The sequence below is a fragment of the Desemzia sp. C1 genome (genome assembly GCF_020882875.1).
Classification (GTDB): domain Bacteria; phylum Bacillota; class Bacilli; order Lactobacillales; family Carnobacteriaceae; genus Desemzia; species Desemzia incerta.
Genome location: NZ_JAJIZP010000003.1, coordinates 1762170 through 1819840, shown reverse-complemented (window position 1 = coordinate 1819840; position 57671 = coordinate 1762170). Strand labels below are relative to the sequence as shown.

The following is a 57671-nucleotide window of genomic DNA, read 5'->3' as shown; positions in this document are numbered from 1 at the left end:
AAATCCTTGCAGGATGGAAGAAATATCAAATCCTTCAAGTAAGTCTTTTACAAAACCAATTTGTAAAGCTATTACTCCTAAGACTGCATAAATAGCGATTTGAGTGAAACAGATCAACACAATTGCCACTAATTTCCCAAAGAAATGTGTTGTTGAAGAAACACTGGACAAAATAACTTCCATAATCCGAGTACCTTTTTCAGAAGCAATCTCTTCTCCTATGATACTTGAATAAGTCATGATAAACATAAACACCGCAATCCCAACTACATAAGCACCAGCCATTCGAATCGCATCTTCAGCACTTTCAGTAGTCGTGATTCCACCACCTTCAAATTCAATTCTGGTTTCTTCTAATGTTGCGGGAGTTAAAAGACTGGCAATATCTTCTTGTTCCAAGCCTAACTCAGCTGCTTGCTGACCTTGTTGAATCGTCGACAACAAACTGGTCAAATACAAGGTATCCAATTCCTTGCTGTCTGGAGAATAGGTATAATTCCCCGTGTATAGTCCGTTCTCTTCTTCAACCACCAAATAACCATCTAGTTCTTCGGCTTCCATAGCAGACTCTGCTTCGGCAGCTGTAGTGATGTCTGGATTCACTTCAAACTCTTCGGTTTCAGATTGCAAAATAGAGACCACTTGTTGGTTATCCGTTAAGACAGCAATTTCAGGAACGCCGCTTTCTGAATCAGATACAAAATAAATAATAGCCCCGATAACAGCCAAAATAATAATTGGTGCAAAAACCATGGACAGAAATCCTAGTGATTGGACATTTTTTTTGTAGACTTGCCCGACTACGACCCAAAATTTATTCATGCGGTTCACCCGCTTTCTTTTTAAATATTTCTTCTAAAGTAGGCGGTTGTTGACTAAATGTAGGAATGTACCCATTTTGAGTGACCGTATTGAAAATACTCTCTCCATAAGAGGCGTCTTCTAAATCAATCATATACACTCCATCTTTAGACAGTTGAATATTTTTTACCCCAGGCAGCTCGCTCAATTCTTTTTGACTCATAGTTGTTTCTAAAAATAGTTTCGTCCGTCCGAATTGTTCACGAATTTCTTTTACAGTACCTTTTAAAACTGCAGAACCGTCTCGCAACATCAATAAATGATCACAAATTTCTTCCACATTATTCATGTTGTGACTGGAGAAAATCACACACGCACCTCTGTCTTTCAATTCTTTAATCCCTGCTTCTAGTAATCCAGCGTTTACAGGATCCAATCCACTGAATGGCTCATCGAGAATCACTAATTTTGGATCATGTAATAATGTAGCAATCAGCTGAACTTTTTGCTGATTTCCTTTAGACAAAGCTTTGACTTTATCGGTCTTTTTACCTTTGACCTGGAACTTTTCCATCCACATATCGATCAAAGGTTTGACTTCTTTCTTAGTTTTCCCTCGTAAACGAGCAAAGTAAATCAATTGATCTTCTATCGTTACTTTAGGATACAACCCTCTTTCTTCCGGCAAGTAGCCAATGACGTTGTAATCTTCTTTCGTAAGCGGCTTGCCATTCCATAAAACTTCTCCTGAATCAGCTGTTAAAAAATCCAAAATCAAGCGGAATGTCGTGGTTTTCCCAGCACCGTTTTGTCCGATCATCCCTAATATTTCGCCTTGTTTGATGGTAAAACTAACATCATTTACTGCAGTCAAATCACCAAAGCTTTTCTTTAGATTCTTCGCTTCTAACACGTTACCCCTCCTGCACCTTAAATAATATTATGTACCTATTTATAGTAGCATACCTTCAGAAGAAGTCGAAATCATTCCTGTGCAATTCCTGTTTATTTTCTACTTATTTTTTTCACAAAGATTCAGCAAATCATTTTGACCTCCCCCTTAAAGTCGGGTAAACTATAGAAAATTAACTATCACTTTATCACTACTTTGGAGGATGAAAAAAATGAATAATCAAGAGCACTTTATTGATGCGAAACGAGGCTTTTCCAAATTCATGGCCAATGTTTATGCTTGGATGGCAATAGGAGTGTTGTTAAGCGCCAGCGTTGTTTATCTTTTGCTTTACACATATACACCTATTGCAAATGCTTTTTGGAATCTCATTATTTCTACAGACGGGATGGCCATTTATGGATTTATTATTTTAGAACTCGTGCTGGTTTTCAGTTTCCGCTTTAATCCTGAAAAGATGAAGTCGCCAGTCAATTATGCCCTAAAATTTATTACTTATTCTATTGTAAATGGAATCACGATATCTGTAGTCTTACTGGCTTACACAACAGCAAGCATCTTTAATGCATTTATTTCAGCATTTGCTTTGTTTGCCGTTATGAGCTTGATTGGTTTTGTCACTAAAAAAGACTTGTCATCATTAGGCGGGATTTTACTTAGCATGTTACTAGGATTGATCATAGCTTCTCTAGTCAACGTGTTCTTCTTGCAAAGCGGTACAGCAGACTTTGTTTTATCTATTATTACAGTGATCATTTTTGTTGGTTTAACAGCTTATGATACGCAAAAATGTAAAACGATTTACCAACAATTCGGTGGTACGGCAGCTATCAGCAGTATAGCTATCGGTTGTGCTTTAGAACTTTATCTGGACTTTATCAATCTATTCTTAAGTTTATTACGCATATTCGGAAAAAGAAGATAACAAAACAAAAAAACGAACAGGAATTTCCTGTTCGTTTTTTTTGTTATAGAAAGATATCATACGGATCAATCTTTTTATAAGTAATACAAATTCTCGGAAGGATAGATCGGATCACAAGTTACATCAATACCTAGTTTGCGCAATACTTGTTCATCGTCTCTATTCAGCATGACAGTAGAATGAGCTTGTACTCCATTCAATTCAGAAAGCTTGTTATACGCTAATTGCGCAGTAGGATTAGTAACGGCACTGATGGCTAAAGCAATCAGGATTTCATTCACATTTAAGGCCGGAAGTTTACTGTGCAAGTCGTTCTTTTTCATATTTTGGATCGTTTCCAATACCATTGGCGATAATAAATGAATCTCATCGGAAATGTTTGCCAAGGCCTTAATAGAATTCAATACTCCAGCAGAACAAGAATCCATCAACGGAGTAGTTCTTCCAGTAATGATTTGATCATTCCCCAACTCAAAAGCGATCACAGCTTGGATATCTTTTGTCTCAGAAAGGTTTTTTACTTTTTCAGCATAGTCGCGAGCGGGTTGAACGGGTACCCGATCAACTTGACTTAATTCGACTTCTTCCATGATCAGTTTCATGCGGTTCAACACTTCTTCATCTACAAGACCTTTTTTAAAATCAGTTTCAATCGCAAAACTTCTGCGGATGATTTCTTGTTTTGAAGCTTCTTGTACCACTTCATCATCAGTGATTCCAAAACCAACGCGGTTTACACCCATATCAGTTGGGGATTGGAAGACAGATTCTTTTCCCGTAATTTTTTCAATGATTCGTTTGATTACTGGGAAAGTTTCTATATCCCGGTTATAATTCACAGCAATCTCATTGTATTTTTCATAATGGAAATTATCGATCATATTGACGTCTTTTAAATCTACTGTTGCTGCTTCATAAGCAATATTCAATGGATGTTTTATCGGGACATTCCACACTGGGAAAGTTTCAAATTTTGAATACCCAGCCACTTTGCCGTGACGACGCTCATGATACAATTGATTTAAACTGGTTGCCAATTTTCCGCTGCCTGGTCCTGGAGCTGTTACAACTACGATCGGTTTTGTAGTAGGGATAAACTCATTTTTTCCAAAACCGTCTTCACTAACGATCACATCTAAATTAGAAGGATACCCCTCGATTGAACCGTGAGTGTAAACTTTGATATCTCTTTTTTCTAATTTATTAATGAATAATTTAGTAGAAGGCTGTCCATGATAACGAGTGATCACGACACTATTGACTTCCAATTCGTACTCTCTCAATTCATCGATTAGACGAAAGACATCCATATCATAGGTAATTCCATAATCTCCACGAATTTTATTGCGTTCAATATCTCCTGCATAAACGCAAATGATAATCTCAGATTTATCTTTTAATTTTTGCAATAATTTGATTTTGGCATCTTCATCAAATCCTGGTAAAACACGCTTAGCATGTTTGTCCCCAATCAACTTCCCGCCAAACTCTAAGTAAAGCTTATCGTAATTATTCACGCGTTCTAAAATGTATTTTGTTTGTTCTTCGATATATTTTTGCGGATCAAATCCTAGTTTTTTCATCAAAACCCTCCAAGATTTCTACCAAAATTAACCCAGTTCCTGTTAACTTTATCAACGGTTCTGGTTACACTCTTAAAAAAATAAAAATAGAGCCTCATTCATCAGCTCTAACATGTCACTCTTTTATACTATTCGCAAACCATTATTTTAATCGCACATATCTATTATAGATTCTTTTGCTGAGTATTCAATGGTTTTTTAAAAAAGATTCTATAATCTTATTAAATTCGTTTGGATTTTTCACCAGAAAAAAGTGATCTGCTTTTGGTATGATCACTAATTGACTGTTCTTTATTTGTTGAGCGATCCATTGAGTATGGGAAAGTTTGATCACATCATTTTCCCCGGCCATAACTAAAGTAGGAGAAAGAATTTTCGTTAGCTCGAAGCTCGCACTTCTCAATTGGGTAGTCATCAACTCATAAACCGCTCTTTTCCACCAAAACTTTGGATTAAAAATTTCAATTCCTTTTAAGGCTGCGAGTGTCGCTTCTACTTTTAACAACTCTACCTTTTTCATTCCTTCAGGCTCAGTGTTAGCTCCTACAATAACGAGTTTAGATACTTTTTCAGGAAAATATTGGGCAAACAATAATGCCGTATTCCCTCCATCACTAAATCCTATAATGGCTGTTTTTTCGATATGTAAATAATCTAGTACAGTCTCAATATCGTTGACAAATGCTTCAAATATTAATGTATCCTGCTTCTTAATCGATTTTCCATGCCCTCTCGTGTCTAAAGCGATAACCGTATAAAAAGCTTTAAAGTAGTCGATTTGATGTTGGAAAATCGTATAGTCTTCTCCATTTCCATGCAGCAGCAATAGCGGTTCCCCCGTTCCGCCTATTCTACAATGCAGCGATCCACCTTTGATGGGTATATAAACAGATTCCATCTTTCTCCTCCTTCATTTTTCTATAGTATACAAAAAAACTTGAGAGCGGGAAAAAAGGCGTTTAGCCCCGAATCACTGGAGCGAATAAGCACAGGATGGTCGTAGACCATTCGAGCATTATTCGTGAAGTGGATGTCGGGGCTGCCTTTTTGAGCGCGTTTACGAAACCAATATTCGTAAAAAAAGAAGGAGCTGGGAGTCATTTCCCAGCTCCAAGTTGGCTTTTTTTAAAAATTAACGTTTAAAGAAATTTCATTCAATACGATAGAATCTCCATTTTTCTTTTGCACAAAAATTGCGCGTATCGGAGATAATTCATTTAAGTCTTTCAGTGAATAATCATTTCTGCGCAAAACATATTCTAATGGACAATCCAATTCTCCATCAGCATTTTCGATTAAGTCTTCCGGACAAACTGTCAATATCCACTTATCTTCTGTTCCTTCAAAAATCATTTCGTACTTTTCTGCTGTTTTATCCATTAATTGATTGCTCATATTTTTACCTCCTATAATACTATCAAATAAGAAATGTGAATTATGCCCGTCCAACTGCTGTCTTCTTACTCGATTAGGATATATTGAAGCGTTTATTTTTGTACTGAGAAGCCATAAAACAAATTGTGATTGAATTTATTTTATACGAGTATGTACAATTTAGCAGAAAACTGTTCAGTTCTTTTTCATTTTTATGAACCAATTATAGAAAAAAACATATGGAAAGTACATACTTTTTTATATCCGTATTTTTTTTGTCACAAACATATGAACAAATTTTTTCTAACTTTATATGAGAGAACTTTCTTAATTCTTTATCGTGTTCTCTATAAATTCTACCATTCCATCTACAGTAATGGTTTGTTGTTCCTCAACAGATATTGTAGCTGTTCCGTCGCCTTCTTGTGGTCCATAGTTACCAAATTGGGCATGATTTCCACCCTCAATAACTTCTGCTTTTCCTTTTGGCAGAGACTCGAATGCATCAAAGTACGCTTTTGTATTTAATACCTCATCGTTCGTCCCATACATCGAAAGTGTGTCTAAACCAGCATCAGAGAAGTCATCTGCAGGATAGGAAGCTAAGAAGATAACCCCTTCTAACTGCTCAGGATTTTTTTCTGCAAACGAAGCAGCCATCACTCCGCCTAATGAATGTCCAGAAAGATACCAATTATTGATTTCTTCCTGATTACTGATAACTTTTTCTGCTGCATCACTGTCAAAAACTGCCAGATTGAACGGCATTCTCACTAGATATACGGAGATGCCTTTTTCAGCCAGACTTCTCATTAAAAGAGCATAAGCCTCTTCTTCTACTTTACCGCCTTGATAAAAAATCAGTCCAGCCTGATGCTTATTTTCTTTCGGTTCAAAGCGGATATATTCCTCACCTTCAGTGACAATGACATCATGTGTCGATTGTAAAGCTTCGATTGCCGATTGGTGAGGTTCATAAGCATCAGATAGATATCCAATAATGGCTATACCTATGACTAGAATTAACACCCCTAAAATGACCAAAATATTCTTGCGTTTTTTACGTTGCATTTAGTTGCACTCCTTTTCTTTTCAAGCAGATTTTCCATCAGTATAACACTTCTAACAGCAAAAAAATCCATAAAAAAGGAGCTAAGATCAATAGACCTTAGCTCCTTTTTGTTATTTTTTATTTGTGTTTGCTTAATATATCTTCAATTTGTTCTTTGCTGTGGTAGCCGATTAATTTTTCTACTACTTCGCCGTCTTTTTTCACTAACAGTGTAGGGATACTCATAATACCAAATGAAGCTGGTACTTGAGGGTTTGCATCTACGTCCATTTTAACAAATTTTACTTCATCGCCGATTTCTTCATCCAATTCATCCAAAACTGGTGATTGCATACGACATGGTCCGCACCAAGTTGCCCAAAAATCCGTTACTGTTAAGCCGTCTTTTGTTTCTGTTTCAAATGTAGCATCTGTTACTGCTTGTACCATAATGTTATTCCTCCTATAGAATTGCTTACTTTAGCTGCTTAACTTATAATTAGTAAGCCTTTATTGTTTTTATTATAACAAACTCTGTATAAGATTTCTACTCTTTGCGCTTAATTTTTAAATTCGACTATCGTTGCTCCATTACCACCTTGGTTTGCTGGCGCATATCCAAATGATTTAACAGAAGGATGACGCTTCAAGGCTTCAGTTACTCCTTTGCGTAAAGCTCCTGTTCCTTTACCATGCACGATTGTTACTTGAGGGTAATTAGCCAGCAATGCAGCATCCAAATATTGATCCATTCTGGCTAAAGCATTTTCATATCTTTCTCCACGAAGATCCAATTGCGGAGAAACATGGCTTTGACTAGCAGATTTCAATGTGGCCGTTCTGCGTACCGGTTCTTTTTCTGGTGCAGTCAATATCAAGTCGCTCTCATCCAACTTCATTTTCAACATTCCCATTTGAACTACCCATTGTTTATCTCCTGCTTTTTCCACAATGATTCCTTTTTGACCAAAGGATTGAACTTTCACATCATCACCAGGCTTCAAGCTTTGTTTGGCTTTTTCTTTTTTCAAGACTTTGTTTTTTGACAAAGCTTCTTCATGACGCAGATTTGCTAAACGTGTTCTGGCATCTATAAATTCATGCTCTTTTATTGCTCCGTCAATACCACTTTCCAACTGTTTGTTTCTCAAGTCGGCAATCACTTTTTCTGCATCGTCTTGTGCTTGTTCGACTGTTTGATTGGCTTTCTCTTTTGCTTTTTTCATCAAGTCATCTCGTTCTTGCCAGAACTCTTGTACAGCTGTCTTCAAGTCTTTCAATAATTGGTCCGCTTCATTTACATGCTCGCGAATTTCTTGGTATTCCATTTCGGTCATTTTCCGAGTATTCTCTAGATCCGCGATCATCTCATTCAAGTTTTGTGTTTCCCCATCAATCAAATGACGAGCATTTTGGATAATATCTGGACTGAGTCCCAAGCGTTTAGAAATCTCAAAAGCATTACTTCTACCCGGTACCCCGAACAACAAGCGATAAGTTGGACTTAACGTATCTACATCAAACTCCATACTGGCATTGATCGTTTTAGCATGATTATAGCCATAAACTTTTAATTCAGGATAATGTGAGGTTACCATAACTGAGCTGCCAATAGAACCAATTTGATCCAAGATAGCAATCGCCAGAGCTGCTCCTTCTTGAGGATCCGTTCCTGCGCCTAGTTCATCAAATATAATCAAGCTTTTTTCATCCATTTTTCGTAGAATCGAAACGATATTGGTCATGTGAGATGAAAAAGTACTTAAACTTTGTTCAATCGACTGTTCGTCTCCAATATCCGCGAATACTTCGTTAAAAATCCCGATTTGGCTTTCTTCTGCAGCTGGAATCTGCAATCCTGACTGACCCATCAACTGCAATAATCCTAGCGTTTTCAAGATGACCGTTTTCCCACCTGTATTAGGCCCCGTAATCACAACAGCTTGATACTCTCCCCCAATAAAAATGTCATTGGGCACAACTGTTTGTTGATCCAGTAAAGGATGACGAGCACTGTACAACTTCACTTCATTATCGTCATTTATTTCTGGGCGTACAGCTTGAATACTTTTCGCATAAGCAGCTTTAGCTCCAATGAAGTCTAATTGAGCTAACAGCAGCATATTATTGTGGATTTCTTTACTGTATGGAGCGATTTCTTCTGAAAGCTCAGCCAATATACGGTCTTCTTCGTGGCGTTCTTCGATTTGCAGTTGGCGCAACCGGTTATTCAACTCTACTACTGCTTTTGGTTCAATAAATAACGTTTGACCTGTAGAACTCTGATCATGTACGACACCGCCGAAGTGATTGCGATATTCTTGCTTTACGGGTACAACATAGCGGTCATTTCTGATCGTGATCAAAGCATCGCTTAGATACTTGGCACTTTTCCCACGAATAACCGATTCCAGTTTTTCTCGAACCGCATTTTCACCCTTTTTAATCCCCACTCGAATACCTCTTAATGCAGGACTGGCATCGTCTAAAATATGACCATCCTCATTGACCGTTTCACGAATACGTTGGTTCAATTGCGGCGTTGTCACGAATTGATCCGTAATCGTGTATAAGCGGTAAAATTCGATTCCGGTTTCTTTCAATTCTTCAAAAAAGCGGCGTGTTTCTGTAGTGGTCGTTAATATTTTTCCAATCTGTGCGATTTCAGTAGCATTCAACGATGCACCTATGTCCAACCGTTTCAAATGCGGTCTTACGTTTTCCAATTTTGGAATGGGCATCCCTCCGCGCAATCGTTCGATCTGGACTCCATCAGCTGTTTCTTCTTGCCAATGCATCACTTCCTCTTTTGATTGAGAAGGATGTAAGTCTGAAATCATTTCTTTTCCTAAAGTAGAAGAAGCAAATGATGTCAGTTCTTGAATGATTTTTTGAAATTCTAACGTTTTTAATATTTTTTGATTCATATCTTCACCTCGTCTATACTCGGTCCCTATATTAAATATATTCTATTCATCAATACAACAAGAAATCGTTTCTGCTGTGTCAGAAGAAACGATTTCTTTTGTTTATCTAGTTTGATTCTTTAATTGATGGTGCTTACCCACCAGGAATAAATTTGCTCTGACAAGATCGGAGTGTTGGTGACAATCATTTTTGCCAATCCACTGCTGGCAAATTGTTCTTGAACAAAATCTATCGGAAGCATTGTGAGAACAAACAACAACAAGAATACCTCTACATAAGAGATGATTCCGCCAATAACAGCTCCCCCTATAGAATTAGCTTGTTTGACTACGGGCAAAAATTTAACACCGCGTGATAATCCGCCTATAAAACGTGTAGCCAACCAACCCACAAAGATGATCAATAAAAAGGAGATTCCATGGTAGAAAGCTTCATCCAATTGGAAACTCAAAGCCCCGCTGTAAAATACAAATGAATCATCCATAGAAGCCGAAGGATAAGGAACCACTAATTGTAAATACTCACTCACTTCTAAGTAATACCGGCTTGCAAAGTAGTAAGAGACTAAAAAACCAATGGAAAGAATCAATTGCAAAACCAATCCTCTTTTAGCCCCACTATAAATCCCAATCAATAAAAACACAATGATTCCGAACGTCATCCACATATGTTAAGTCCACCTTTTATTCTTCATTCAGGTTTGTATGTTGCATGTTTTTTACTTCTTCTCTCAATTGCTCCAACTCTTTTTCCATTTGCTGCATTTTGATTTGCATTTCAATCTGATCGGATACGGCGTTCACGGCTGCTAAAACCGCTCTTCTTTCCGGATCCAGCCCTTTTGTCAATTTTTCAATTTGTTTTAATTGTTCATCAATCGTTTTTTCAACAACTTGCAGATGTTGCACTGAGCGTGCCCCGATAATGGTATACTCTTTTCCTGCTATCGTTGCTTTATACCGTATTTTATCCTTAGACACTGAACACCCTCCTAGTTAAACACATTTCATTTTATTTTAACATGAATCTGCTGGAATTTGTAGAGTTTTAAAAAAAAACCAGGAAACGAAGCATCAGCTTCTTCCTGGTTCATTTTTCATCTCTCTGTTTTCTGTAGGGATTTCTTTTTCAGGACGAAAATCTTTTTGGTGAGAGTAAATTTGATCGAGCATCATTTTTATTTGGTCCCAACTATGCTCGTTAGCAGAATAATTGATACCTACTACTGGTATGCTGTTGTCCAAACGAAATTTATACTCTGTTACTTCATGATCTGTCACAATGAGTTGAATAGAATCTGGATAATCTTCATTCGCCAACAAAAAGCTTTTTAACTTATAAGGGTAATAAAGTTGCATCAGTTCTTCTAAAAACTTTTCATGGTACAATCCGAATTGTGAGACAATCAGCACATTGATTTTGTTTCGATGCTTCAAAATTTCAGTGGTCAAATTTTCCCACGTTGAGATAAGGATGTATAAAAAATCCATTGGATCATCGAGCACGTTTTCCAGCCATTCTCCTCTATAAAAGTTCTCTAATACATCTACTGCCGTTTCCAGAAAATCGTCGTATAATCCGCCTTGATTATAAACGGTGATTTTGTTTCGTTCAACTAGTGAATAACTTAATCCTTGAAACTCTATTTTATAGAGATAGTGACTGAATAGTCTTTTATGCACCATTTCTTTATTGCCTAAAAAGATTGACATTCGCTCAGTTAAAATCGTCAAAAAAACTTCTATATCATCATACACTTGTAAAAATCTTTGATTTTGCTCTATAGTATCTCTCGTAAAAAAAATATACCTGCTCTCTAAGAAATAACTGATGAATTGGCTATCTTCTTCGTGAATCTTAAAAGGCAGTTTTTCTAATTCTCTGGAGACAAGCTGTTCAGTCTCTTTCGAAACAGGCAATAGTGGAGTGTAATTTGATTCTATATGATTCGCTTTAGAAAGGCGTTCAAAAATAAGTACTAACCATAAAGTCATTTTGTTCATTAAGGTAGCAGACAACGCTAATTTGTTTTCGGTTTTAAAGGCTTTAACTAGTGTGTAAGCTTCTTTGCTGCATCGAGAATGACGTTTCAAACAGGACGTACCATACTCTTCCCAGAACAAGACTCCGTAAAAGAAAATAATTTGTTTTTCTTGTCCTTGAATCCGTATCGGCTTTTGTTGAATCGTTAAACCATATTTTTTAAGCACTGGTTTAACTAATTCAATACACCTTTTTACAGAAGATACACTTGTATAAAGTTCTTCCGCATATTCTTCTAGTGTCTGCAATGAATCGTAAAATAATAAATTAACAAATTGGACATTTAAGCATTCACGCAAAATCTGCTGATAAAAGTTATCCATTTGAAATTCATGTAAAATATTTAAGCGAACCCCTTTTTGTTTGGATGTTTCAAATTTGAAGGTAGATGAAAAATAAAGGCGAAAATAATTCATATCTGATTTCACTGTACTTTCAGAACATTTCAATTGTGCAGCAATCTTTTCTGTCTTCCACCATTGATTTTCCTTCAACATGCATTCGATAAATATTAGTCTTCTTGAACTGCTGGAATCTAATAAATCTCGCATTACCTCACCCCTACTCTCGCTCTTTTCAATGGCAATCTTTTAATCATTTTACCATACTTAATTAATCATTCAATCGAATTTCTTTGAATATAATAACAATTGTTAGAAAAAAGTTTTAAAGCGCTACTTTCTTACATAAAAAAAAGCTAGACAGGCGTCATAGCTTTTTTTGAGTGCGGCATATCGGGGATTGGGCGCTGTTTTATATAGAAAATAAAGCAGGCAAATGTTTTTCTTTTGATTTAGTTGTCTTTTTTGATTGTAGATTCTAATTTACAAGATCATTTCTTCATGTTTTATCAATAAAGAGTCTTTTGATAATGGAAAGGCCCTGACCGGCTCAAAAGTAAAAGAAAAAATTCGATAATTTAGAATGCATAAAATATGTCATATAGGACAACTAAAATAAAAAAGGAGAAGTACGTCCATGTAAACAAACCGTAAAAGGATACGCTCATGACTTAGTGACAAGGCAAGTGATATGAATTAAATTCAGCCTAACAACGTACAATTCATCACTCCTTTTTCATTTCTTATAACAACAATAGCACATTCTCAGCCAACTTTCCTTTCTTTTAGTACATATTGAATAGTATATTTTGGCTGTTATTTTTACAGCAACTAGTTGACATCCTTTAAAATACTGTTTCAAAATTTATTTTTGTGTCATTTAGGAAAAATCACGCATAAGGTTCCAACTCCATTCCAGGATCATTTTGCTTTCTCCATCAGACTGTTATACTATATAAAAGAATCTACTGCATGTGTAACTACTGATAAAAATAATGATGAAACGAGTGATTTAATGTCTAATGAAGTCCTGATGGTTTCAAGTCAGACACTGGACGAAATGAAAGAACAGTATAAAAACTATTTGAAACCAACCAATCCTCCTGGAAGTGTATTCGCTGCTAAGAAAGGCTCTGTCAACATTACAGCTTACAAATCAGGAAAAGTGTTGTTTCAGGGAAATCAATCTCAAGAAGAATTTTCTTTATGGGCTTCTAAAGGTACAACAGCACCTAAAAAAAGTTCAGCAAAAAAAGTGGATACTACATTACCTTCTGGCTTCAGTCAATGGTCTGTTTTGGGAAGTGATGAAGTGGGAACAGGCAGTTATTTTGGTCCTTTAACTGTTGTAGCGGCTTATGTAGATCGGTCTCAATTTGAGCTGTTGAAAGAGTTGGGAGTACGCGACTCTAAGGAAATGACGGATAAAGAAATTTGTCGAGTAGCAAAAGATTTGATCACCTTTTTACCGTACAGTTTATTGAATGTTATGCCAGAAAAATACAATCAGATCCAACCTAAAATGTCACAAGGTAAAATGAAAGCCGTATTGCATAACCAAGCTTTACATCATGTGCTGATGAAAATCAGTCCAACAGTACCTGAAGCAATTTTGATTGATCAATTTGAATTACCGTCTACTTATTATAAACATATCCAAGATCAAGCCATTCAAGTAAAAGACAAGGTTTATTTCCAAACCAAAGGTGAAAGCCATCATCTAGCAGTAGCCGCAGCCTCGATTATCGCACGTTACGCTTTTTTAACCGGCTTAGAAGAATTGACAAAAGAAGCTGGGATGAAAATCCCTTCAGGCGCAGGGTCTGCTGCAGATCTAGTCGCTGCAAAATTATTAAAACGCGGTGGGGTCTCCTTATTAAATAAATATGCTAAATTACATTTTGCAAATACAGATAAAGCTAAAAAAATAGCAGGATACAACTAAAAAAAGGTCAAACAGGAAATTATTCCTGTTTGACCTTTTACGATTCTTTTAACGAATTTCTGCATTCAGTTGAGTGACAATTGCTTCTTTCACTTCTTCAAAAGCTTTTGTGACTTCTTCCTCTTGTAGTGTTGCTTCTGGGTTTAAATAAGCTAAAGTATATGCCATTGATTTTTTGCCAGGAGCAATATGCTCTCCTTGATAAAGGTCGAATAATCTGACATGTTTCAAGTATTTTCCGCCTTTTTCAAGAATAACATCTACGATTTGCTGGTTTGTCACTGTATCGTCTACCAATAAAGCGACATCTCGTGTCATGCCAGGATACTTAGGAATTCCACGATACACCGTAGCTTCTTTTTCTGCTTGGACGATTGCCTCTAAATTCAGTTCAAAAGCGTACGTTTCATTAATGTCCAACTCTTTTGCGGTTACAGGATGAATTTGTCCTATAAATCCAATTTCTTCCCCGTTCAACAAGATAGTTGCTGTACGTCCAGGGTGCATATCTGATCGATTGGTATCTTGTTGGTACTCAACTTCTCCAACCAATCCATAAGTGGTCATTAATTCTCCTAAGATACCTTTTAAAACGTAGAAATCAACTTTTTCGCCTTCACCTTGCCAGTCTTTCTCACCCAGTGAACCAGTGATCACACCCGCCAAATGTTCTTCTTCGATTGGCAAAGTTTGGCTTGGGTCTTTGTAGAACACTCGTCCAGTTTCGTAAAGAGCTGCATGTTGATTATTGTGTGACAAATTGTATTGTACATCATCCAATAAACCGCTGATCAGATTCATTCGCAAAGTACTTCGTTCTTCACTCATCGGCATTTCCAATTGAGTCATGTCACTTACTCTCATCATAAAGCGGCTGGCTTTTTCAGGTGTAGTCAACACATAGCTGATTGCCTGAGCTAAGCCTGCATCTTCTAAGAAACGTCTTGTGTGACGTACCAAACGTTGTTTTGTTGTCAATCCGCCTGGAAGCGATTCTGTTGTAGGAAGCGTCGAAGGCAATCGGTCGTACCCGTAAATACGAGCAACTTCCTCAATTAAATCTGTCTCAATATGAATATCCCAACGTCTAGGAGGTACTACTACTGTTACCTCTTCATTTGAAATGGTCACGCCGAAACCTAATTGATGGAAAATCTTTTCGATTTCTTCTGCAGAAATAGCTGTTCCTAGTGATCGATTTATTTTTCCAAGGGTAGTCTTGACTACACTATCTTTTACTTCTGCTGTATCTACAGAAGCAACGCCGGAAACAACCGTCCCTTCTCCGAGCTCTGCCATCAATGCTGCAGCATGCTCACTAGCTTGTTGCAATGTTGCAAGATTGATCCCTTTTTCAAAACGAGAACTAGACTCACTGCGCAAGTTTAACTCTTTAGCTGTTTTACGAACCGAGATCGGTTCAAATAAAGCCGCTTCTAGAGCAACTGTTACCGTATCATCTGTGATGTGTGAATCCAATCCGCCCATGACTCCTGCTAACGCTACAGGCTTTTGACCGTCAGTGATAACAATATTGTTTGAAGTCAATGTACGCTCTTCTTCATCTAAAGTAACCAATTCTTCATTTTCTTTTGCACGACGAACTAAAATTTCTTTTGAATTTAATTGGTCATAGTCAAACGCATGTAATGGTTGACCGTATTCTAATAAAATATAGTTTGTGATATCTACAATATTATTTAAAGGACGAATGCCTGCATTCATTAATTTCGTTTGCAGCCACATTGGGCTTTCTTTTACTTTGATATCTTTGATTACACGAATCGTATAGATCGGCGCATCTGTGGTATCTTCAACGGATACAGACATGTAGTCTTCAACTTTATCCGTTGAGTCCTCTGTAAGGACCACTTCTTTAAAGCTTGGTTCAAGATCATATACAGCAGCTACTTCATGAGCTACTCCACGCATACTTAAAGCATCCGCTCTATTTGCAGTAACCGATAAATCTAAAATCGCATCATCCATCGCTAAATAAGAGAATACTTCTTCGCCTGGAACTGCATCTTCTGGAAGAACATAGATTCCGTCAGCGTATTTTTTAGGAATCACTTTATCTGAGTACCCTAATTCTTCTAATGAGCAGACCATTCCATTTGATACTTCTCCACGCATTTTGCTTTTTTTGATTTTTTTATTTCCTGTTATACGTGAACCCGGTAAAGCGACAATGATTTTTTGCCCAGCAGCAATATTAGGCGCTCCACAGACGATTTGAGAAGGTTCTTCTTCTCCAATATCTACTTGGCAAATATGCAAATGGTCTGAATCTGGGTGGTCTACTACAGATAAAGCATGACCTACCACGATTTTTTTCAATCCTTCTTGAGGAATCGTGACATCTTCTACTTCAATACCGGTACGGCTTAGTTTTTCTGCCAATTCTTCCGGAGTGATTGAATCTAAGTTTAAATATTCTGATAACCATTTATAGGATACGTTCATATTTCTACTCCTTTACCTTGAATTGATTTAAGAATCGCAAATCATTTTGATAGAAATGGCGAATATCATCAATTCCATATTTTAACATCGCTACTCGCTCTGGTCCTAAACCAAAAGCAAATCCGCTATAGCGTGAAGAGTCGATACCGGACATTTCCAGTACATTTGGATGAACCATTCCGCCACCTAAGATTTCGATCCAGCCAGTGTGTTTACACACGTTACAGCCTTGTCCGCCGCATTTGAAACAGCTCACATCAATCTCAACAGAAGGCTCTGTAAATGGGAAGTAGCTTGGACGCAAGCGGATTTCTCGGTCTGCACCAAACAATTTTTTCGCAAAAACATTCAACGTTCCTTTTAAATCAGCCATGCTCACTTCTTCAGCAATGACAAGTCCTTCAATTTGGTTGAATTGATGAGAATGAGTCGCGTCATCGCTGTCTCTTCGGTAAACTTTACCAGGACTCACCATTTTCAAAGGCCCTTTTGAAAAATCATGCTTATCCATCGTACGAGCTTGTACAGGGGAAGTATGTGTTCTCAGTAAAACTTCGTCTGTAATGTAAAACGTATCTTGCATGTCTCGTGCGGGGTGATCTTTCGGCAAGTTCATGCGTTCGAAATTGTAGTTGTCTTCTTCCACTTCGGGTCCTTCGATGACTTGGTAACCCATCGTCATAAATAAATCTTCAATCTCTTCCATGATTTGTGTCAACACATGGCTTTGACCTTTAGCGACCTTTTTGCCAGGCAATGTAACGTCAATCGTTTCTTCTAGTAATGCTTGGTGTATCGCTTCAGCTTCCAAAGTCTCTTTTTGTTCATCCAATGCAGCTTGGATAGCATCGCGAACCACATTTGCTAAAGCTCCGATTACGGGACGTTCAGCAGGATCAAGATCCTTCATTCCTCTTAATACTTCAGTGATCGAACCTTTTTTCCCAAGGTATGACACACGAACATGGTCTAACGTTTTTAAATCATCAGCTGCTTGAATTTCATTCAACGCTTCTGTTTGCAACGATTCAAGTTTCGTCTTTATTTCCATTTTTCTGCTCCTATCTATTTCTCTTTTTTGAACACACAAAAAGCCCCATCCCTATAAAAGGGACGAGGCTCATATTCGCGGTACCACCCTAGTTTAAGTCTTTAAGACTTACACTCAATTGCATAACGGCGCATACCGGAACTTTTTTCATTACAAGTTTAGTAAATCCCAAAGTCAACTCAGGAAGTGAACTTCATTTGAGTATTCATACAAATGCTTTCAGCCAGGGACATTTGCTCTCTTAAAAAAATTCCTCAAATTACTCTTTTCCTTCATCGTTTCTGATCTATATTCAATTCTTATTTAGTTTAACTGAATTCTGATACTTACGTCAAGCGTATTTAGAGGATTAATTGCAGTCTTCAGCTGAGACCCATTTATCGGCCCATAATTGGACTTCGTTCATAACCCCTTTAAATGCATTCCCTTTGTCAGTTAATGCATAAGCTACACGCATGGTTGCATCTGGATCAACTGTACGCATAACGATACCTTCTTTTTCCAATTCTTTCAAACGCTCCACTAATACTCGGTCACTCACTTCTGGAATAGCAGAAGCAATATCTTTGAAACGACGAGGACCATCTAATAATACATCGATGATAAGACCAATCCATTTTTTCCCCAATAATGCAAATGTGCGTTCAAATTTAGGGCAGATCATTTTTTGTCTTGATTCGCAGTCGATTTGTTGTTGATTTTTTTCATTAACGGTAATCATACTTCTCACCTCTTTTTCATATAGTATATCACATATAGTTATTAATAGTAAGTAAACACCTTAAAAATTCTGTGTACTTCATCTTAAATACCCCCATTTAACAGCAACCAAATGGGAGTATCCTTTCTTACGAAGACGCATTTGCCAATTTTAATCGATTCCATACATTTTTAGCTTTATATTGGACATTTGTTTTGATTAGTTTAGGAAGTGGCGTCAATACTTCTTTCGTAGCACAATATTTATCTACCATTGTCACTATATAACTCTCCTTAAATTTAGGCAATGTACGAATACATGCTGGAGAAGCCAACCACATATGTTTGACAATGATATCGCATTCCAATTCAGTTAATTCAGTCAATAATTTTGCGTTCTGCAAAGCAACATGAGGGTGATGAGAAGCATGAGAGTATCCTTCGTAAGCAACAGCAAAAGATTCTCTGTCTTCATGGAAGAAATCATGCAACAAACCTGCACGTGCAATTGATCGGTCATTCAGATTTAATTTTTTAGCGATTTTATAACTCGTGTAAGAGACGCTAAGTGAATGTTCTAATCTCGTAGAGAAATGATGATGAGTAATAGACTGTAAATTTTGTACTTCTTCACATTGAAGCAAATCTTCAATCAAAGCCATATATTCAGAGTCTAATTTCCAACTAGCATATGTCATTCAAGAACTTCCTTTATCTGTTATTGTAGTACTATTTTAGTTGTTTCTTATCATACATGCTTTAAGAGATAAATTAAAGCGAATTCCTTTAGTTTCACTAATTTTTATCAAAGAATTCTCAATTTTGTCATATTCTGTCATCATTTGAATACATAAACATTCAACGCAAAGAAAACATTAAAATACCTGCTGCCACTGCCACATTCAATGATTCCGCCTGACCTTCAATAGGAATGTAGAGATTTTTAGTCGTTTGCTTCAATAATTCTGGATTCATTCCCTTGCCTTCATTCCCCATTACCAAACCATATACACCAGGTGCAGCAATCTCTCTATAGGAAACAGCATTTACATTCAGCTCTGTTCCATAAATAGGAAAATCTGCAGCTTTGAACTTTTCAAACCATTCCGTTAATTCACCTTGATAAACAGGGAAATGGAAATGGCCTCCTTGAGTAGATCGTAAAACTTTACTATTATATAAGTCTACTGTTCCTTTGCCTAAGACTACACCACCATAACCTGCTGCGTCTGCTGTCCGAATCATCGTTCCGACGTTCCCTGGATCTTGGACGTTATCTAAAAATAAATACGGTCTCGTAAAATCTTCCGGTATGAGCTGATCCTCTTTTTTGATTACTGCGAATATTCCTTGCGGAGATTCTGTATCGCTAAGATAAGCCGCAATTTCTTTAGAGATCAGTACTATATTTTCTTGAGGATAATCAGGATACAATTCCTCTTTTACTTCTTGAGAAATCATCATTTCTTGTACAGGAGCTCCATATTGCAGAGCTTCTGAGACTAAATGAAATCCTTCGATCAAGTAGCTGGCTGAGGTATCTCTTTCCTTTTTTGTGTGCAACTTCTTCCATTTTTTAACGCGTTCGTTTTTTTTAGATACTATTTTTTCCATACTGCCTTCTCCTCTTTAATGCTTTTACTCACTTTTATTTTAAAGCTTACCTGTTTACTGCTAATCTTTAAGGTGCTTGCTTGGCTTCTACGTTAGTGTACTAAAAAAAGGAGAGGAACAACAGTCCCCCTCCTTCTTTATTTTGTTTTATGATCGATTTTTTAAGAAAAGAATTACATGCCTAAATATGGTGCTGGATTTGTTGGAACTCCATTTTTGTAAACTTCAAAGTGCAAATGAACCCCTGTTGAAGAACCACTTGTCCCCATAGTTCCGATTTGTTGACCTTGAGAAACTTTTTGCCCTACACTTACACGTAAACTTCCTGGTAGCATGTGTGCATATAGAGTTGCTAAGCCATTTCCGTGGTCGATTTTCACATACCATCCCCAGCCGCTATTGTATTGAGCCTTAACTACTGTACCGCTTTGGGCTGCAACGATTGGGCCGCCACCGCCAAAGTCCATACCCGCATGCAAGATGTTTACACGTTTGATTGGGTGGAAACGATATCCGAATTGAGAAGTTGTGTATCCGCCAGATGGGCGAATGAACCCTGAACTAGATTTAGCAGGACTTGAGCTTTTTGACGGCGAACTCTTAGGAGCACTAGAGCTATTAGAGCTGCTAGAGCTGCTAGAGCTGCTAGAGCTGCTAGAGCTGCTAGAGCTGCTAGAGCTGCTTGTATTGTTAGAAGAGCTTGAAGCTTTTGATGAACTAGTTGATTTAGTTGCAACTTTTTCTGCTTCAGCTTTTTTAGCCGCTTCTGCAGCTGCTTTTTCTTCTTCCATTGCTTTACGTGCCAATGCTTCAAGTTCTTTACGTTCTTTTTCTTCTTGAGCTTTTCGTTCAGCAATAATGCGATCTTGCTCAGCTTTCATTTCAGCACTTAATGTACTTGTTTTAGCAGCAATCACTTCTTGCTCTTTGATAAACGCATTTTTTTGTTCTTCTGTCATTTCATAATGAGTAGCAACTTCAATGATTTTTTTGTCTAATTCATCTTTTTGAGCTACAAGAGTATCGCGATTCATTTCGATTTCGCCTTTTAATGTTTCGATAGCTACGCGTTCTGTTTCTGCTTCTGCTTCTTTAGATTCTAAAGTTTTTTGGTCTTCAATTTGAGCTAGAACGATTTCTTGGTTAGCATCTACAAGTTCATTCACTACACCAATACGTCCTAATAAATCTGAAAGACTTTCAGCAGAAATGACAATATCGAGTAAATTAGCTGAGTTTCCGTCTGTTTGAACTGCTCGAGCTTGGTTGTCGATTTTTTCTTGTCGTTGAGCAATAAGCACTTTTAATTCTTCAATTTCTTTTTGCAATTGAACAACTTTTTCTTCAGCCGCTTTTAATTTTTTTCTTGTTCAGCAAGTTCACGAACAACTTTATCGATTTCTTTTTGCAAGCCGACAACGTCTGCTTCTAATGAAGCTCTTTCTTCTTCCAAAGTTTTCAACGTTTCTTCTTGAACATTAATATTGTTTTGAATGTTTTGATTTTCGTTTTCTAATCTTTGTTTTTCTTGACGCATTTCTTCTAATGAATCTGCAGATACTGAAGTTGACATCACTACAGGACTAATAAATAACGATGCTGCTAGTAAACCGGTAATAAATTTCTTTTTCATTTTGTTTCCTCCATCAATCTTTTCGTTTTTAGTAAATTTTATAGTTTAGAGTTTAGAGTTTAGTAAATCATTAGGTGTTTTTTTCGCTAATGAAAATATAGCACATAAAAAAAGGTTGAAAGATTTTAGTTGTGTAACAAAACTCGCGAAATATTACGAAACGATTACCGAAAGCGTTTCCATCATTTTCTGCTTTAAAAAACGCTGATTTGGCGCGGAAAGTTCAAAATTTGTTCATTTTCGTTCTTGTCATTAAAACCGCTTTCAAATACATTTGTTTCCCTGATTTAACAGCCTTAAAGAAGTTATTTATTAAGAAAAGCTTATGATATTAAGGGTTATTTTATAAAATGTTTAACTAAAAGTTAGTCAAAAAGTGTTCAAAAGTTACAACGTTTATTTTAATCAGATTCTCATTAAAGTGTGGTTCATCATAAAGTTACGCAAAAAAAATGACTACTCATCAAATAAGTAGTCATTTTTTGTTCTGTAAATAATAAAAAATCACCTGTATAAATAGAAAACTTAGTTTACAGAAAAACTTTTATTCAAATCGAACGACTGGTTTTCTTGCCGCAGTCACTTCATCCAATCTCTTAACACTTGTGTAATGAGGCGCTTGTGTCACTATTTCAGGATTCTGTTCGACTTCTTGTGCAATTCGAATCATCACATTTGCAAACTCATCTAAAGTTTCTTTCGACTCAGTTTCGGTAGGTTCGATCATTAAACACTCTTCAACGATCAATGGGAAATAGATTGTCGGAGCATAGTATCCAAAGTCCAATAACCGTTTAGCAATATCCGTTGTGCGGACCCCTAGTTTTTTCTGTCTGTTACCAGATAAGACAAATTCGTGTTTACAAATTTGGGAATAAGGAGAATCATAGTAAGGCTCTAGTCTATGACGTAAGTAATTGGCATGTAGAACAGCACTTTCGGATACTTTTCTCAGTCCTCTTCCCCCCATTGTACGTATATAAGTATACGCGCGCACATTTACTCCGAAGTTTCCAAAATAACCTTTTATTCTTCCGATAGAAAGCGGATAGTCAGAATTCAACACAAATTCTTCGCCGCTTTTCTCTATTTTAGGTACTGGCAAATACGGCGTTAGGAAAGCTTTAACCCCTATTGGACCAGACCCTGGACCTCCGCCGCCATGAGGTGTACTGAATGATTTGTGTAAATTTAAATGAACAATATCAAACCCCATAGCTCCAGGAGTAGTGATTCCCATAATCGCATTCAAGTTAGCTCCGTCATAATACAATAACCCGCCGACTTCGTGCACGATCTCCGCCATTTCTAGAATATCTTTCTCAAAAATACCTAACGTGTTTGGGTTCGTCAGCATCAACCCAGCTGTATCCGGTCCTACTTGTTCTTTCAAAGCCTCTAAATCAACTGTTCCATCTTCATTTGAAGGAATCTCTATTACATCAAATCCTGCAATGACTGCACTTGCTGGATTTGTTCCATGAGCAGAATCAGGAACTAAAATTTTTCGACGGACATCTAATTCATTGTTGGTTTCGTGATAAGCTTTGATGATCATTAATCCAGCCCATTCACCGTGCGCACCAGCAGCTGGCTGCAAGGAAACTTCGTCCATACCGGAAACCACTTTCAAATCTTCTTGCAGTTCGTACATCAATTGGAAAGACCCTTGCAGTGTTTGCATCGGCTGCAGTGGATGGATGTGTGCGAATCCATCATAGCGGGCAACATCCTCATTGATTTTTGGATTGTATTTCATCGTACAAGACCCTAGTGGATAAAATCCATTGTCTACACCAAAATTTTTGTTGGATAAGGCGGTATAATGTCTCATCAACTGAGGTTCAGATACTTCAGGTAAATTAGCAGGTTCTTCACGCACAAATTTTTCTGTAAACTTCTCTTTTAATGAAACAGTCGGCACATCACTTTGCGGCAGACTGCAAGCTCTTCTGTTTGAACGACTGATTTCAAATAGTAATTCTTTATACTCATTCATAAGCGATTTCCTCCAATACAGAAACCAAAGTATCCATTTCTTCTTTTGTTCGTTGATCTGTCGCACACAAAAGCATCGTATTTTTCATCCCATACTCTGGTTCTAGATCGTACCCGCCAATGATTCCTTTCTCTAAAAGAACAGCAGACACTTCTTTTACTGAATGTTTCAACTCTACTGCGAATTCATTGAAGAAGGGAGCCTGATTGACAAATTTAAAGCCTTTACTTCTCAACTGATCAGCTAAGTAATCTGCTTTTTCTACATTCAATTGAGCCATTTCTTGTATTCCATTTTTTCCCAATGCAGCCATACAAACTGCTGAAGCCAGAGCGTTCAAAGCTTGATTTGAGCTCATATTCGATGTAGCTTTTTCTCTTCTGATATGTTGTTCTCTAGTCTGCAAGGTCATAACAAAGCCGCGCTTGCCTTCTTTATCAGTCGTTTGACCGACGATACGTCCGGGTATTTTACGCAAGTGTTTTTTGTTCACAGTGAAGTAACCGCAATGAGGTCCTCCAGCTGACATAGTTAATCCTAGAGGCTGCATATCTCCAACAACAATATCTGCTCCGAATTTTCCTGGTGATTCTAGTACTCCAAGCGCCAGCGGATTAGCCATCACAATAAATAATGCTTTTTGATTTACTGCCATTTCTTTTACCTTTTGCAAATCTTCTATTGAACCTAAAAAATTCGGGTATTGCACAATAACTGCAGCAGTCTGTTCGTCTACAGCAGATTCCAATTGAGAAAGGTCTGTTGTGTCAACAGCTAAAGGAATCTCTTCTAATTGAAATTCTCTTCCTTTTGACACCGATTGCAAAACTTCTCTGCCTTGAGGGTGGACTCCTTTAGAGACTACAACTTTTGGTCGTTTAGTTGTTACGACCGCTAAATTGGCTGCTTCTCCAAGTGACGTAAATCCATCATATAAAGATGAATTGGCTGCTTCCATTCCAGTCAGTTCCGTGATCATAGTTTGGAACTCGAATATCGCTTGCAATTCTCCTTGACTGGCTTCAGGTTGATAAGGTGTATAAGCGGTATAAAACTCAGAACGAGAAATCACATGATCCACCACACTGGGAATGTAATGATCATAGGTCCCCGCTCCAAGGAAAACAGCAACCTCATGAGAATGGATATTTAGTGCTGCTAACTTTCTTAAGTGTTTTGTTAAGGCTGATTCAGAAACAGCATCAGGTAAAACCAATTCTTCTTTAAGCCGGATTTCTTCTGGAATATCTTTGAACAACTCATCGATAGAATGAATTTCCAAAACTTCCATCATTTCTGCTTGATCTTGTTCAGTATCTGGGAGATAACGAAATTCATTTATCACATTATTGACCTTCTTCCTCTTTTAGTTCTTTCACGTAAGCATCATAAGCAGACTGATTCATCAATTGAGAAATTTCATCTGTATCCGTATAGTGGATTTCAGCTAACCATCCAGCTTCATATGGTGCTTCATTAACTAATTCGGGGCTGTCTTCTAATTCTTCATTAACACTTGTAACCGTACCAGAAAGCGGCGCATAAATTTCAGAAGCAGATTTTACAGACTCTACTGTAGCGATTTCTTCCTCCATCGCAGTTTCTGAACTTAACTCAGGTACCTCTACAAAAACAATGTCTCCTAGTTGTTCCGTTGCGTATTGAGTAATCCCCATACGAGCTGTATTGTCTTCTAAAAGTAAAACCCACTCGTGATTCTTTGTAAAATAAATATTTTTAGTTGTTGTCATTTGATAACTTCCTTTCTAAGTTGTTTTTATTTTATCAACGTTTGTAAAAAGGTGTGGCTATAATGTTGGCTGCAACTTTTTTCTTTCGTACGCCTACATAAATCGTTGTTCCTAATTGACTGTAGGGATAGTCGACCATTGCCAGCCCTATGCTCTTATTCAATGTAGGAGATTTGGTCCCTGAAGTGACGTACCCGATTTCTTTTCCATCCTCTGAATAGATGGGATAGTCCTCCCGAGCTATTCCTTTGTCCACTAATTCAAAACCACGTATACATCTTTCAATGCCTTCGCTACGCTGTCTTTTTAGTTCCTCTTGTCCAATAAATGCATCAGATTTTTTAATTTTCACTGCAAATCCAATTCCGCCTTCTATTGGAGAGATATCTTCAGACAACTCGTGCCCGTATAAGGAGAGCCCTGCTTCTAAACGCAGTGTATCACGCGACCCTAATCCGCATGGTTTCAAGCCTTCCTCTGTTCCAACAGATAATATTTTTTCCCATAATTCTTCCACTTTATCCACATCTAGATACAATTCGAATCCGTCTTCTCCTGTGTAACCTGTTCGGGAAATCAGCACATTTTCGATATCCGCTACAGTTGCATGCGCTTTAAAATGATAAGGCTTGATATCGTTTAAATCTTCAGAAGTCAATTTGTTTAAAATAACAGCTGCTTTTGGACCTTGCAATGCCAGCAGTCCCATTTCAGCAGAATCATTCTTGATCGTAACTTCCTCTTCTCCTAAATGCTGATTCATCCAATCGAACACTTTATCCGTATTGGCAGCATTTGGAGTGACTAAGTAGCTCTCTTGAGACAACTTGAATACGATTAAATCATCCAAGGTACCGCCGTTTTCTTTACATATAGCATTGTACTGAGCTTGATTTTCTTTTATAGCAGCTATATTATTCGTCATCAAACGATTTAAGTAGCTTGTTGCTTCTGAGCCTTCAACCCAAATTTCCCCCATATGTGAGACATCAAATAATCCTGCATCGTTTCGAACAGCCGCATGCTCTTCTATAATTCCGGTAAACTGAATTGGAAGCGCCCATCCTCCAAAATCCACTAATTTCACTTGATTTTTTCTGTAGTATTCATACAATGGCGTTTTCTTTAGATCAGCTATTTCAGACATCATGCTCCCCCTAGTCTTATTCACGTTTTTCTTTCCTTATCCTCATTATAAAATAATCATTTGCTAAAGTCCTTCTTTATTGAAAAATAAATCAGAAAGAAGATGAAATTTATCTTTAGGAGAAATGTTCGTTCACCGCTTAGTTGAAGTGGACTCTCTACACCAGTCTTTCATCTATAAAAAAGCCAGCTAAGAGAATTTCCCTCAGCTGGCTTTACATCATCAAATAGCTGTAACCATTCCGCCATCCACTAAAAGAGACTGACCTGTAACATAAGTATTAGCTCCGGAAACTAAGAATACAGCTGCTTTAGCAAATTCTTCCGGTTCCCCATAGCGACCTGCCGGAATCGACTTTTCTGATTCTTCTGTGACTTCCTCTAACGAGCGATTTTGAGCTTCTGCTTTTGCTTGGTCTAACTCTTGGATTCTATCTGTGGCAATTCTTCCTGGTCCGATTGTATTCACTAATATCTTATCCGGTGCTAATTCAATAGCTAGCGACTTGCTTAAGCCATTGATGCCGTTACGAAATGTATTAGACAAAATCAGATTCGGCAAGACCGCTTTTACCGAAGAAGAAGCAATATTCAAGATTTTCCCGCCCTCTTGTTTCAGATCAGGTAGTACTTCTCGGATCAAACGGATGTAACTAAATAAGTTCAATTGAAAAGCTTTTTCCCAATCTTCATCATTAAAATCCAGAAAGTTTCCAGAAGGAGGCCCGCCGGCATTATTGACTAAAACATCAATTTTGCCTAATTTTTCTCTGGTCTCCTTGACCAATGATTTGATATCTTCAGGTTTTGTGATATCCGCTGGAAAATAGGCGATTTTCCCTTTAGCTTCCTCTTGGATCTCTTCTGCTGCTTTTTTTAAACTTTCTGCTGAACGGCTTGTCAGCATGACGTTGGCACCTTCTTTTGCCAATTCTTTCGCTACCGCTTTTCCTAATCCTTTACTAGAAGCTACTACTAATACAACTTTATTGGTTAACCCTAAATCCATTGTTCTCCTCCTCAAATTTTATTTTCAACAAGCATTTGCGTAAATTATAACATTAATTGGCTAAAAGAAATAAATTTGCACCTGCATCTCCTACCTGGAATTTGTTAACATTTTTTTAAGATAGTGGCGTACACCTTTACCTATCCTTCATTTTGTTGCATTTTCTAACTGCAAAAAAAATAAAATTAATAGGAGTCTTTCAAATGAACTTAAATCTGACTGCAGAAGAAACTCGTGAGATAGAAACTGTTGTGAAAAAACTAACAATAACTAAAGAAGAGTACTTTTTAACTCTTCACGAGAAAAACGTTCTTACAAAAGAAGCGCTGCAAGACAGCTCTAATTTAAGACTGTTTATTGAAGATTACCATCGGATGTTGGATAATCTATACGCCTATAATTTTATATTGAAAGATATGATCGAACAGAACAAAGACACTAAAGTCATAGATGCTATTCTGTATTTTTTAGATACGACCATTAAAGACCCTTTAGTATTAGCGCAATTATTTACTATTTATAAAAAGCAACATGATGAAAAAAAGGCCGTTCCTTTCTAAGCTCATCACCAAAAGAACCGCTCATCCAAATTTGGATGAGCGGTTCTTTTGCCGAAATTTTTTTCAATGCGATTATTTTACTAATTCATAAATTGCTTCAGCGTAAATGGCCATAGCGTCCATCAAGTTTTGGATAGACATAAACTCATTCGCTTGGTGCATCGTATCGATACTGTCCGGGAACATTGCTCCATAAGCTACGCCGCGTTTCATTAGACGTCCATAAGTTCCGCCGCCGATAGATTGCTCGTGCGCTTCTAAACCAGTATGTTTAGAGTAGACATCCAATAACGTTTTTACCAATGGATCGTCTGCCGGCACATAGTGAGGCTCTTTTACTCCGCCGCGGCTGATCGTTACGCCAAACTCAGATAATTTGTTTTCTAATTGGATCTCCATAGATTCCACATTCATTCCACGTGGATAACGGAAGTTTAATGCAATGACTCCTCCAGTTTCTGGTGTAAAAGTGAATACTCCAGCGTTCATAGTCAAGTCTCCCATGATCTCATCAGTGAAATTCAAGCCTAAGCTTTCCGCTCTTGAGTCTTCATGGATATATTCTGAGATCAATTGAAGGTACTGTTGTGCGTCTCCGCCAAAGCTGAAATTACTTAAAAAGGTTGCTAAGTAAGTCCCCCCATTCACTCCACCACGAGGCTCCATCCCGTGAGCTGATTTCCCAACAACTTCAATCGTTACTTTTTCGCCTTCTACATGAACTATTCCAGTAATCGGCGCAGCTTCTACATAGTCGTAAAAAGCTTTTTCGATGACTGCTGCTTCTTCACTATTAAAGACAGCTACTGCATCACGAGGAACCATATTTTCACGCAAACCTGCATCAAAACTGATCAACTCATTTTTCCCGCCTGTAGTTGTTCCTTTTGTATTCACGTATAAAGATACGTTTCCTTTTTCTCCGTTGATGATGGGGAAATTCGCATCTGGTGAGAAACCAAAATCTGGTGTTTCTTCCACAGCCAGATAATGATCCATACATTGCCAACCGCTTTCTTCATCCGTTCCAATAATGAAACGAATTCTTTTCGAAATCGGCAAGTTCATTTCTTTGATCATTTTAATAGCATAGTAAGCTGCCATTCCAGGACCTTTATCGTCACTTGAACCACGAGCATAAATACGGCCATCTTTGATCACTGGATCAAAAGGATCTGTTTCCCAGCCATTGCCAGGAGGCACTACATCTACATGGACCAGCACTCCCATAGTTTCGTCGCCTTCTCCATACTCTATATGTCCAGCTATATTCCCCGTATTTTTAGTGACGAAACCATCCTTTTCTCCTAATGCTAGAAAAGCTTCCAACGCTTTTTTGGGTCCTGGACCAACAGGTGCATCTTCCGTAGCTTTGCTGTCATCACGCACACTGTCGATTTTTAGTAAATCCACTAAGTCATTTAAGAAGTCATCTTTGCGAGCTGCTGCTTCTTTTTTCCAATCAATTGCCATATCACATTCTCCTCTCATCAATAACAATTCTATTCTATCACTTTTGGCGTGACTTACCAATCTAGAGATAAAATTTTCGTGTGAAATACATAGAAGTCTATCAACACTTACTTGCTTGTTTTCTATCCTGCAAACGATTCTGTAGGAAAAGAAGTTTTTTTATTTAGTGTATCCTTTTAGATTAATCAGCTGAAAACTTTTATAATGGAAAAAACAAACAGAAAGGGGACAAAAAATGCGATTTATTACAGAAGAATTAGTAAAAGACACTATTACGAAAAGAAACGAAGACAGTTATAAAGGAACATATGGCAAAGTTCTTGTCATTGGTGGAGATGCAGATATGGGAGGCGCTGCAATTTTAACAGCCAGTGCCGCTGTATACAGTGGCGCAGGTCTAGTCACGGTAGCTACTGATAAAACTAATCATGCTGCTCTGCATTCTAGACTCCCAGAAGCAATGGCGATAGATAGCGCTGATGTAGAAAAAGTCACCGAACAAGTGAAAAAAATGGATGTCATTGTTATTGGGCCAGGTTTAGGCTTATCAGAAGAAGCATTCATCCTTTTAACTGCTGTATTTTCTACTGTAACAGAGCAGCAGCAGACTATTATTGACGGCAGTGCAATCAGCTTGATGGCAGAATATGATTTACCTTATCCCAAAACTCAAGCTGTTTATACTCCTCATTTAGGAGAATGGGAAAAACTTTCCGGTCTAGCTGTGTCGCAGCAAGAACCTAATGCCAATACAAAAATACAGCAGAAAATTGGCGGCACGATCGTATTAAAATCTAATCGGACAGAAGTTTATGTAGAAGATGCAGTATGGAAAAACACTGTGGGAAATCCGGCGATGGCCACTGGAGGGATGGGAGATACTTTGGCAGGTATGATAGCCGGTTTTACAGCTCAATTTAAAGACCAAGAAAAAGCTGTTTTATCAGCCGTCTTTCTGCACAGTAAAATTGGTGACGAACTAGCCGCAAAACAGTATGTTGTTTTGCCGACACAAATTATCGAGCAGATCCCTTCTACTATGAAAGAATACTCTCTTTCATAGGCAAAAAAGAATCCTATAACTCTTAGAAAGAGGGTTATAGGATTCTTTTTAATTCCCGTTCTGCCAAATCTAACACAACGAGTTGATTTCTGCCTCGTTCTTTTGCTTGGTACAGAGCACGATCAGCTAATCGATACAGATTTTTCATATCTTTGACTTTATAAGAAGTGGCCATTCCTACAGAAACTGTTAAATGAATAGTTTGATGATTTTCAAGTTTAAAAGGATTATTTTCTACCGTTTGACGTATTTTCTCAGCTATGGCCATTTGCTGGGAAAAACTTTTATTTTTCAATACAATGCAAAACTCTTCTCCTCCAACTCGGTAGATCTGTTCGTGTTCAATATCTTCCACATGTAATAGTGATGCGACTTGACGTAAGATTATATCTCCATTCAAATGACCATATTGATCGTTGATACATTTGAAATGATCAATATCCAACATTAATAAAGCTGTATGGGTAATAGTTGAATCATTTTCAATTTCCGTCCAATAGTAACTGAATTCTCTTTTGTTGTATAATCCAGTTAAATAATCACTTTTAGCTCGTTCTATCTCGTCTAAGTAACGTTGTACATCTGCTCGCATGTCTTCTATAAACATCATATTCACCATTAAACAGATACTGGTGAATATAAAATTGAATACGGAAACAGCAATCGTTTGTTTCCAGTCGTAATAAATAAAGTATAAAACGATTGCATGTCCAATCACGTAATAAGTGTTTAAAATCAAACCTGTCGTATAACTGTTAAAACGTTCGGAGGCTTTTTTATTTAATACCAACATCGTGACACTTAAAACAAGATAAAAAAGAAACGTATAGACAGATGCATCTGAGATCCCCCAAGTAAGCCTTAAAACAGCTGTTAAAATGGAGGCTGGTACGAATACATCAGGCCCAATGTAATACAGCAATAAAATCATTGCATTATAGCGCATATCGATTTTGACTTGTTGAGGCAAATCGACCGAAAAAGACATCAGGATAAAAGATGTCATACTAGCAAGAAAAATAAGTGCTATTTTTTGCCGACGAGTCAAACTGTAACTCTTCTTTTTAGGGATCATTTTAATGTAAATATATGAAACTAATGTCAGTATGGCAATATTTGCCACGACATTCAATAAATCGTTTAGCAGCATAACAATTCCTTTTGGCCCTTTCTTCTGATCTGCTCCACCTACAATCGACTTTAGCTACTTTGTAAGACTTTTTCGGCAGCGGGCTTTCCAAAATAATACCCTTGCTGCAGCAGCATTCCTTTTTCTACTAACATTTTACTCGTTTCTTGATCTTCGATGCCTTCTATAACAATTTCTAAATGATTTTCTCTAGCAAATTGGTGCCAAGCTTTTAGGAAGTAATCAATCATTTCTAATGAAGCATTGTGTTTTAAACATTTAACAATCGAAAATTTTATTTGGCTTAAGTAAGGTACATATTCTAAAGCACGTTCAAAAGAATTTTGCCCTGTACCGACATCATCCAGTGAAATGTTATATCCTAGTTCCTTAATAAACGCTAAGGCAGCAATAATACTATCTTCAATACTTTTTCCGCTAATTTTTTCGGTTATATCTAAAAGAATGGGATCTTCTGTTATCTCCACGATCAATTGGTCGCAAAACTTTCTCATTTCACTAAAAAATTGTTTCGTTTCGGGATATAGCAGCTGTCTTGGCGAAAAATTGATCGATAAAGAATTTGAAGGATTCTCCACAAGCACTCTCGTTAATTCTTTTTTTAACCAAACTAAAAAATGAGAATGTTTTTCTCTGTTGTAGTAAATTTTTTCCATTTTTGCTGCAGGATAGTAAGGCGGATGATCTTTATTGCGCAATAAAATTTCGTAACCAATAATTTCATTTGAATCGACATTGATTTTAGGCTGATAATAAAGTTGCAAACATACTGATGACATATTCAATCTCCCTTCTTACTCCTTTAGTCGGTACTTATTCAATAAAAATAATCTTATTTGATGTTTTATTTTCTTTGTCCTTTTTTGCGTGAATACAAAAACTAAAACTACAATTGACTAAAGTCCTGATTAATCTATAAAAAAGAGATCAATTTAATCCATTTTCTTCTTAGAAATAGTGCCGTTAAAAAAATTATAGCATAAAAGCAGCTGAAACCTTTTTTGATGCACTTTGTTCTCGCAGACGATTTTATTCCATTTATTTTTCGGTTACTATTTTTTGTCCTTCTATTTTTTAACACATGCAACCTTTAAAAGCTACTGCTTTTCATGCTTAAAATACATTTTTCCTTATTTAATTGACAGCTTTGTTCACAAAAAAATTGGCTATTGAAAGAATTTTTATCATTTCATCCAACTCTTTTCTTTTTTCAAGACAAAATTTTTGAAGAATAAAATAATCGATGCTATTCTTGCGTTGTCGGTAAAAAGTTTTATTTTTGTTCACATTTCGCTTAGTTGTTTCATTAACTAACTTCAAAGGAACATGGGCGACTATTTTTTAATATTGTATGTAAGGAGTGATTCACTATCAAACATGTAAAAGCTCTGGCTATAAAAGCTGCAATGATTTGGGCAATTGTATGGATAGTATTAACTGGTCTATATGATGTTTCCTTTTTAGACTCAACTATTGTCGGTGTAATCATTGTAGCATTGATCTATGTACTAGGTGATTTAGTAATTTTAAGAAAAATAGGCAACGTAGCGGCTACAATCGCTGACTCTGGAGCAGCCGCTCTTGTCTTGTGGATTTACTTGACAACTATGGATTACACAAATGACCTTTGGATGAAAGTTCTGATTCCTGCTCTATTGATTGGTGTAGGAGAATGGTTCTTCCATAAATGGTTGTTGAGAAATAATGTAGTTCCTGATGAAAGAAAAATGAAATAAACAGTTTAGGCAGCATACAACAACAAGAATGGTGAAAAAAATAACCCTTTTTGACTTTAAAACACCCCAATACTAAAGAATAAAGAAAGGAAGATAGCTTTTATGTTTACACACACTAAAAAACTGCAATACCATGCAAAACCGAGTAAACCAGATCCATTGATGGCAAAAAAACTGCAAGAGATTCTGGGTGGACAATACGGTGAAATGTCTGTAATGAATCAATACTTGTTCCAAGGCTGGAACACACGCGGAAATGAAAAATTCAAAGATATGTTGTTAGACACGGGTACTGAAGAAATTGGACATATTGAAATGATCGCTACTATGATTGCTCAATTACTAGACGATGCTCCAGTAGATGCTCAAGAGAATGCGTATAAGAGTGACCCGGCGGTAGCAGCTATTATGGGCGGAATGAATCCGCAACATGCTATTGTTAATGGTCTAGGTGCAGCACCTAAAGACTCTGTAGGTGTCCCTTGGAACGGTAACTATATTATTTCCAGCGGTAACCTATTAGCAGATTTGCGTGCAAATATCAACGCTGAATCACAAGGTCGTCTGCAGGTGTCACGTCTGTACCATATGACAGATGATCCAGGTGTTCGTGACATGCTTGGCTTCTTGCTGGCTAGAGATACGATGCATCAATTGCAATGGATCGAAGCAGCAAAAGAAATCGAAGACAGAGAAGGTATTGTCGTTCCTTACGATGTTCCTGCTGATTGGGAAGTTAAAGAAGTCAATAACATTCTATATAACTTCTCTGAAGGAGAAGAAAGTAAGTCAATGGTTGAAGGTAAAAAAGCAGCTGATGGTCGCGAATTCCGTTATGAAAGCACACCTGTTGCTTTTGCAGATAAACCAATCTTAAAACCAGCGCCACCAAGCTTACACAACTCAAAACCAATGGACAAAATGTAATTTAAACACATAAAAAGCCTGAGCACATAATGCTCAGGCTTTTTATTCGCTCTACTTTCATCTATTCTTTAACTGTTCAACTTCCTCGGGTGTTAACGGTCTATATTGTCCTAGTGGCAAATCTTTATCTAAGAGTAACGGTCCCATTGAGAGTCGCTTTAAATAGATGACTTCTTTTTCTACTGCTTCAAACATACGTTTTACTTGATGGAATTTCCCTTCTTGGATCGTAACTCTGATCCAAGATGTCCCTTCATTCTCATTGGTTTCTATGATGTCTAAAACAGCTGGTTTACATACATAACCATCATCTAAAGAAATCCCTTTTTCAAAAGCAATAACATCCTCTTTTGTTACGATGCCTTTGATTTCTGCCTCGTATACTTTGTTAACATGTTTTTTGGGTGACAGCAATTCATGTGCTAAAGCTCCATCATTCGTTAATAGCAACAAACCCTCTGTGTCGATATCTAATCTGCCGACTGGAAAGGGTTCTTGAAGCTGGTCATGGGGCTGCAGCAGATCAATCACTGTTTCGTGCAAATTATCCGTAGTCGCACTGATCACACCTTGTGGTTTGTGCAGCATAAAATAGACAAACTCTTGGTAACTGACTTCTTCACCGAAGACTTCTACACGATCTTTTTCTAAGTCAATTTGAAACTTGCCTTCTTTTTGTACTTCCCCGTTGACTGTCACACCTTTTTTCTTCAATAAGTTTTTTACTTCTTTCCTTGTTCCAAATCCACTATGGGATAATAATTTATCTAATCTCATCATAGTTTTCCTTTCTATTCGTTCTCTTGATTCTCCATACCTATTATACAGGTATAGGAAAAATAAAAAAGAGAACTAGGATTTTACTCCCAACTCTCTTCAATCGAAATAAAAATGTGTTTGGTGGTGCAAAAAAAATTAGATCTTCAGTTTATTTCTTAATGATGCAGCTTTAGACCCGACTACTTTGTCAGCCAATTTAGACTTCAAAATCAAGTAGCCATAGATTACTACCCCAACGAAAGCTACTACCAGTACAATTAGTAGTGCCAAGAATCTATCGCTTACAGGAATAAATAGATACATAAATTCTTTGATCCCTACAGCCGCAACAGCCATGATTAAAGAAAAGATTGTGATCAATAGCGTTCTTCGAGCCAATAAGCCTAAATCGAAAGGTTCTGTTTCATACATTGCACGAATGATAAACAAAGAAGAAACCCCAAATCCCACAATAGTAGACATGATCATTCCATGTGTTTGGAAATAATCTATCAAAGGATACTGTAAAATCAATTTAATGATCATTCCAAAAAACAACCCGTTCATTGCTGCTCTTGGTCGGTTCGCAGACATGATCATAATACTGACGACTGTATATAAACCTAAGAAAATCGTCATGATTGAAGACCATTGAGTGATACTAGTACCGAAATCATCATGCTGGTAAAACACTGTATATAAAGGTTCAGCGACCGCAGCCATCCCTATTGATGCCGGAATAATGATCAGCAACAGTAATTGGATACTGTTATTGAACTGTCTGCTTAATCCTTTATGATCTTTTTTAGCCATCAAACTGCTGATCAACGGTACTGATGTAATAGCCATTGAGCTTCCAAAGGAAAGGACGATCATGATCAATTTATGGGCATTCGCAGCAGCTACTCCGTATGTCCGTTGAATTTGAAGTGGAGTATAGTCACTGACGCTCTTCATGATTGGATCATATGTAAATTGATCAATCAACTGGGCAATGGTAATTCCAGCTCCAATAATAATAAACGGAATGGCGGTCTTCACAATCGATAATAATATTTGATTGGTAGATACTGTCACGTTATTCGGACTTTGTGCTGCAGCTTCTTTTGTACTAAGTTGTTTTTTCCATACGACATAAACTAAATACGCCATACTCGCTAAAGCTCCCACAAAAGCACCAAATGTAGACATTGAAACAGCATCTACTACAGAACCGTCAAACACTTGACGAATCAAGAACACAGAAGCCAGCATGAATATAACTCGTACGATTTGTTCAAGAACTTGTGAAATAGCTGAAGGAGCCATCGTTTGATACCCTTGAATGTATCCTCTAGTCACACTCATTGTGGGGATCAACAATAATGCTACTGATAAAGTACGAATCACTTGCGTTCCATCAGCTGCTGAAGCCGTTGGACTGTTGGCCGCTATAAAAGGCGCTAACAGAAACATCACTACAGCAGAAACAAGTCCGGTTATGGACATGACTTGCAGCCCTCTTTTGTAGATGTCTCGGCTGATTCCGTACTCTCCAATAGAATTATAATGAGAAACTTGCTTTGCGATTGCTGAAGGTACCCCAGCTGTCGCGATACTCAGAAATAATGCATAAGGAGTATAACCTACATTATATAAGGCATTGGCTGCATCGGCAGTTGTCTTGTCGCCCATCCAAGCCATCCAAGGAACAATATACAATGCCCCTAACAACCGAGAAATTATACTAGCGGCAGACATCCAAGCAGAACCAGACAACATTTTACTTTGTGTATCACTTTCAACCTGTCTTGTTTTTTTATTTATCATTTCATTTGACATTCATAAGCCTACTCTCAAAATATTTGCTAGCTTACATTCTACTTATAAACTCTATAAGATGCAACGTCTAAAAAGCCAGCTCATTTAAATTTAATTCTTTTTTAACGACTTTGAAGCAATAAAGACAATTTTATAGAACTTTTCTCTACACTCGCAAAAAGCAGGGTTGCCCCCGCTTTTTTTAGCTAGTTAGCCTTTTGCCAATAATAATGCCATTTCCTTATCTGTCAGTTCAAAATCGAACACGGCAAAATTTTCTTCCAATCGATTAGAACTCGCCGTTTTAGGAATGGGTATCACTCCTCTTTGGATGTTCCATCGTAACGCAATTTGTGCAGGAGTTTTCTGATATTTCTCTGCTAATTGTTGGATATCTTGATCGCTGAGAATGCCTCCTTGGTGAATAGGACTGTATGCCATAGACCGAATGTTTTCCTTCTCGCAAAATACACGCAGCTGCTCTTGGCTTTGTCCTGGGTAGCAAGAATATTGATTCAGGACAGGTTTGATATCTGCCATTTTTAATAAATCGATCAACTGCTCTGGACTAAAATTAGAGACTCCAATAGCTCTTACCTTCCCACTGTAATAGATTTCTTCAAGGGCCTTCCATGTGGCGATGTTTTTCTCTCTAGCAACGTCCGGCCAATGAATTAAGACTACATCGATCATATCTAATTTAAGAGCTTCATAACTTTTAGCAAATGCCCTGAGTGTTTTTGAAAACCCCATATCCGTTTTCCAAATTTTTGTAACGATAGTAATCTCTTCGCGAGGGACACCTTCGCTGATCACTCTTCTAATGGCTCGTCCTACTTCTTCTTCGTTTTCATACATAGCTGCAGTATCAATCAAACGATACCCTTTCTTTAAAGCTTCATAAACAATCTTTTCGGCACTGTTTCCTTTCAATGGATATGTCCCTAATCCGATCAAGGGGATCTTTTGACCATTATTCAACAGAGTCGTCATCTTCACATGTTGCTTCATTGTCTCTCCTCCTTAGTTGGCTGGAGCTTTCTAGCTAAAGTGTATCAATCTGTTTTTTCTTTACTTCCGTTTTCTTTTCTTTGTTTTCTTCTTTTTATCGTCAAATAAACCGATAGCAACGGCCACTGCGATAGCTATCGCAAACCAGGATCCGGCTTCCACTTTTCTCCCCCCTAAGCAACTCATTTGAGTTCTTAAAACAAAAAAATGTGCTATTACTCTTTATAAGAATAATAGCACATTTGTTGTTAAAAAAAGAATATTAATCTTTTAGTCAGAAGTTGTTTGTTTGATTGAATCTTAGTTTAGTTAGCTACAATATTGACTAATTTCCCAGGTACTACAATCACTTTGCGAATCGTTTTACCTTCTAGATATTGTTGGATCTTTTCATCATCCATCGCTAATTTTTCCAACTCATCTTTTGAGATTGTCTTGGAAACTTGAACTTTTGATCTTAATTTGCCGTTAACTTGGAAGACAACTTCGATTTCGTCTTTTTCCAAATATTTTTCATCGTATACAGGCCATGCCTCGTATGAAATCCCTTCTGTTGAACCAGTCGCTCTCTGCCATAACTCTTCTCCTACGTGAGGTGCAATTGGAGCCAGCATTTGGATCAATCCTTTGATGTATCCAACAGGGAGAGCTTCAGCTTTATACGCTTCATTAACAAATACCATCAACTGAGAAATAGCAGTGTTAAAGCGCAAAGCTTCAAAATCTTCTGTGACTTTTTTCACGGTTTGATGATACACAACGTCTAGTTTTCCATCGTTGAAGTTAGTAATGCGGTCACGCAATTTATCTTCTTCATCAATGATCAAACGCCATACACGGTCTAAGAACTTGCGGCTTCCCTCAAGTCCATTTTCACTCCATGCAATAGAAGCATCTAATGGTCCCATGAACATTTCATAAACACGCAATGTATCTGCGCCGTATTCTTCTACTACATCATCCGGATTAACAACATTTCCTTTTGATTTAGACATTTTCTCGTTGTTTTCTCCCAGGATCATTCCTTGGTTGAACAGTTTTTGGTACGGTTCTTTAGTTGGCACTACACCGATATCGTATAAGAATTTGTGCCAGAAGCGTGCGTACAGCAAATGCAATACAGCATGCTCTGCTCCACCAATATAAATATCCACTGGAAGCCATTGTTTTAGTTTTTCAGGATCAGCTAATTGCTCTGTGTTATGCGGATCGATATAACGCAAGTGGTACCATGAACTACCCGCCCATTGCGGCATTGTATTCGTATCGCGTTTTCCTTTTTTACCGGTTTCTGGATCGACAACATTCACCCACTCTGTAATATTGGCAAGTGGAGACTCACCTGTTCCGCTCGGCTTGATTTCTGTCGTAACAGGCAGAATCAATGGCAATTCATTTTCCGGAATAGTAGTAGTTGTACCGTCTTCCCAATGAATAACAGGAATTGGCTCTCCCCAGTAACGTTGTCGAGCAAATAACCAGTCACGCAAGCGATACGTCGTTTCTTTTTTACCGATTCCTTTTTCTTCCAACCAAGCATTCATTTTCTCGATAGCTTCTTCTTTTCCAAGACCATCTAAGAATTCTGAATTGATGTGGATGCCGTCTTCTGTAAAAGCTTCTTTTGAAATGTCGCCGCCTTCTAAGACCGGAAGGATGTCTAAATCAAATTTCGTTGCAAATTCCCAGTCGCGTTGATCATGTGCAGGAACGGCCATGATAGCGCCAGTTCCATAGGAAGCTAATACATAGTCTGCGATCCAGATTGGAATCTCTTTTCCGTTTACCGGATTGATGGCATAAGCTCCTGTAAATACTCCTGATTTGTCTTTGTTTAAATCTGTACGGTCCAAATCACTTTTCAGACTGCTGTCTTTGATGTAGGCTTCAACAGCTTCTTTTTGCTCTGGTGTAGTGATTTTTTCAACCAAATCTGACTCTGGAGCCAAAACAGCATACGTTGCTCCAAAAAGTGTATCCGGTCTAGTAGTAAAAACAGTAAACTCTTCAGTAGAATCTTTTACGCTAAAAGTGACATTTGCCCCAACAGATTTTCCGATCCAATTGCGTTGCATGTCCTTGATGTTTTCTGGCCAGTCTACTAATTCCAGATCTTCTAGTAAACGATCTGCATAAGCAGTGATTTTCAACATCCATTGTTTCATGGGTTTACGGTAGACCGGATGTCCACCACGTTCACTTTTACCGTCAATAACTTCTTCATTCGCCAAAACGGTTCCTAATGCAGGACACCAGTTTACAGCTACTTCAGCTTCATAAGCCAAGCCTTTTTCGTATAATTTTGTAAAAATCCATTGAGTCCATTTGTAATATTCTGGATCGGTTGTATTGATTTCTCGATCCCAGTCTAAACTGAATCCAAGAGATTGGATTTGACGTTTGAAGGTTTGGATATTTTTAGCTGTAAATTCTGCCGGGTCGTTTCCTGTATCTAAAGCATACTGTTCAGCTGGCAACCCAAATGCGTCCCATCCCATTGGATGCAATACATTGTATCCTTGCGCACGTTTCATTCGAGAAAGAATGTCGGTTGCAGTATACCCTTCCGGATGTCCTACATGCAGTCCTGAACCTGACGGGTAAGGAAACATGTCCATTGCGTAAAAATTATTTTTATCTGATTCTTCTGTTGCACGGAATGTTTTGTTTTCATCCCAGTACTGTTGCCATCTTTTTTCAATAGTCTTATGATTGAAACTCATGATTGTTTGCTCCTTCTTAAAAAAAATTATAAAAAAAAACGCCCTAAAACACAAAGTCGTTTCCTTCTCTGTGCTTTAGGACGAACTCAAATTCTCAGTCGTGGTACCACCTAATTTTGCTGCTTAAAACTTAAAACAGCCTCATCATATCCTTAACGCGGATGAAACGTCTTTGCTTACTTGGGTTCTTTCTCAGCAAAGCGACTCCAAAGGCGAGTTCAAAATGTGTCTTTATGCATTTGCACCACCCATGCACTCTCTAAAAAAGGGACATTTCTACTATTCCTTATCACTGTCTTTTAACTATTAGTTTTATTCTAACAAATTACTCCACCAGAATCAACGCTTTTTTAAGAGGGATGACTTTCTCTGCCCTCCTTATCTCAAGTTCGTTAAAGAATTTTTAACAACAGCAAAAGGTGTTATCTTTATTTAAAGTAGAATGATTGCCAAAACCTCCTAAAATACCCTATTATAGAGAAAGACGCTCAACTTAAAGACCTTTGATAAAAAGTTGACGGAATATCTGGAAATGAGGAACAACAATGGAAAATCAGTATCAATTATATGAACACAAAGCGCAATACTATGAAACAGATCAAATGGGCATTATTCATCATTCCAATTATATCCGCTGGTTCGAGGAAGCGAGAACTGATCTAATGGATCAGATTGGATTTGGGTACGATCAAATGGAGAAACGCGGAATTATTGTTCCTGTGCTTAGTGTAAATTGCGAATACAAGTCCATGGTCCGGTACAATGATCATGTTTATATCATTCCAAAAATTGAAGTATTCAATGGCATTCGTTTACAGATTTCTTATCGCGTTATCGACAAACAAACGAATGAACTGCGGGGTGTCGGCGAAAGCAAACACTGTTTTTTAAGCGGGACAAATCGGCCTGTTTCTTTAAAGAAAATAGACCCCGAATTATTTGAACTTTTTGATCGCTATACTGGAAAAGATTTCGGTTCATTAGAGCAATGATTCATCATTGCAATTAGGAGGCAAGCCAATGATCACTATCGGTCTGACTGGATGGAACGACCATCCTTTGATTGAAGTAAATCGAAAAACAAAACTGGAAGACTACGCTAGTCATTTTCCTTTTGTGGAGATGGACACTAGCTTTTATGCCATCCCTCCAGAAAAAAACATACTCAGCTGGCATCAAAGAGTACCTGAATCTTTCCAGTTTATTCCTAAAGCTTATCAGGCTATGACTCAACATAAAAACTGGTTCGATGATTTTCCCAGTGAAGAAGCGATGTTCTCAGCTTTTTTGAATCGTTTCACACCTTTATTGGAAGAGAATCATGTGAAAGCTTTTTTGTTTCAATTTCCGCCTTACTTTGGTTGCACAACTGTAAACAAAGAGTATTTAAAAAAGATCAGAAATTGGATGAAAGATGCTCCAATAGCAATCGAATTTCGCAATTCTAGTTGGTACAGTGAGAAAAATAAAGAAGCTACTCTCACCTTTTTAACTCAGCATCACTTTATCCATACAGTAGTGGATCAGCCGCAAACACCAAACAACAGTGTTCCTTTAGTTGTAAAAAGTACTCATCCAGAGTTGACGCTTTTACGACTCCATGGAAGGAATTTTGAAGGTTGGCAAGGCAGCAATGTCCGCAACTGGCGAGAAGAAAGAACACTTTATGAATACAGCACAAAAGAACTCCAACAGCTCGCTGACATAGCTTTAACACTGGAAAAAGAAAGTCGTGAAGTCGCCGTTATTTTCAACAACAATTCCGGCGGCCATGCTGCGAAAAATGCAAAAGAATTGCAGTCCATCTTAGGCATCGACTTTTCTGGGTTAGCTCCTCAACAACTGAATTTATTTTGATCCTTCTACACCTAAAAGACTCCTTTTTGATGAGAAATCCATCAAAAAGGAGCCTTTTAGGTTACTCTCTCACCCATTTGTGTTTACGAGACAACTTATGAGGCATACGCTGGTTTACTTCTGACCGCTCAGCTTTTCTCCGTACCATTCTTTCTAACCGCGGGCGGTTATACCGTTGAACAAAAATAAGAGGCAAATTGAATAATACCGCATAACCAATCATGATCCATCCTGCCCAAGCCGGATTCCAAAAAAAGAATAAACCAGCCGGCGGAATCATAGCCCAGTGAGCCAGTTCGGCACGTCTGGTTTCAAGAGCAAACTTTTCCAGACTAGCCATATCAAAACCCTTTAGATGGGTCTTATCGAACCCTTCTTTAGTGATTTTAGTACCGTCAGGCAAGTAGGGTTTCCATGATCGAACTCGAAACACTTCTTGCCAGATTTCACCTTCTTTTTCCCAATCTCTAGTCCGGAACCAGTACGCTTTTTCGGCCAAAAATCGTTCAGGGACTCGTCGAGCCAACCAAGAAACAGACAAATGAATACTGTACCAAGCAAAAATGTCTACCGCTATCGTCAGCCAATTTGGTAAATGAATGAACTGCATTCTCCCTCCTCCTTAACTAAACTTTCAACTTTCTGCCCTTCCAAGTGACCGTTTTGAAAATGTGTGTCTGAATCATTGACCAGCTAAAAAGCACAATGAAAAAAAAGAAAAGGAAAGGATACCCTATCAATACTGAAAAACGGAACTGACCTACCCTGTCTGCAAACACCTTCAATTGGATCAAATAAAAAAGATAAATCGCTACCCCAAAAAACATGGTGTAACCTATGCTAAAAAATAATGTTGCAACTAAAAAAACTCCAGATAAAATACCACCAGATATCCAACAAATAATCAAAAACAGTACCTTTGGATTGGTAGCTTGAGAGGCCGTAGCAAAATTTTTTGACCATCCCTCAATCAACTGCTTGATTCCATCTGGATACATACGAAAATGAATCACTTTTTTCCCAGCATAAAGATGGATTGGAAATCCTGATTCTTGAAATTTCTTTCCTAGGACAAAATCTTCCATAATGGATCCTCGGATTATTTTATGTCCTCCAACTAGTTCGTACTGTTCTTTTGTACACATTAAACAAGGTCCAAAAGCCCCGGCTTCGACAAAACGATCGCCAAAAAACGTAAACGCGTTCATTCCAGCCAATACCATAATGTTAAAAATAATGGAGATCTGTTCATATAAAAACTTCACTTGATGATACGGCTGAACTGATAAAACTCCCTTACGCCCTTGTCTTTCAAAGGTCCTCATGAAATGATGCAAGCTGTCTTTGCTTTCTAAATAAGTATCCGCGTCCATAAACAAAAGCCATTCTCCTGTAGCAGCTTCTGCTCCTCTAGAACAAGCAGCACCTTTTCCTACAGAGGAGTCGCTTGGTTGTTTCTCTATTATTTGAGCTCCATATGATTTAGCCACTTCAATCGTACTATCTGTGGAATTGTCATCTGATACGATGATTTCTTTAGGTCTGAATTGTTGCTGCTCCAAAGTTTTTAGTAAAATAGGCAAATTTTCTGCTTCGTTTCGAGCAGGAATAATAATAGAAAGAGATGGGTATTCCGTAAGATCTTTTGATTGATTAAATAAAAAGGGAACTTTGTAAAATACTGCCCATCCTGCCAACCAAGTAAAACATAAAAATAATACGCTTCCTATGACCACTCAAACGCCTCCTAAAAAAGTTTTTTTCGGAATTTTCTTAATAAATCCAATTGTTTTGAGCGATAAGGCGGGTATTGTTGAGAAAGACTCTTTCTATTCTTTTGCTCATAAAATACTTTTTGAAAGCTGAATGTTTCAAAGCTGGTTAAACCATGATAGCTCCCGAATCCGCTCTCTTTTAATCCACCAAACGGAATTTCAGCATGTGCAGCATGTCGGATCACTTGATTCAAGCTGAATGCACTGCTGCGAATCTCTTTCTCCAAATAACGAATCGTATCTTGATTTTCACTAAAAACGTAAGCTGCTAATGGGACAGGTTGCTGATTGAGTTCCTTCGTCAGCTCTTGGATCGAGGAGTAAGAAATAACAGGCATAATCGGACCAAATATTTCTTCTTTCATCATAGCACTCTCTTCAGCCAAATCAATTAATATCGTAGGTTCAACATAACGTTCAGCAAGATTGTAACGTCCACCATGATAGACAGTTCCTTGATTCAAAAAGCCGATTTGCTTTTTCAACTGTTCTTGATGGATGATCCGGCTATAATCCGGACTTTGTTCAGGATATTTTCCATAGAAAGCTTCAATACATTCTGCAGCCTCTGTTAAGAAATCAGTGTAAATCGATTCGTGCACGTAAACCGTGTCAGGTGCAATGCATGTTTGTCCTGCATTCACAAATTTCCCCCAAATGATCTGACGGATCGTTTCTTTAGACAATCCTGTCTCGTCAACGATACAGGGATTTTTTCCTCCGAGTTCCAATACCACTGGAATTTGCTTCTCTGCTGCTGCTTGATGAACGATTTTTCCAACTCGTTTACTCCCTGTAAAAAAGATGAAATCCCAGTCTAACGTCAACAGGCTTTCTGCCACACGGCTATCTCCTTCAATTACCGTTACTTCTTCTGGCTTAAAGTACTCTTTCACTGAGTCAGCCAATAACTTGGCGGTTGCAGAAGCAAATTCAGAAGGCTTTATCACACAGCTGTTTCCTGCAGCTAAGGCACCTATTACCGGCATCAAGGTTAATTGAAGTGGATAGTTCCAAGGGGACAACACGAGAATGGAACCGTAAGGCTGAGGACGCAAAACAGATTTAGCTACCCCGCTTAAACTGATATGAGTCGATTTCTTCGGTTTCATCCATTTGTTTAAGTTTTGAGTGACAGTATCGATTTCATTCAATAAAAGAGCTAATTCAGAAGTATAGCTCTCAATAGGAGATTTGCCTAAATCCCTATTGAGTGCCTCCATCCAAGATCCTTCTTTTTCGACCAACATTCTTTTCAACCGTTTCAGTCGATCTAGTCGTTCTTTGTAGGACTGGTTTTCGTTTCTTCCAGAATAGCTCTTTTGGTTTTTTACTAAGTCATGATAATCTTCTACATTAAAATTATCCATTTCCCTCTTCCTTCTTTACAATCTTATCTCTCACTTGTTGCCCGCTAAGTGTAACCATTGGCATTCCGCCTCCTGGATTAACTGTTCCTCCAACAAAATAAAGGTTCTCATAAAGTTCGCTTTGCTTAGGATGTTTAAATCCGCGATTTTTTTTGCGATTAGATACTGTTCCATAAATAGCACCTTTATGCGACAAATAATTCTCTTTGATATCTTCCGGTGTCCACATATTTTCGGTTACGATATTCTTTCTTAAATCCGTCAACCCCATTTTTTCCAGCTTAATGAGGACTCTTTCACGAAACTCAAGATACTCTTCTTTTGTAAAAGGTTTTTCTTGCAGATGAGGTATATGAGGCAATACTTTGATATTTTCATGCCCCGGCAACGTTTGGTTTGGATCTGATTTGTTTACATTAACCAAATAAATCGTCGGATCATCAGGTAAAACACGTTCATGGAAAACTTGTTGGAAATTCTTTTGAGAATCATTCGAAAAGAAAAAGTTGTGGTGGGCTAATTGAGGATAATCGGCTTTCACCCCTAAGTGCAGCACTAGACCTGAACTAGCTGGTTCAAATTTATCTTCTAATGTTTCAACAAACTGATCATCTTCTTCCAGCAACTCTTCATAAGCAGGGATAACTTCCATGTTTGAAACAAAGTAATCTGCTTTTAGACTAGTTCCATCGTCCAATTCAGCCGCTGATACCTTTTTGTTTTCATCGGCAACTAATTTCACGACTTTTTTCCCTGTATGAAATTCAACCCCGATTTCTCTACCCAATTTGACAATTCCTTCGGCAATACCATGCATACCGCCTGGGACATACCATACTCCTTGTTTGTGCTGCATGTAGGCCATCATGTTTAGAACTGCTGGAGCATCATAGGGCGAAGAGCCAACATATTTGATAAAATACGCCAACATGTCTCGGAACTTTTGATTGTGGACGCGTTTAGCAATTCCATCATACATGGAAGAGAAAAAGTCAAAACCTTTTATCGATTCTACTACTCCGTGATGGCGAATAACTTCCATAGTTTTATCTAATCCTTCAGCAAAATACCCTTTTTCCGTCACATCGTAGATTTGTTTTGCATATTCCAAGAACTCCTGATATTCTTCCATATCCTTGGAACTCAAAGCTGGATTTTCTTTGGCCATTTTTTCCAAGTCACCATACAAATCGATGATCGTCCCATCTGGAAAAAAAGAACGCCATTCGTGGTCCAAACGAACGGTTGGAATATAATCGTCCATCTTTCGGTTGCTTTCGGTAAATAAACGATCAAATATATGCGGCATAGTCAGTATTGAAGGCCCTAAATCAAACCCGAACCCATCTTGCTCAGCTCGATTCAGTTTTCCACCCAAATGATGATTTTTTTCATATAAGGAAACTTTGAATCCTCTTTGAGCTAAAGAAACGGCTGCGGAAAGGCCACCCAGCCCGCCTCCAATAACGACTACTGATTTTTGTTCTTTTCCCATTGTTTCACCCTCGCTGCAAGTTGTATTTTTCTGCTGTACTCTTCTTAATTGTCTTAGGAATTTAGCCCTCTGCTAATTGATTGAAGAAGCGTTTAGATTCTCGTTGTATTCTGTTCATTTCCAATGGTGAAACATAATTTCTGGTCTGCAGACAATTGTATTGATTTCTTCTGACTGCATTCAGTATTCCTCTGTAAACATCTGCTGATATCAGTACCGGCAATTGACTTTCTTTGTCAAACAACTGAATCTCTTTTCTAAATGAATCGTATAAACTCTCTGCTCTATGAGCTAAGTTTTCCCATATGCGGATAAACGAATCATTTACTTGACCACGAATCAAGTCTTCTTTACTAAATTTTTCTTGAGAGAGAATTTGGTTCGGCAAATAAACCCGCTTGTTGTCCTTCCAATCTTCTCCTACATCTCTCAATATATTTGTGATCTGCATAGCTACTCCTAAAGAAATCGCACTTGCTTTTGCTGCTTCTTTATTTTCTTTTGCTATGATAGGCAATAACATCAACCCTACTGTTCCAGCAACGTAATAGCTGTATTCTTCTAAGTCTCCTAAAGTTTCAGGAGAAACAAAATCAATATCCATTTTTTGCCCTTTAAGCTGATCATAAAAAGGCTCAATATCCATGTCAAATCGTTCAAACACATCTGCTAGTGCACGCCACATTGGAGTATCAACAGCATTTCCGTTTTCAAATGCTTTTAATTCATTCTCCAATTTAGTGATGTTGAGTCGTTGTTCTGCAGAATCTTTTACTGTATCTACTGTGTCATCTGCATATCTGCAAAAAGTGTAAATAGCATAAATTGCTTGCGCCTTTTCTTTAGGCAACTTTGAAAAAGCATAATAAAAGCTCTTCGAATGCTTTTTTATGATTTTTTCACAATAGAGATAATCTTCTTGCAAGGTCATTCCTATAGGCTCCCTCATTATTTTTCTCCCCCCGGGCTGTAATCTTTACCATATGATCAATGGAGACAAAAAGTTGTCTTCATCAATCAAATAGGTAATTTTATTTGTCATCAAGCATTAATTCTTCAGTGGCGATTTTGGCTGACAGCAATACGATAGGAACTCCAGCGCCTGGGTGAGTACTGCTTCCTGTAAAGTAAAGGTTCTCACATTGCTTTGCTTTACTTTGCGGACGGAAGTGGTTGCTTTGCAGTAAATTCGGCTGCAAACCAAAACAAGCTCCGTTGTAAGCATTGAACTTAGATTCAAAGTCCAGTGGTGTAATGTAAGATTCAGAAACGATTTCTTGTTCTACGTTCTCAAAACCTGGCAAGTTTTTTAATGACTTCAATGCTTTCTCTCGGTAATATTGAGTGGTTTCATCTGTCCACTCATATTTAGCTGTAGACAATTCTGGAACCGGCATCAACACATATAAACCATCTTTATCTTTTGGTGCTAAAGAAGAATCTATTTTAGAACCCATATATAAGTAAATTGACGGGTCACTCAACTTGTCTCCACTAAAGATTTGATCTATATTTTCGTCTAGATTTTTTGAAAAGACAAAGTTATGCACATTTGAAACTTCTTCATACTTGCGATCCATACCTAGATAAAGAATGAAACAAGAACAAGAATATTTCATACTATCAATTTTTTTATCGGTGTATTTCCCTTTAGCTTTCGAATCTTTTACCAAGTTTTTCATAGCATAAGGAAAATCAGCATTACACATCACAAGATCAGACAATACTTCACGATCAGCTAACCTGATCCCTTTTGCTTCTTGGTTTTCAATCAGTATTTCTTGAACTGGAGAGTTGTAATGCACTTTTCCTCCTAACTCAAGAAATAGTTTTTCCATAGATTCTGCCATAGTATGCATTCCGCCCTTAATGAACCATACTCCATAAAGCAACTCAATCATTGGAATAATAGTATACAATGACGGTCCGCTCTTAGGAGACAACCCAATATAAAGAGTTTGGAAACTGAGCATTTGTCTTAAACGATCATCTTTAACGTATTTGCTGATCATATGGTCTGCACTGTCAAATGTTTTCAACTTCAATGCTTGCTTGATCGTGGAAGGATTGTAAAAATCTTTTGCGTTACGGAAAGGACGTTGTAAAAAATGGTCTTTAGCGACAATAAATCTTTCATAGATATCCGTTAAATAACGAAGAAATCCTTGTGCGTCTTTATCACTGATACCTTCCATCGTATTGATCAGCGAAACTAGATCAGAAGATACATCGAATTTCTCTTTACCGTCATCAAAAAATGCTGCATACATAGGATCTAAACGTTGCATTGGAATATAGTCATCTGGATCGCGTCCAGTCAATTCGAATACTTCTCGATACAATTCTGGCATCATCACCAAACTTGGACCTAGATCAAAACGGTACCCGTCTTTTTCAACCAAATTCATCTTCCCGCCTGGTATTCCTTCTTTTTCATATAAGGTAACGTCATAACCCGCGTGTTGAAGACGGATAGCACTGGCTAATCCAGCAACTCCTGCTCCAATAACGCTTACTGTTTTATTCTTCTTCATGTTTTCCCTCGCTTATGTTTGTCTTAACAACTTTTTTCCAAGTGAGCTAATTGTTCCGTACGATCTAGCTCTTGATTGATTTCTTTTAGATTTTCTATCAGTTGATCTCCATTTACGTCTATTCGATTGCATTGCATGACTTCTTTCAAAATACTCAGAGAAATCGCTCGTTTTTCATTCCTGGATTTTTCTGTCAATGTCACTACAATGGCTCTTTTATCAGAAAGAGAAGTCTCTTTCATGATCCATCCATGTTCGACTAGACGGTTTAATATCGGATTTAATGTGCCGATAGACATGCCTAAGCGTTCACCAATGTCTTTCACATAAACACTGTCGTCTTCCCACAACGCCAACAATACTAAGTATTGAGGGAATGTGAGTTCAAAAGGTTTTAGAGCCCGCTTGTACAGTTTTGAAAGTCCATTTGCAGCCTTATAGACTTCAAAACACAATTGATCCTCTAGTGAACGGTCAAAAATCGATTCATCCATTCTTCTCTCTCCTTTTTCTTACGCTGTTCCTGTATTCCATACTTTGCATATTAGCTTTCGCGCAATGTTAACGTACCATCTTTCATCACATAAACTTTATCGCATTTATCAATTAAACGTTCATCATGAGTAACCATGATAGTAGCTTTTTGTTTGCTTTTAGTTTCTCGTGCTAAAATATCTACCACTTCAAAGGCTCTTTCTGAATCTAAACTGGCTGTCGGTTCGTCAGCTAAGATCACAGAAGGATCATGATACAAAGCTCGAGCAATAGCTACTCTTTGGCGCTCCCCTCCTGATAAATCACTTGGGTAGCTTTTTTCCAATCGCAAAACATCTAATTCTTCTAATAGGCTGTCTGCTTGTTCTTTTTCCATTTTGGTTTTTTCAACTTTATTGACTAATCTCAATTGGTCGCGGACATTTAAGAACGGAACCAAGTTGGAGGCTTGAAGAATAAACCCGATTTCTTTGAAACGTAATGCTGCTCGTTTTTTCTCTTCTTCTTCACTAAAAGGATTGTTCCGAATCAACACTTTGCCTTCAGTTGGAGTTTGCAGTCCACCGATGATCGTCAACAACGTGCTTTTACCTGACCCGCTCGGTCCAATAATCGCAACAAACTCGCCAGCTTCAACAGAGAAATTTGTTTCTTTTAATGCTTCGATTTCTGTACGTCCTTCTCCAAAACGTTTAGAAACATTTTTACATTCGATTAATTTCATATTATTTTCCTCCTGATTTTACCCAATTGCTTCTAATGGATCAATTTTAACAACGGTTCTAACTGAGAACAAACCGCCTAAAACAGCTACAATAACTAATAAAGCAGTAATACCTGCTAAAAATAAAACATTATTTTGATACGGAACAGTAGCCGGCAACACCAATGATGTACCTAATGTTAATAACAAACCTGTTCCTACCCCTACGACAGATAGAATAAATGTTTGAGCAATAACTGATTTAGCAATATACCCCGACGAAATACCTTGGGCTTTCATAACTCCAAATAAACTAGATTTTTGCAACGTTAATACATAGATGAAAATACCGATAACTACTGCAGCAATGACGATCAAGAATCCGATCATCAGACCAAACGTCAATACTTGTGCGCTGTATCCTGGAATTTTATAAATGTAGTCACCGATTTCATAAGGGACTAAATCGTCATTATCAATCTGTACTCCAGATAAATCTTCTTCACTATCACGCACGATTACGGCACTGATTCTTCCTTCTTCAGACTCATCTATTCTTTCAAATCTAATTTCTTGAAAAGAACCGATCGTCGTATATAAAACTGGTGCTACGTTAAATTTCGCATTTTCTGTAAATCCTGTTACGGTCAGTTCCTTATCGCTCCCAGCTAACTGAACGACGTCTCCGATTTCAATACCTTCTTCTTCATTTAAACTAATATCAGCTATGGCTTCATCGTTATTCGTAAAAGCCTCTCCTTCTATCAGTTCAGGCATGATAAATTCATCTGGATCGATTCCAAAAAAAGTGACATTGATTTTCGATGATTCTCCTGATGTCCCTTCTTTTCGAACGACTCCAGCTGTCTGTCCTAACAAAGCTGTTTCGTCTCCTGAAACATCTTCTGCCTGACCTAAAGTGATCATCGACATATTGATATTGGAATTTGATTCATCTGTCAAAACGATTCCATCAGCATCCCATTTGTCTACACTTGTTCGATTATCTTGAGCCAGTCCATATGCTAATCCCGTTAAAAAATAGACTAAGTATGAGACCAGTACCATTACTCCAATTATTAATGCAAATCTTGTTTTTGAATGTTTAATTTCTTTCCATGCTAGAAACATGCTTCCATCTCCTTCATTTTCAGCTATTACTTTACTAATTGAGTATAGCATATATTAAATCGTGTACGATGTAAATCAAGATGGCTTGAGAAGAAGTATAACAAAATGTAACGATTTGATAAGTACAGGTAATAGCCATAATGTGGTTTTATCAGCCTGCATCCTCTTCTACAGAGCAACCAGATTCCTGAAAAAACGCTACCAACTATCATATACATAGCTTTTTTATGGTATACTTAAATTGTGAATTTTTTATTATAGATATGAAAAAGTGAAATACTAGTTTCTAATTTATTGGAGGGAATAATATGTTGTCTATTCAAGATAAAAATATAAACAACTCCTTACTAAGAAAAAAAGAAGTGTTTCGAGCCTTTACAGATGATGAGTTCAATCGTATTTCGCACAGCATGCATTTTAGAAAATATAAAAAAGGGCAAGTATTGTTTGATGAAGGAGACCAACGAAATAAAGTATTCTATCTTTCAAAAGGTTTGGTCAAGCTAGAACGCTATGACGTTAGTGCTTTATATATGTATACAGACTATATCAAAGAAGATAAACTGTTTCCCTATGGAGAGCTCTTTTCAAACCCTTCCTATCGATACACAGCTTACTGCCTGACTGATGTCGAGTTGTATTATATGCCTGCGGAGCTTTTTGAGTCTGTACTTTCCGCTAATCCGAATCAAATGCTTTACTTTTATAAGAATTTATCTTCTATATTAAAAGAACATGAAGAGCGTATTCAATTTCTGGTGGGTTCTAACGCCAGCAGCCGTATTATTAAAGCTTTATCTTTTCTGATGGATGAATTAGGCGTAAACGTAGGAGCAAATCGAATTAAAGTCCATTATCCGATCACAATCTGCGAGATTGCAACAATAAGCGGCTGTTCGAGAGAAACTGTAGGAATTAAATTAAAACAATTAAAAAAAATCGGCAAACTTGAACACACTCGTAAACTATTGACGTTTAATGATGTTCTTTACTTCAAAAATTATTTAGAAGAGTAACCATAAAAGAAGCATCTAAGATTTTTCCTTAGATGCTTCTTTTGCGGTTTATTTAATTTCAACCCAATACTGCAGCGATTCCTAAGATAATACAGCTGACAATAAATATGATCCCAATTAATTTAGCTGTAAACTTCCACCATGTGGTTAGTTCTATTCCAGCAATCGCTAGAGCTCCCATAACAACACCTGAAGTTGGTGTAACTAAATTGATGATCCCACTTGCTGCTTGATAAGCTGTAATAACGACATGTTCAGGTACATCTGCAAATCCACCCAATGGTCCCATGATCCCCATCGTTGCAGCCGCTAGTCCTGAAGTAGATGGTATTAAGAAAGACATAGGAATATAGAACACATAAGTTAATATAGAAAATAAAACCGGAGAAAGATTAGATAAATTTTGCTCTCCAATATGCAAAATGGTCGCCGTTATCATCCCTTCGTTCATCACTACTTGAATTCCACGAGCTAAAGCTACTACTAGAGCTACACCTAGTAAGTCTCTTGCACCTTCAATAAAAGTAGAAACAATCTCTCCTTCAGGTATGCGATAATAAAGACCTATAATGACTGCCATTAAAAAGAACAGCATCGTGATTTCCATGAAATACCAATTGCCAAGCGGGACTAATTGTTGTCCTAACACCGTTCCGATAATTGGCAGATCCATCAACCACTGATTCATTGTTTCAAAGAATGTCCAGTTCTCATTTAACGTAGACCACGGAACCAATCCTAAAATCATGATAAAGAAAGCTAAACCAAAGAGGACCATGACTACTTTTTGTTTTGCAGACATTACTTCTTTGATATCAGCAACAGCAAACTTTTTCTGATTTTCTTTATAGTCTTTGTAGACTAAAGATTGAGAAGGGTCTTTTTGAACTTTCACCGCATAACGATAGACAAATATTGTAGCTATGGCATACATAGCGAAGAAGAATATCAACCGCCATAAAATGCCTTCTCCAGGACTTATCCCTAAAGCTTGAGAAGCAACACCTGTTGCAAAAGGATTAACAGTAGACCCCAATACTCCGACTCCAGATCCTAATAAGACTACAGAGATAGCAACTAATGTATCAAATCCTACTGCCACCATAACGGGAATGATCAAGGGATAAAATGCCATAGTTTCTTCAGCCATTCCATACGTTGTCCCGCCTAAAGCAAAAATAAACATTAATATAGGAATCAGCAATTTTTCTTTGCCTTTATAATTTTTAACTACTTGAGCGATTCCCGTATCTAATGCTCCTGTACGATTTACAACACCTAAAAATCCTCCAACTACTATAATGAATAAAGATACTTCAATTGCGCCTGGAGTTGTTTCAGTTCCAATCATCCCTTTGACGGGAGCCATAAACACATCCCACAACCCTTGAGGATTCTGCTCCGTTACTTGGTAACTTCCAGACAAAATATTTCCTGCTTCATCAACTTGGTATTCTCCGGCTGGAACGAACCAAGTTAGTATAGCAATGACCAAAATAATGAGAAACAACACTGTATAAGATGAGGGCATATTAAATCTCTTTTTCTTTTGACTTGCTTCCATGAATCATACCTCCTAATAAAATAATTAAATTACCTTATTTACTATAACACCATTAATGAAATGAACAAAACAAGAGCAACGAGCCCAGCGACGAAAGTTTTATTCTCCTTACTGGAAAAGACCGTTTTATCTAAAAGGGATCTCCACTGATTAATCATCACTGGAGATCCGAAAAAGCTTCCAGTTCATATCTAAGATTTGAGTAAACCAGCTTACTCAATTGCTGTAATAATGGTACCTCCTTCTTCTGTCAGTACTCCTTGGATATTTTCTAGTGAGGTAATAATCGCTTTTCCTTCAGGATAACCTTCAATAAATTGAATAGCAGCCTCTACTTTTGGCAGCATACTTCCTGCTTCAAATTGGTTTTCTCCAATGTACTGTTTCATTTCTTTTACAGAAACATGTTCTAATTTCTTTTGTTCAGGAGTATTGTAGTTTACAAATACATTGTCTACTCCTGTTAAAATAACCAATAAATCAGCTTTCACTAGTTCCGCAAGTTTTTGAGAAGCAAAGTCTTTATCGATAACTGCTTCAATACCTTGCACTTTGTTTTCTTTTTGGATAACAGGTATTCCTCCGCCTCCAACAGTAATTGTAACTACACCAGAATTTACTAATTGATTGATGATTTTGTGTTCTTTGATACTAATAGGTTTGGGTGAAGGGACAACCTTTCGCCATCCACGTCCTGCATCTTCTTTAAAGACTGCATTTGACCGGCTCATTTCTTTTTCAGCTTCTTCTTTTGTCAAAAAAGGACCAATTGGTTTAGTCGGTTTTTCAAATGCATGGTCATTTTCATCCACCACTACTTGAGTGACTAAAGAAACGACTTCCTTTTCTAGATGGCGTTCAGTTAATACGTTGTTCATAGCATTTTGCAGCCAATACCCAATACTTCCTTGGGTCATGGCTACACACGTATCCAGAGGCATGGCAGGATTTTTTTCACTATTAGCTGTTTCTTGCTGCAGCAATAGATTTCCTACTTGGGGACCATTTCCATGAGAGATGATAAGATCATCTCCATTTTCAATAAACTGTACCAAAAATTCTGCAGTCTGCTTTAAAGCTCGTTGCTGAGCTTCAGCACTCGCATCTTCAGATAAAATAGCATTTCCGCCAAGAGCTACGACAATTTTTCTTTTTCCCATTTTGCATTTCTCCTCTATAAAAATTTAAAATGAACAAGTAAAAGAGGCTATGAAACAGTCACAGCCTCTTTTACTCCGTATACTAAACTTTTGGAATAAACAAGTTTCCTAATGTAGCAGCCATGATCGCTTTGATTGAGTGCATCCGGTTTTCTGCTTGATCGAATTGGCGCGCATGCTTGCTGCGGAAAGCTTCATCTGTTACTTCCATTTCGCCAATACCAAATTTATCTTTTACCATTTCACCATAGTCAGTTTCTGTATCATGGAATGCTGGTAAACAGTGGAGCAATATTACATCATCTTTTCCAGTAGCTTGGATCATGTCCATATTGATTTGGTAAGGTTTCAACAAATTTACGCGTTCTTCAAATTTGTCTTCTTCTCCCATGGAGACCCAAACATCTGTGTATAATGCATCCGCATCTTTCACACCTTTTTGAACATCATCAGTGATCATTAACTGGCTGCCTGATTGGTCTGCAAAATCTTGGGCCATATCAACAATGGTTTGTTCTGGGAACAAATCTTTTGGCGACACGATACGTACATTTACACCTAAAATAGCTCCGGTGACCAATAGACTGTTCGCTACGTTATTGCGGCCATCTCCCACGTATACTAATGTGATTCCTTCTAAATGACCGAAGTTTTCTTTAATTGTCAAAAAGTCTGCAATCATTTGGGTAGGATGCCATTCGTCTGTTAATCCATTCCATACAGGGACGCCAGAATATTTAGCTAATTTTTCTACGTTTGATTGTTTAAAACCACGAAATTCAATGCCATCGAACATACTGCCTAATACTCGTGCAGTATCTTCTACAGATTCTTTTTTACCAAGCTGGATATCGTCTTTACCTAAATATTCAGGTTTGGCGCCTAAATCAACAGAAGCCACTGTAAAGGCTGCACGAGTACGAGTAGAAGATTTTTCAAATAACAAAGCAATATTTTTACCTTCTAAATAACGATGAGGAATGCCTTTTTTCTTCATTTCTTTTAAATGCTGTGAAAAATCAATCAGATACATTAGCTCTTCTTTTGTAAAATCTTTTTCTGCTAATAAACTACGGCCTTGAAATACATTTTTCATCATTTGTTTCCCCCATTAAATTAGATTGTAATCAGCTTAAATCTTCTCGTACAAGCGGCATACTCATGCAGCGTGGACCCCCACGACCTCTAGACAACTCACTTGAAGAAATTTCAATCACTTTGATTCCATGTTCTCGCAACAGTTCATTTGACATATAGTTACGGTCGTAAGTCACAACGACTCCTGGCGCGATGGCCAGCGTATTTGATCCATCATTCCATTGTTCACGAGGAGCTGCAATAGCATCTCCGCCACCGCATGGGATCAATGTCAGTTCTTCTACTCCTAAGACATCTTTTAACGATTTTTCTAAATCCGTTTCATGAGTGATTTTGACCTTACCTGGTTCATCTCCTTCTTCAATAACGTAAACATCAATCGATCCTCCGATACGTAAAATCCCTGGATGAATAGTAAATTTATCATAATCCACCATTGTAAACACTGTATCTAAGTGCATCATTGCTCGAACATTCGGGATTTTAATTGCTAATATCTTTTCAAAAGTTGATCCTTTGCTGAACAGCTCTAAAGCTAACTCTTCAATAGCTTGAGCAGAAGTTCTTTGAGAGATTCCAATTGCCAGAGTCTTCTCGTTTAAAACTAGCTCATCTCCGCCTTCCATAAAAGATGTATGGTTTCGGTCACGCCAAATTTGAACGCCAGTACCTGCAAATCGCGGGTGATTATCCATAATCACTTCCATAAATAACGATTCTCTTTGACGAGCTTCAAACATCATACGATTAATGGTTAGTCCATTCCCCATAGAAGCAGCCGGGTCTCTAGTAAAATAAAGGTTTGGCATCGGATCCATGTAGAATGGGTAATCATCATCATTAGAAACATCACTCAAATGATCAGATTCATCTTCTGTAAAATATGAACTTCCTGATCCTTTTTTCTCAACAGGCTCTCCGCCATCTTCAGCCACATCGCTTAAATGTTCTTTTTTGGTATGAACATCTTTTTTCCGGATACCTTCCATGATGGCAATA

52 protein-coding genes and 2 other annotated features (2 of these 54 cut by a window edge) are annotated in these 57671 nt (G+C 37.6%); of the genes, 9 read left to right on the top strand and 43 right to left on the bottom strand.

The window, feature by feature from the left end; genetic code table 11:
* Both LMF32_RS09290 and LMF32_RS09285 read right to left on the bottom strand, forming a co-directional pair.
* Window positions 1-822, bottom strand: the 5' portion of a protein-coding gene (locus LMF32_RS09290) for an ABC transporter permease (protein ID WP_230524564.1). Its footprint begins 417 nt before the window's first position; only the first 822 of its 1239 coding nucleotides appear in the window; it begins with the start codon at window positions 820-822; its stop codon lies off the left edge, out of view.
* Window positions 815-1714, bottom strand: coding sequence for an ABC transporter ATP-binding protein (locus LMF32_RS09285; RefSeq protein WP_230524563.1), 900 nt, complete (start codon window positions 1712-1714; stop codon window positions 815-817). Before LMF32_RS09285 ends, LMF32_RS09290 begins: the two co-directional genes overlap by 8 nt.
* A 211-nt stretch (window positions 1715-1925) precedes the next feature.
* On the opposite strand from LMF32_RS09285, the gene LMF32_RS09280 reads away from it, so the two are divergent.
* Window positions 1926-2639 (top strand): Bax inhibitor-1/YccA family protein, encoded by a 714-nt coding sequence (locus LMF32_RS09280; RefSeq protein ID WP_092479837.1) that lies wholly within the window; start codon window positions 1926-1928, stop codon window positions 2637-2639.
* Window positions 2640-2713: 74 nt separating this feature from the next.
* Here the strand turns inward: LMF32_RS09280 and LMF32_RS09275 are convergent, their stop codons facing one another.
* The 9 genes from LMF32_RS09275 to LMF32_RS09235 form a co-directional block, all read right to left on the bottom strand.
* Window positions 2714-4222: a DUF1846 domain-containing protein gene (locus tag LMF32_RS09275; protein WP_092479838.1), complete on the bottom strand. Its 1509-nt coding sequence runs from the start codon at window positions 4220-4222 to the stop codon at window positions 2714-2716.
* Between the two features lie 187 nt (window positions 4223-4409).
* Window positions 4410-5120 carry an alpha/beta hydrolase gene (locus LMF32_RS09270; RefSeq protein WP_230524562.1) on the bottom strand — a complete coding sequence of 237 codons (711 nt, stop codon included), beginning with the start codon at window positions 5118-5120 and terminating at the stop codon, window positions 4410-4412.
* Between the two features lie 227 nt (window positions 5121-5347).
* The gene (locus LMF32_RS09265; RefSeq protein ID WP_092479840.1) at window positions 5348-5617 is read right to left on the bottom strand and encodes a hypothetical protein; all 270 of its coding nucleotides are present in this window, start codon (window positions 5615-5617) and stop codon (window positions 5348-5350) included.
* A 306-nt stretch (window positions 5618-5923) separates the two neighbouring features.
* Entirely contained in the window at window positions 5924-6667 is a 744-nt protein-coding gene (locus tag LMF32_RS09260; RefSeq protein ID WP_230524561.1) for an alpha/beta hydrolase, read from the bottom strand.
* Between the two features lie 118 nt (window positions 6668-6785).
* A complete protein-coding gene (gene trxA, locus LMF32_RS09255) occupies window positions 6786-7097 on the bottom strand; it encodes a thioredoxin (RefSeq protein WP_188205408.1) in 312 nt (103 codons plus the stop codon).
* A gap of 110 nt (window positions 7098-7207) precedes the next feature.
* Window positions 7208-9574: an endonuclease MutS2 gene (locus LMF32_RS09250; RefSeq protein WP_230524560.1), complete on the bottom strand. Its 2367-nt coding sequence runs from the start codon at window positions 9572-9574 to the stop codon at window positions 7208-7210.
* A gap of 119 nt (window positions 9575-9693) precedes the next feature.
* On the bottom strand, window positions 9694-10242 hold the full coding sequence (locus LMF32_RS09245; RefSeq protein WP_230524559.1) for a CvpA family protein: 549 nt from the start codon (window positions 10240-10242) through the stop codon (window positions 9694-9696).
* A 16-nt stretch (window positions 10243-10258) separates the two neighbouring features.
* On the bottom strand, window positions 10259-10555 hold the full coding sequence (locus LMF32_RS09240; protein ID WP_188205410.1) for a cell division protein ZapA: 297 nt from the start codon (window positions 10553-10555) through the stop codon (window positions 10259-10261).
* A gap of 93 nt (window positions 10556-10648) precedes the next feature.
* Window positions 10649-12169, bottom strand: a complete 1521-nt coding sequence (locus LMF32_RS09235; RefSeq protein WP_230524558.1) for a helix-turn-helix domain-containing protein — start codon at window positions 12167-12169, stop codon at window positions 10649-10651.
* A gap of 805 nt (window positions 12170-12974) precedes the next feature.
* Here LMF32_RS09235 and rnhC point away from each other — a divergent pair.
* Complete coding sequence (rnhC, locus tag LMF32_RS09230) at window positions 12975-13904, top strand: ribonuclease HIII (protein WP_092479847.1); 930 nt, start codon at window positions 12975-12977, stop codon at window positions 13902-13904.
* Window positions 13905-13952: 48 nt separating this feature from the next.
* Here the strand turns inward: rnhC and pheT are convergent, their stop codons facing one another.
* The 12 genes from pheT to LMF32_RS09170 form a co-directional block, all read right to left on the bottom strand.
* Window positions 13953-16370: a phenylalanine--tRNA ligase subunit beta gene (gene pheT / locus LMF32_RS09225; RefSeq protein ID WP_230524557.1), complete on the bottom strand. Its 2418-nt coding sequence runs from the start codon at window positions 16368-16370 to the stop codon at window positions 13953-13955.
* A 4-nt stretch (window positions 16371-16374) separates the two neighbouring features.
* Window positions 16375-17421, bottom strand: coding sequence for a phenylalanine--tRNA ligase subunit alpha (gene pheS, locus LMF32_RS09220; protein ID WP_188205413.1), 1047 nt, complete (start codon window positions 17419-17421; stop codon window positions 16375-16377).
* Window positions 17422-17476: 55 nt separating this feature from the next.
* Window positions 17477-17706: a binding site (T-box leader), on the bottom strand.
* A gap of 64 nt (window positions 17707-17770) precedes the next feature.
* Complete coding sequence (locus LMF32_RS09215) at window positions 17771-18142, bottom strand: helix-turn-helix domain-containing protein (RefSeq protein ID WP_188205414.1); 372 nt, start codon at window positions 18140-18142, stop codon at window positions 17771-17773.
* A gap of 127 nt (window positions 18143-18269) precedes the next feature.
* A complete protein-coding gene (locus LMF32_RS09210; RefSeq protein WP_230524556.1) occupies window positions 18270-18818 on the bottom strand; it encodes an HD domain-containing protein in 549 nt (182 codons plus the stop codon).
* 160 nt (window positions 18819-18978) lie between these two features.
* Window positions 18979-19734, bottom strand: coding sequence for an RNA methyltransferase (locus LMF32_RS09205; protein ID WP_188205416.1), 756 nt, complete (start codon window positions 19732-19734; stop codon window positions 18979-18981).
* Between the two features lie 173 nt (window positions 19735-19907).
* Entirely contained in the window at window positions 19908-21062 is a 1155-nt protein-coding gene (locus LMF32_RS09200; RefSeq protein ID WP_230524555.1) for a M23 family metallopeptidase, read from the bottom strand.
* Window positions 21063-21088: 26 nt separating this feature from the next.
* Window positions 21089-21367 (bottom strand): hypothetical protein, encoded by a 279-nt coding sequence (locus LMF32_RS09195; RefSeq protein WP_230524554.1) that lies wholly within the window; start codon window positions 21365-21367, stop codon window positions 21089-21091.
* A gap of 544 nt (window positions 21368-21911) precedes the next feature.
* Window positions 21912-23366, bottom strand: a complete 1455-nt coding sequence (gene gcvPB, locus LMF32_RS09190) for an aminomethyl-transferring glycine dehydrogenase subunit GcvPB (RefSeq protein WP_230524553.1) — start codon at window positions 23364-23366, stop codon at window positions 21912-21914.
* The gene (gene gcvPA, locus LMF32_RS09185) at window positions 23359-24711 is read right to left on the bottom strand and encodes an aminomethyl-transferring glycine dehydrogenase subunit GcvPA (RefSeq protein ID WP_347401914.1); all 1353 of its coding nucleotides are present in this window, start codon (window positions 24709-24711) and stop codon (window positions 23359-23361) included. The genes gcvPB and gcvPA overlap by 8 nt, the downstream gene beginning before the upstream one ends.
* Window position 24712: 1 nt before the next feature.
* Window positions 24713-25117: a glycine cleavage system protein GcvH gene (gene gcvH, locus LMF32_RS09180; RefSeq protein WP_092479855.1), complete on the bottom strand. Its 405-nt coding sequence runs from the start codon at window positions 25115-25117 to the stop codon at window positions 24713-24715.
* 34 nt (window positions 25118-25151) lie between these two features.
* Complete coding sequence (gene gcvT / locus LMF32_RS09175) at window positions 25152-26264, bottom strand: glycine cleavage system aminomethyltransferase GcvT (protein WP_230524552.1); 1113 nt, start codon at window positions 26262-26264, stop codon at window positions 25152-25154.
* Window positions 26265-26486: 222 nt separating this feature from the next.
* Window positions 26487-27272: an SDR family oxidoreductase gene (locus LMF32_RS09170; protein ID WP_092479857.1), complete on the bottom strand. Its 786-nt coding sequence runs from the start codon at window positions 27270-27272 to the stop codon at window positions 26487-26489.
* 203 nt (window positions 27273-27475) lie between these two features.
* Between LMF32_RS09170 and LMF32_RS09165 the strand changes: the two genes are divergently transcribed.
* Entirely contained in the window at window positions 27476-27832 is a 357-nt protein-coding gene (locus LMF32_RS09165) for a hypothetical protein (protein ID WP_230524551.1), read from the top strand.
* A gap of 72 nt (window positions 27833-27904) precedes the next feature.
* On the opposite strand, the gene pepV is transcribed toward LMF32_RS09165, so the two are convergent.
* Window positions 27905-29305, bottom strand: coding sequence for a dipeptidase PepV (gene pepV, locus LMF32_RS09160; protein WP_230524550.1), 1401 nt, complete (start codon window positions 29303-29305; stop codon window positions 27905-27907).
* Between the two features lie 235 nt (window positions 29306-29540).
* Between pepV and LMF32_RS09155 the strand changes: the two genes are divergently transcribed.
* Window positions 29541-30368 carry an NAD(P)H-hydrate dehydratase gene (locus LMF32_RS09155; RefSeq protein ID WP_230524549.1) on the top strand — a complete coding sequence of 276 codons (828 nt, stop codon included), beginning with the start codon at window positions 29541-29543 and terminating at the stop codon, window positions 30366-30368.
* 34 nt (window positions 30369-30402) lie between these two features.
* Here LMF32_RS09155 and LMF32_RS09150 read toward each other — a convergent pair whose 3' ends face one another.
* Window positions 30403-31518, bottom strand: a complete 1116-nt coding sequence (locus LMF32_RS09150) for a GGDEF domain-containing protein (protein ID WP_230524548.1) — start codon at window positions 31516-31518, stop codon at window positions 30403-30405.
* Window positions 31519-31568: 50 nt separating this feature from the next.
* Window positions 31569-32297, bottom strand: a complete 729-nt coding sequence (locus tag LMF32_RS09145; RefSeq protein WP_230524547.1) for an EAL domain-containing protein — start codon at window positions 32295-32297, stop codon at window positions 31569-31571.
* A 591-nt stretch (window positions 32298-32888) separates the two neighbouring features.
* On the opposite strand from LMF32_RS09145, the gene LMF32_RS09140 reads away from it, so the two are divergent.
* Window positions 32889-33254, top strand: a complete 366-nt coding sequence (locus LMF32_RS09140; RefSeq protein WP_230525100.1) for a DUF2512 family protein — start codon at window positions 32889-32891, stop codon at window positions 33252-33254.
* 102 nt (window positions 33255-33356) lie between these two features.
* The gene (locus LMF32_RS09135; RefSeq protein ID WP_188205149.1) at window positions 33357-34181 is read left to right on the top strand and encodes a manganese catalase family protein; all 825 of its coding nucleotides are present in this window, start codon (window positions 33357-33359) and stop codon (window positions 34179-34181) included.
* A gap of 57 nt (window positions 34182-34238) precedes the next feature.
* Here the strand turns inward: LMF32_RS09135 and LMF32_RS09130 are convergent, their stop codons facing one another.
* From LMF32_RS09130 to leuS, 4 genes are all read right to left on the bottom strand, one after another.
* Window positions 34239-34958, bottom strand: coding sequence for a pseudouridine synthase (locus tag LMF32_RS09130; RefSeq protein WP_230524546.1), 720 nt, complete (start codon window positions 34956-34958; stop codon window positions 34239-34241).
* A gap of 138 nt (window positions 34959-35096) precedes the next feature.
* Window positions 35097-36761, bottom strand: a complete 1665-nt coding sequence (locus LMF32_RS09125; RefSeq protein WP_230524545.1) for a polysaccharide biosynthesis protein — start codon at window positions 36759-36761, stop codon at window positions 35097-35099.
* Between the two features lie 189 nt (window positions 36762-36950).
* Complete coding sequence (locus tag LMF32_RS09120) at window positions 36951-37751, bottom strand: aldo/keto reductase (protein ID WP_230524544.1); 801 nt, start codon at window positions 37749-37751, stop codon at window positions 36951-36953.
* Window positions 37752-38056: 305 nt separating this feature from the next.
* Complete coding sequence (leuS, locus tag LMF32_RS09115; RefSeq protein ID WP_230524543.1) at window positions 38057-40474, bottom strand: leucine--tRNA ligase; 2418 nt, start codon at window positions 40472-40474, stop codon at window positions 38057-38059.
* Between the two features lie 73 nt (window positions 40475-40547).
* Window positions 40548-40776 (bottom strand) — a binding site (T-box leader).
* A 243-nt stretch (window positions 40777-41019) separates the two neighbouring features.
* Between leuS and LMF32_RS09110 the strand changes: the two genes are divergently transcribed.
* Complete coding sequence (locus LMF32_RS09110; protein WP_230524542.1) at window positions 41020-41466, top strand: acyl-CoA thioesterase; 447 nt, start codon at window positions 41020-41022, stop codon at window positions 41464-41466.
* 28 nt (window positions 41467-41494) lie between these two features.
* A complete protein-coding gene (locus LMF32_RS09105; protein ID WP_230524541.1) occupies window positions 41495-42331 on the top strand; it encodes a DUF72 domain-containing protein in 837 nt (278 codons plus the stop codon).
* 61 nt (window positions 42332-42392) lie between these two features.
* Here the strand turns inward: LMF32_RS09105 and LMF32_RS09100 are convergent, their stop codons facing one another.
* The 9 genes from LMF32_RS09100 to LMF32_RS09060 form a co-directional block, all read right to left on the bottom strand.
* Window positions 42393-42941, bottom strand: coding sequence for a glycosyl-4,4'-diaponeurosporenoate acyltransferase (locus LMF32_RS09100; RefSeq protein ID WP_177192491.1), 549 nt, complete (start codon window positions 42939-42941; stop codon window positions 42393-42395).
* Window positions 42942-42957: 16 nt separating this feature from the next.
* Window positions 42958-44067 carry a glycosyltransferase gene (locus tag LMF32_RS09095; RefSeq protein ID WP_092479871.1) on the bottom strand — a complete coding sequence of 370 codons (1110 nt, stop codon included), beginning with the start codon at window positions 44065-44067 and terminating at the stop codon, window positions 42958-42960.
* A gap of 11 nt (window positions 44068-44078) precedes the next feature.
* Window positions 44079-45476: an aldehyde dehydrogenase family protein gene (locus tag LMF32_RS09090; protein ID WP_230524540.1), complete on the bottom strand. Its 1398-nt coding sequence runs from the start codon at window positions 45474-45476 to the stop codon at window positions 44079-44081.
* Window positions 45469-46971, bottom strand: a complete 1503-nt coding sequence (locus LMF32_RS09085) for an NAD(P)/FAD-dependent oxidoreductase (RefSeq protein ID WP_230524539.1) — start codon at window positions 46969-46971, stop codon at window positions 45469-45471. The genes LMF32_RS09090 and LMF32_RS09085 overlap by 8 nt, the downstream gene beginning before the upstream one ends.
* A 61-nt stretch (window positions 46972-47032) precedes the next feature.
* Complete coding sequence (locus LMF32_RS09080; RefSeq protein ID WP_223156140.1) at window positions 47033-47920, bottom strand: phytoene/squalene synthase family protein; 888 nt, start codon at window positions 47918-47920, stop codon at window positions 47033-47035.
* Between the two features lie 82 nt (window positions 47921-48002).
* The gene (crtI, locus tag LMF32_RS09075) at window positions 48003-49505 is read right to left on the bottom strand and encodes a phytoene desaturase family protein (protein ID WP_230524538.1); all 1503 of its coding nucleotides are present in this window, start codon (window positions 49503-49505) and stop codon (window positions 48003-48005) included.
* A gap of 23 nt (window positions 49506-49528) precedes the next feature.
* On the bottom strand, window positions 49529-49999 hold the full coding sequence (locus tag LMF32_RS09070) for a MarR family transcriptional regulator (protein WP_188205158.1): 471 nt from the start codon (window positions 49997-49999) through the stop codon (window positions 49529-49531).
* Between the two features lie 50 nt (window positions 50000-50049).
* A complete protein-coding gene (locus LMF32_RS09065; protein WP_092479877.1) occupies window positions 50050-50724 on the bottom strand; it encodes an ABC transporter ATP-binding protein in 675 nt (224 codons plus the stop codon).
* Between the two features lie 18 nt (window positions 50725-50742).
* Complete coding sequence (locus tag LMF32_RS09060) at window positions 50743-51834, bottom strand: ABC transporter permease (protein WP_188205159.1); 1092 nt, start codon at window positions 51832-51834, stop codon at window positions 50743-50745.
* A 308-nt stretch (window positions 51835-52142) separates the two neighbouring features.
* Between LMF32_RS09060 and LMF32_RS09055 the strand changes: the two genes are divergently transcribed.
* The gene (locus LMF32_RS09055) at window positions 52143-52850 is read left to right on the top strand and encodes a Crp/Fnr family transcriptional regulator (RefSeq protein WP_188205160.1); all 708 of its coding nucleotides are present in this window, start codon (window positions 52143-52145) and stop codon (window positions 52848-52850) included.
* Window positions 52851-52908: 58 nt separating this feature from the next.
* Here LMF32_RS09055 and LMF32_RS09050 read toward each other — a convergent pair whose 3' ends face one another.
* The 4 genes from LMF32_RS09050 to LMF32_RS09035 form a co-directional block, all read right to left on the bottom strand.
* The gene (locus LMF32_RS09050) at window positions 52909-54414 is read right to left on the bottom strand and encodes a YfcC family protein (protein WP_230524537.1); all 1506 of its coding nucleotides are present in this window, start codon (window positions 54412-54414) and stop codon (window positions 52909-52911) included.
* Window positions 54415-54626: 212 nt separating this feature from the next.
* Window positions 54627-55574 (bottom strand): carbamate kinase, encoded by a 948-nt coding sequence (gene arcC / locus LMF32_RS09045; RefSeq protein WP_230524536.1) that lies wholly within the window; start codon window positions 55572-55574, stop codon window positions 54627-54629.
* Between the two features lie 82 nt (window positions 55575-55656).
* Window positions 55657-56673 (bottom strand): ornithine carbamoyltransferase, encoded by a 1017-nt coding sequence (gene argF / locus LMF32_RS09040; protein ID WP_230524535.1) that lies wholly within the window; start codon window positions 56671-56673, stop codon window positions 55657-55659.
* Window positions 56674-56701: 28 nt separating this feature from the next.
* Window positions 56702-57671, bottom strand: the 3' portion of a protein-coding gene (locus LMF32_RS09035; RefSeq protein ID WP_230524534.1) for an arginine deiminase. 362 nt of this gene lie beyond the right edge of the window; the window shows 970 of its 1332 coding nt (coding positions 363-1332); the start codon falls outside the window, past its right edge — the gene reads right to left on this strand; the stop codon is at window positions 56702-56704.

Excerpts from the sequence above, each read along its gene's own strand:
- LMF32_RS09085 (WP_230524539.1), bottom strand. The coding sequence starts at position 46,971 with ATGGGAAAAGAACAAAAATCAGTAGTCGTTATTGGAGGCGGGCTGGGT.
- LMF32_RS09130 (WP_230524546.1), bottom strand. The coding sequence starts at position 34,958 with ATGAGATTAGATAAATTATTATCCCATAGTGGATTTGGAACAAGGAAA.
- LMF32_RS09060 (WP_188205159.1), bottom strand. The coding sequence starts at position 51,834 with ATGTTTCTAGCATGGAAAGAAATTAAACATTCAAAAACAAGATTTGCA.
- LMF32_RS09150 (WP_230524548.1), bottom strand. The coding sequence starts at position 31,518 with ATGCTGCTAAACGATTTATTGAATGTCGTGGCAAATATTGCCATACTG.
- LMF32_RS09275 (WP_092479838.1), bottom strand. The coding sequence starts at position 4,222 with ATGAAAAAACTAGGATTTGATCCGCAAAAATATATCGAAGAACAAACA.
- arcC (WP_230524536.1), bottom strand. The coding sequence starts at position 55,574 with ATGGGAAAAAGAAAAATTGTCGTAGCTCTTGGCGGAAATGCTATTTTA.
- LMF32_RS09155 (WP_230524549.1), top strand. The coding sequence starts at position 29,541 with ATGCGATTTATTACAGAAGAATTAGTAAAAGACACTATTACGAAAAGA.
- LMF32_RS09235 (WP_230524558.1), bottom strand. The coding sequence starts at position 12,169 with ATGCGAGATTTATTAGATTCCAGCAGTTCAAGAAGACTAATATTTATC.
- LMF32_RS09050 (WP_230524537.1), bottom strand. The coding sequence starts at position 54,414 with ATGGAAGCAAGTCAAAAGAAAAAGAGATTTAATATGCCCTCATCTTAT.
- argF (WP_230524535.1), bottom strand. The coding sequence starts at position 56,673 with ATGATGAAAAATGTATTTCAAGGCCGTAGTTTATTAGCAGAAAAAGAT.
- LMF32_RS09280 (WP_092479837.1), top strand. The coding sequence starts at position 1,926 with ATGAATAATCAAGAGCACTTTATTGATGCGAAACGAGGCTTTTCCAAA.
- LMF32_RS09090 (WP_230524540.1), bottom strand. The coding sequence starts at position 45,476 with ATGGATAATTTTAATGTAGAAGATTATCATGACTTAGTAAAAAACCAA.
- LMF32_RS09055 (WP_188205160.1), top strand. The coding sequence starts at position 52,143 with ATGTTGTCTATTCAAGATAAAAATATAAACAACTCCTTACTAAGAAAA.
- rnhC (WP_092479847.1), top strand. The coding sequence starts at position 12,975 with ATGTCTAATGAAGTCCTGATGGTTTCAAGTCAGACACTGGACGAAATG.
- LMF32_RS09210 (WP_230524556.1), bottom strand. The coding sequence starts at position 18,818 with ATGACATATGCTAGTTGGAAATTAGACTCTGAATATATGGCTTTGATT.
- LMF32_RS09170 (WP_092479857.1), bottom strand. The coding sequence starts at position 27,272 with ATGGATTTAGGGTTAACCAATAAAGTTGTATTAGTAGTAGCTTCTAGT.
- LMF32_RS09205 (WP_188205416.1), bottom strand. The coding sequence starts at position 19,734 with ATGGAAAAAATAGTATCTAAAAAAAACGAACGCGTTAAAAAATGGAAG.
- LMF32_RS09260 (WP_230524561.1), bottom strand. The coding sequence starts at position 6,667 with ATGCAACGTAAAAAACGCAAGAATATTTTGGTCATTTTAGGGGTGTTA.
- pheS (WP_188205413.1), bottom strand. The coding sequence starts at position 17,421 with ATGGAAATAAAGACGAAACTTGAATCGTTGCAAACAGAAGCGTTGAAT.
- gcvH (WP_092479855.1), bottom strand. The coding sequence starts at position 25,117 with ATGACAACAACTAAAAATATTTATTTTACAAAGAATCACGAGTGGGTT.
- LMF32_RS09250 (WP_230524560.1), bottom strand. The coding sequence starts at position 9,574 with ATGAATCAAAAAATATTAAAAACGTTAGAATTTCAAAAAATCATTCAA.
- LMF32_RS09165 (WP_230524551.1), top strand. The coding sequence starts at position 27,476 with ATGAACTTAAATCTGACTGCAGAAGAAACTCGTGAGATAGAAACTGTT.
- gcvPB (WP_230524553.1), bottom strand. The coding sequence starts at position 23,366 with ATGAATGAGTATAAAGAATTACTATTTGAAATCAGTCGTTCAAACAGA.
- LMF32_RS09065 (WP_092479877.1), bottom strand. The coding sequence starts at position 50,724 with ATGAAATTAATCGAATGTAAAAATGTTTCTAAACGTTTTGGAGAAGGA.
- trxA (WP_188205408.1), bottom strand. The coding sequence starts at position 7,097 with ATGGTACAAGCAGTAACAGATGCTACATTTGAAACAGAAACAAAAGAC.
- LMF32_RS09105 (WP_230524541.1), top strand. The coding sequence starts at position 41,495 with ATGATCACTATCGGTCTGACTGGATGGAACGACCATCCTTTGATTGAA.
- leuS (WP_230524543.1), bottom strand. The coding sequence starts at position 40,474 with ATGAGTTTCAATCATAAGACTATTGAAAAAAGATGGCAACAGTACTGG.
- LMF32_RS09245 (WP_230524559.1), bottom strand. The coding sequence starts at position 10,242 with ATGTGGATGACGTTCGGAATCATTGTGTTTTTATTGATTGGGATTTAT.
- LMF32_RS09110 (WP_230524542.1), top strand. The coding sequence starts at position 41,020 with ATGGAAAATCAGTATCAATTATATGAACACAAAGCGCAATACTATGAA.
- pheT (WP_230524557.1), bottom strand. The coding sequence starts at position 16,370 with ATGAACGTATCCTATAAATGGTTATCAGAATATTTAAACTTAGATTCA.
- LMF32_RS09135 (WP_188205149.1), top strand. The coding sequence starts at position 33,357 with ATGTTTACACACACTAAAAAACTGCAATACCATGCAAAACCGAGTAAA.
- crtI (WP_230524538.1), bottom strand. The coding sequence starts at position 49,505 with ATGAAGAAGAATAAAACAGTAAGCGTTATTGGAGCAGGAGTTGCTGGA.
- LMF32_RS09080 (WP_223156140.1), bottom strand. The coding sequence starts at position 47,920 with ATGAGGGAGCCTATAGGAATGACCTTGCAAGAAGATTATCTCTATTGT.
- LMF32_RS09270 (WP_230524562.1), bottom strand. The coding sequence starts at position 5,120 with ATGGAATCTGTTTATATACCCATCAAAGGTGGATCGCTGCATTGTAGA.
- pepV (WP_230524550.1), bottom strand. The coding sequence starts at position 29,305 with ATGGCAATTGATTGGAAAAAAGAAGCAGCAGCTCGCAAAGATGACTTC.
- LMF32_RS09100 (WP_177192491.1), bottom strand. The coding sequence starts at position 42,941 with ATGCAGTTCATTCATTTACCAAATTGGCTGACGATAGCGGTAGACATT.
- LMF32_RS09120 (WP_230524544.1), bottom strand. The coding sequence starts at position 37,751 with ATGAAGCAACATGTGAAGATGACGACTCTGTTGAATAATGGTCAAAAG.
- LMF32_RS09125 (WP_230524545.1), bottom strand. The coding sequence starts at position 36,761 with ATGTCAAATGAAATGATAAATAAAAAAACAAGACAGGTTGAAAGTGAT.
- LMF32_RS09265 (WP_092479840.1), bottom strand. The coding sequence starts at position 5,617 with ATGAGCAATCAATTAATGGATAAAACAGCAGAAAAGTACGAAATGATT.
- LMF32_RS09215 (WP_188205414.1), bottom strand. The coding sequence starts at position 18,142 with ATGATTACCGTTAATGAAAAAAATCAACAACAAATCGACTGCGAATCA.
- LMF32_RS09195 (WP_230524554.1), bottom strand. The coding sequence starts at position 21,367 with ATGAAAAAGAAATTTATTACCGGTTTACTAGCAGCATCGTTATTTATT.
- LMF32_RS09070 (WP_188205158.1), bottom strand. The coding sequence starts at position 49,999 with ATGGATGAATCGATTTTTGACCGTTCACTAGAGGATCAATTGTGTTTT.
- gcvT (WP_230524552.1), bottom strand. The coding sequence starts at position 26,264 with ATGTCTGAAATAGCTGATCTAAAGAAAACGCCATTGTATGAATACTAC.
- LMF32_RS09145 (WP_230524547.1), bottom strand. The coding sequence starts at position 32,297 with ATGTCATCAGTATGTTTGCAACTTTATTATCAGCCTAAAATCAATGTC.